The organism is Enterococcus raffinosus (assembly GCF_018917525.1).
Taxonomy (GTDB): domain Bacteria; phylum Bacillota; class Bacilli; order Lactobacillales; family Enterococcaceae; genus Enterococcus_A; species Enterococcus_A raffinosus_A.
Genome location: NZ_JAHLOS010000037.1, coordinates 1 through 41191, shown reverse-complemented (window position 1 = coordinate 41191; position 41191 = coordinate 1). Strand labels below are relative to the sequence as shown.

The following is a 41191-nucleotide window of genomic DNA, read 5'->3' as shown; positions in this document are numbered from 1 at the left end:
AGGCGCTTCAGGGCGTTACTCCTTCATTTCACCTATCAAGCAAAGAGTTCACGACTCTCTTATATTTGAGAGGACGTGCGCAATCTTTTCAATTACGAACGTGTCTCACGATGATTATGACCAAGAATCACCCGCGCTGCACTGATTCGTACTGCCTCGCGAAAAATCTCTCGAGGATGCGCAATGCTCTGATTCAGTGAACCAATGAAGATCGTCTTCTGCAAAATAATTTCATTTTTAGTATTCAAAAAAATGGCAACCAAATGCTCTTGATGATAATCTTTTAGTTCTGTAATCAGCTGTTGACCTAAAGAAAGACTAGATTGGATCCTCCCCAGCTTTGGCTGTAATGCGCGATTGATTCGATAGCCAAACTCCATCATCGCCTTTAATTCAATCGCGCGTGTTTCGCCAATCCCTTTAAATTGCTGCAGCTCCTGCAGCGTTGCATGCTTTAGATCATAAAGCGTGGGATATTCACGTAAAATACTCCCGGCTAAATCCATCACATTTTGCTGGCGCGAACCATTGCGTAAAATAATCGCTAATAGTTCCTGATCCGATAAATGCTTCTCGCCTTCTCTAAGCAAGCGTTCCCGCGGCCATGAACTTTCAGGCAGCTCCTGTAATAACAAACTTTTATCCATAAAAAACTCCTTTGCTACTTTTCTTTAAAGTACGCAAAGGAGTTGATTTTTATGCTTCTAAAAAGTCGATTACCTCATGCAAAGTGGAAAATACGGCTTCTGTCTTTTCTTCCAGTTCCTTGGTCGGGGGAAGAATATCCGGGACCATCACTACTGGAACACCCGCCCCTTCTGCGGCCAAGATGCCATTTTTGGAATCCTCTAAGACTAAGCAATCTTCCGGCGCAAGCGCTAGACGTTCCGAGGCAATCACAAATATTTCTGGATCAGGCTTGGCAAATTTCACATCTTCTGCTGAAATAATATCTGAAAATTTGTCACGGATACCTGCATGCTCCAATAAAATTTCAATTATAGGACGCACATTACTAGAAGCCACTACGCGCGGAATGTCTTGCTCTTCTAAATAAGCGAGCAATTCATGGACACCCGGTTTTAAATCAACCTCGCCAGTTTTGAAACGGTCATGAGCCATTCCCCAGCTTTCATCGATAAATTTTTGGACCGTCTCTTCACCATGATCGGCAAACATTTTGTGCAGCTCTGCCCAGACCTCTTCATCTGAGATGCCAATGAAACGAGCATAAACTTCTTCCGTAAAAGGCAAACCGTATTTCTCAGCTACCACCAAATTGGCTTCACAATAAATCGATTCCGTATCAAACAATAATCCATCCATGTCGAAAATGATTCCCTTAACTTTTTTCATTCGTGCCTCCTAAATTTAATAATAATTGACGTACTTCAGAAACGAAGTACAAAGATCCCGTAATCAATAATAAATCATCCGCGCCCATATCCTCTAACAATTCTCCTAAGCCGAACTGCCATAATGAAACAACCTCAAAACGGCTATCTAAATGGTCAAAGCGACTAAGATCCAGTGCTTTAGGGTATTCAAATGTGGTCAGATAAATGTGCGCATTAGGAATTTCTGAAAGCAATGCAAGCATCTGGTCAACATCCTTTGTCTCCAACGCGGAAAAAAGAATATTGATATTATAGTCGCGAAATTCGCGTTTTACATTTTCGACTAAACGTTTGATTGCATGCCCATTATGAGCCCCATCCATAATGATCAATGGTTCATCACTGACTTTTTCCATTCGGGCAGGCCACTGTGCTTTCAATAACCCTTTTTGAATGGTCTTTTCCTCAAATGGCAGGCCCTTTTGTTCGCAATAGAGATGATACAGCTCAATAGCCACACCCGCATTTTCTACTTGATGTCGTCCCAATAACGGAACCTTCAATGATGTAAGCTTGCCAGCTTGGTCCGTAAAGTTGAACAGCTCGCCCCAAGTAGGATCTGGTCGCAAATAATCCACTTGGTATTCTTCACCATAGCGATACATTTTTGCCGTCTCATCCGCTGCCTTTTCCACGATTTCGATTAACGGTCCTTTGGTGATTTTCCCCGTCACCACGGGAATATTTTCTTTGATGATTCCGGCCTTCTGTCCGGCAATCTCGTTTAAGGTATCTCCCAAAACGTCCATATGATCGTAGCCAATCGTCGTAACGGCCGTCAAAATCGGTTCCACGACATTGGTTGAATCCAGCAAGCCGCCTAAGCCAACTTCAACAATGGCAACATCTACTTGCTCTGTTGCGAAATAATCCAACATGATTGCTGTCAAAATCTCGAATTCCGTGATCCCGCTAATTTCTGGGTCTTGATCAAGTTCAGCCACGATTGGCTGATATTTTTCGACATAGCGAATCAGCTGATTATCTGGAATTGGCTTGGCATCGATAGCGATTCGTTCATTAAACTCTTCAATGTAAGGCGAAGTAAAGCTGCCTACAGTGACCCCCGCTTCAATTAAGATACTGCGTAAATAGGCAACCGTTGAGCCTTTACCGTTCGTTCCGGCAATATGAATCACGGGTACCTTTTTTTCTGGATTATCTACTTTCGCTAATAAGGCTTGGATCCGTTCTAAACCTGGGCGTGAGCCAAATTTTTTTCGACTGTGAATCCAATCAATTGCTTCTTCTATCATCAATAGTATTCGCCTCGTTTATCTCTTTTTTTGCATGCCTCTAGTATAGCAAAGTTTCCTGCAGAAAGATGGATAAGTGCTGAGGAAATCCGTCAATTTATAAATTTAGTTACGAGATTATCAGATAAAAAAATGAGCGTGACCCAAAATCACAGGTCACACTCATTAATCAATTAAGAAATTGTTCGCAGACTTTCGATCCGTTCTTGAACCGCTGCTTGTTTTTCTAAATAATCTTTCTCTTTCGCCCGTTCTTCAGCAACCACATTTTCTGGTGCATTCGCCACGAAGCGTTCGTTGGCTAATTTACCTTGGACACGTTTGACTTCACCGTTCCATTTTGTCAATTCTTTTTCAAGACGTTTGATCTCTTCTTCGATATTGATCAAGCCGGCCAATGGCAAGTAGATTTCTGCGCCAGTCAAGACAGCTGACATCGCCAAGTCAGGTGCCGTAATGTCGCTTGCAATCACCAATTCTTCTGGATTACAGAAGCGTTCGATATAGCTAGTGTTCTCAATTAAGAATTCATCGATTTTTTGATCGTTCGTTTTGATCAGTAAAGTAATTGGTTTTGAAAGTGGCGTATTCACTTCCGCCCGAATGTTTCGAACAGAACGAATCAATTCCTTCAAAACTTCCATGCCTTTTGCGGCTGTTTTGTCATCGTATTCTGGATGAACCACCGGATAATCCGCAACAACTAATGATTCACCAGTATGCGGAATCTTCGCCCAAATTTCTTCTGTTACAAAAGGCATAATTGGATGTAATAGACGTAAGGTTTGATCTAAAACGTAAACCAAAATGCTCTTCGTTGTTTGTTTGGCTTCTTCATCTTCTCCGTAAAGAATTTCTTTACTCATCTCGATATACCAGTCACAGAAATCATCCCACATGAAGTTGTACAATTGACGTCCAGCTTCACCAAATTCAAATTGATCAAACAGGCTGGTTACTTTTTCAACCGTTTCATTCAAACGAGTTAAAATCCAACGATCCGCCACAGTTTTCTCACCAGAGAAATCAATGTCTTCAGCGGTAAAGCCTTCAACGTTCATAATTACGAAACGAGAAGCATTCCAGATTTTATTGATAAAGTTCCAAGCTGCATCCATTTTTTCATAACTGAAGCGCACATCTTGACCTGGTGCAGAACCGGTAGATAAGAACCAGCGCAATGCGTCAGCACCATATTTCTCAATCACGTCCATTGGATCGATCCCGTTGCCTAAAGACTTACTCATCTTGCGACCTTGTTCATCACGAATCAAACCGTGGATCAACACATTTTTAAATGGACGTTCATCCGTGAATTCCAAGCTTTGGAAAATCATCCGGCTCACCCAGAAGAAAATGATATCGTAACCAGTCACTAAGGTACTGGTTGGGAAGTAGCGTTTGTAATCTTCACTTGCTTCATCCGGCCAGCCCATCGTAGAAAACGGCCATAATGCAGAACTGAACCAAGTATCTAATACATCCGGGTCCTGTTCCCAATTTTCGCTATCCGCAGGAGCTTCCATTCCGACATACATTTCGCCGGTTTCTTTATGATACCAAGCAGGAATACGATGTCCCCACCATAATTGACGTGAAATAACCCAGTCATGTACATTTTCCATCCAAGTCATAAAGGTATTGTTAAAACGAGGCGGGAAGAAATCTACTGCGTTATCCGTGCTTTGATTTTTCACTGCTTGATCTGCCAACGGTCCCATCTTAACAAACCATTGAGTCGATAAACGCGGTTCAACAACAACACCCGTGCGTTCTGAATGGCCAACACTGTGAACCATTTTCTCGACTTTGATTAGACGACCGATTTCTTTCAAATCAGCAACGATCGCTTTACGTGCTTCGAAACGATCCATGCCCGCATATTTGCCAGCCAGCTCATTCATACTGCCATCTGGATTCATCACGTTTACTCGCGGCAAGTCATGACGATTACCCACTTCAAAGTCATTCGGGTCATGAGCAGGTGTGATTTTCACTGCCCCTGTTCCAAACTCGCGTTCAACGTAGCTGTCTGCAATAATCGGAATTTCTTTATCGACTAATGGTAAAATCACTGTCTTACCAACCAAGTCTTGGTAACGTTCATCATCAGGATGGACAGCAATCGCTGTATCTCCTAGCATCGTTTCAGGACGAGTCGTTGCAATCTCCAACACACCGCTGCCGTCACTCAACGGATAAGAAACATGATAGAAAGCACCTTCTAAGTCTTTATGGATAACTTCAATATCAGACAACGCTGTTTTAGCTTGCGGATCCCAATTAATGATGTATTCGCCACGATAGATTAAATCCTTCTCGTATAATGAAACAAAAACCTTACGCACTGCATCGGATAAGCCATCATCAAGGGTAAAGCGTTCACGGCTATAATCAAGGGATAAGCCTAATTTCGCCCATTGCTCTCGAATATGTCCAGCGTACTCTTCTTTCCATTCCCAAACTTGATCGACAAATTTTTCACGACCAAGATCATAACGTGAGATACCTTGTTCTCTTAATTTTTCTTCAACTTTTGCTTGCGTCGCGATACCCGCATGGTCCATCCCAGGAAGCCATAGTGTATCAAAGCCTTGCATCCGTTTTTGACGAATGATCATATCTTGCAACGTCGTATCCCAAGCATGTCCCAAATGCAGTTTCCCAGTTACGTTTGGGGGCGGAATAACGATTGAATATGGTTTGGCTTGCTGATCTTCTGAGGGCTTAAATAAATCTTGGTCTAACCATTTTTGGTAACGACCCGCTTCAACTTCTTGCGGATTGAATTTTGTTGGTAAATTTTCAGTCATATAAATTCCTCCTATTTTAAAAGATTGATTTCTGGTACAGCTTCTTTAGTCAAAGCAACTGGTACTCTTTTTCGTGCACATACAATTCTACTAAACAGTCCCGTTCCATGTTATTTCTAATTAGAACTCGTCTCTTCAATAAACTGAGAAAAGCAGAACTAACGAAAAAAAATCCTAGAACACAACTGTGTTCTAGGACGTAAATTACGCGGTACCACCTAAATTGCAGAGAAGGACTCTGCCGCTCAAGCATGCTATAACGGACATGTGCCGTGCGCTCATACTGCTTTCAGATCGCAAAACTCCCAAGCTACCTTCCATAAGTCAAAGTGAAGATGTTTCAGCCGTGCATCTTCTCTCTAGGACTTTGTTACTCATGTACTCCTCTTGATCATCGTCTGACTCATTCTACAATGAAGTCGGAAACTTGTAAAGTCCTACTGACCATCAAAATAGATCAATGTCTGCAATTCTGAGGTTAAATCAATATAATGGACATGGACATTATCCGGCACCTTTAAAGGATCTGGCGCAAAATTTAAAATGGCCGTGACTCCATTTGCAACCACCTGATCAATTGCTGCTTGAGCATTTTGACTGGGAACTGTTGAGATGGCAACGGTGATCTTTTCTTCTGCCAATACTTCATCCATCTCATCAATCGAATGGATACGATATCCACAAAGTTCTTTACCAACCTTTTCCGGATCGTTATCAAATGCACAAACGATATTCAAATTTTCATTACGGCGAAAATTATTATTTAACAGCGCTTGGCCTAAGTTCCCGCAGCCAATCAATGCGATCCGTTTTTCTTCCTTCGTTTCCAGCATGTCGCTAAAAACCTTAATCAAGTCGTTGACATCGTAGCCGTAGCCGCTGCGGCCAAGCTCTCCAAAATGAGAAAAATCACGACGAATCGTCGCAGATCCCACCTGAGTCATTTTGCTGAGCTCAGAAGACTTGATGCGAGTAACACCATTTTTCTCCAATCCTTTCAAACAACGTAAATACAAAGACAGTCTTTTAGTTGTCGCTTTCGATAGTTGGGGTTTTTGAATGATTCGCTCCATGTTTTTTCTCCTTGTTCGTTTTAATGTAATAATTTTTTTTCAAAAAATTAGGCTGATTCTCTCGCCGTATATCATTCTGCTAAACAGTTCTTTTGCTTGTTTTGAGCATAGCTTTCTATTTCTTATGAGCTATAGATACTGCGAAAAGCTGAACTGACATCCTTGTTCGTTTTAGTGTAATAATTTTTTTAGCAAAAAATTAGGTCGATTCTCTCGCCGTATATCATTCTGCTAAACAGTTCTTTTGCTCGTTTTGAGCATAGCTTTCTATTTCTTATGAGCTATAGATACTGCGAAAAGCTGAACTGACATCCTTGTTCGTTTTAATGTAATAATTTTTTTCAAAAAATTAGGCTGATTCTCACGCCGTATATCATTCTGCTAAACAGTTCTTTTGCTTGTTTTGAGCATAGCTTTCTATTTCTTATGAGCTATAATACTGCGAAAAGCTGAACTGACATCCTTGTTCGTTTTAGTATAATCATTTTTTTAGCAAAAAATTAGGTCGATTCTCTCGCTGTATATTAGTCTATGAACTCTTGTTTGTTAATTACTTCACATAAACGATTTTAACATGTAGAAAAACCAATAACAATCTTTTACAAAAAAAAGAGCAAGAAAGTACACTTTCTTGCTCAAAATTATTATAAAAAGTCTGCGAACTCTTCGTTTTTTTCTGCCCGAGCAGGAGTGATTTCTTCAATCTTCAATCCAGCTAAACAGCGGGCCATTAATCCCTCAATGTCGAAACGTTCCTCTAACTCTAAAACCTTATCCAGCTTTGGTCGTGTCTTAGGCTGAGGTGGCGCAAAAATCGTACAGCAATCTTCAAATGGCTGAATGGCCAACTCAAAGGTATCGATCTTTTCAGCTAGTTCAATGATTTCAGTTTTATCCATTGTCACAACTGGTCGGATAATTGGTGTAGTTGTTACTTCATTGATGGCTACCATACTATGCAATGTCTGTGAGGCTACTTGGCCCAGTGATTCCCCATTGATAATGACTAATCCATGACGCATCTCGCGAATCGCATCTGTTAATCGCAGCATCATCCGACGAGTTAATGTCATCCAATAGCCTTGTGGACTGTGGGCTTTGATCTCTTCCTGAATTTCAGTAAAAGGAACCTCGATAAATTGGATTCCGCCAACATAGGGCGTTAATTTTTCTGTCAAATCCTTGGCCTTTTGCAACGCCTGCTCGCTAGTATAGGGCGGACTGGCAAAGTGAACAGCCTCAATCTCCACTCCGCGTTTCATCGCTAAATAGCCAGCAACGGGGGAATCGATCCCGCCAGACAGCATTAACATCCCGCGACCACTGGTCCCAACCGGCAGCCCACCGGCTCCTTTGATCGTTTCATAAGAAAGATAAGCCCCATCACGGCGAATTTCTACCCGCAAATTAATATCCGGACGCTTCATTTGTGCTTTGATATCCGGACAAACATCCATTACTGCATCTCCTAGATATTGCTGGATTCCATGACTATCTAAATCAAAGTGATGATCACTACGCTTAGCAGTAATCTTAAAAGTTTCTTTTCCCGTATAAATCTCTTGCATGATTTGCTGAGTCATTTGCTTCAAATCATCGAGTTTTTTCTCTACGCGAATACTTGGTGAGAAGGTTTGAATTCCAAACACCTTTTCTAATTTAGGTAATACCAAACGGCTGTCTTCACCATTTAATAAAATATGCATTCGGTCGCGATCGGCGTGAATCTTCAAATTAGGAAATTCTGCCAGCGCCCCGCGAACATTTTGTGCGAGTCGCATGATAAAACTGCGGCGGTTCTTTCCCTTGGTAGATAACTCTCCGTAGCGCACCATAATTTCAGTATATTGCACGATCATTCTCCTTAGTTATAGTATCAGTTCTCGACTTGTTTCTCTTTACTTTTTAATGCTTCAACGGTCATCCATAATCTCTATTTACATGAAGCGTTCTTAATTGATCTTCGAAAATTTGTCGTAAAGATGGTTGAATATCACCATGAATTGCTCTGCTTCGGCCATGGTATTGGCTTCATCTAAACTAACTCGGATTGCCGTCGTGGCAATGTCATGAGGGACTCCCATGGCATGTAATGTCGAGCTATCGACCTTTTTACGACTTGAACAAGCACTCGTCGTTGACACGAAAATTTGTTTTTCTTCCAAGGCATGGACCAAGACTTCCCCGCGAATCCCTTTAATTCCAAACGTTAAAATATGCGGCGCAAAATTCTCGTCGCCAGAGAAGATCGTTACCTTCTCATAGCTTGCTAACGCTTCTTTTAAGTATTGACGAATAACTGCTGTGTGGTTTGGTCGTTCTGCCTTTTTCTCAAGGTGTAGGCGCAAAGCGCGGCTCATCGCGACGATAGCAGGAAGATTTTCTGTTGTTGCCCGCTGTCCGCTTTCTTGCCCGCCGCCATTTAACAACGGTGCCAGTTTCTTGCCTTCCTTCCAATAAATAAAACCCACGCCACGAGGGCCGTGAAACTTATGGGCGGAAAAAGTAGCAAAATCAACCCGTGCTGTCAGCCATTTTTCCTGCTCAACTTTGCCGATCGCTTGTACCGCATCCACATGAAAATGGATCGTGGGATGGTCTTCCAACACTTTGCTAATCGCTTCGATCGGTTGAATGGCTCCCATCTCATTGTTGACACCCATAACCGAAACTAAAATCGTTTCCGGGCGAATCAGCTTAGCCAACTGCTCGACTTTTACAAATCCATTTTGATCAACTGGTGCGATACTTACTTCGAATCCAAGTTCTTTTAGTTGTTCGGCTGTTCGACTGACAGCCGGATGCTCAACACTGGAAATAATGAGATGATTGCCGTATTCTCGCTTAGCAATCGCAGTACCTTTCAGTACCCAGTTATCACCTTCCGTACCGCCGCTGGTAAAATAGATTTCATTGGCTTTCACATTCAGCAAGTCCGCCGTTTGTTTTCGCGCTTGCTGCAGCAAACGATTTGCCTGTGTGCCTAAGTCATGCAGACTAGAGGGATTCCCCATAATGCGTTGACTCGTTTTTACATATGTATCAAGTGCGGATGGATAAATTGTCGTCGTCGCACTATTATCAAAATAAATCATTCTTCGACCTTCCTTCAAAAATTCTTTCCTATTATAGCGAGAATGCCATAACACTTCAAGTAATCCTTACAAATAAGAAGAGTTTCATAACCTCTTCCTTAATAGTTGCCAATAACGTTGAACTTCTTTTCTCCTAAATAAAGTAAAAAAGCTGAGCAAATCGCTCAGCTTAGACTAAATCTCGGTTGTTAAAATAGAAATCTTCAATCCGTTTAAAAGCACCAGGTTCAACTCGTTCTAGCGCAGTCCCAATCTCATCCAAGGCATCTTGGTAACGATATTCTCTGTTGAACAGTTCCAAACTGTTCTCAATCGCACTCTTGATTTCAGGATGAGTATGACGGTAACGGTTCGCATATTGCATCATTTGCTCTGTCAACGCTGCGGCATCCACTAAGTCGTAGGTCTTTTGATCCAACAATTCCATGTCCTCATCACAAAGACTCACAAGTTTATTAATGTCCTGCATATTGATCCGAATCTTGTTTAATGATTTGCTTAACTCTTCCACACGATCCGTTGCTACGAAGAAGAATTCTAAGTAATCCCCAGGCAAACCAGGTAAACGTTGTTGTTCGACATAGCGTTTTAGATTGCGTAAACGGAATTCATACTTCTCGATTTTCTCAGAAGCTTCTTTTTCACCTTTACGCAAATCGTGTAAGTCATCATCAATCTCAACTTGTTTCGTTTCAATATCGTCCAAGACTTTGAAAGCATCCTTATAGAACACTTGAACTTCAGAAAAGGCTAATTCATGTTTATCAATCTGTGGTTCCATATTGCGGTTGCGACGTTCCAGTTCTTCGATCTCTGTTTGGAATCCGCGGGCACGTCCCAACTCATTGTTGTTCAATGCATAGCTCTGAGAGGTGTGGTCCAACTCGACCATCAATTGGTGGTTGTTGTGAGCCGCATGAGTAATGTACTCACCGATCGTTTTACGATTGGTTAAGACATATTTTTTGGCTTCAAATTCTTTTTCCAATACGACATACAAATCATCGATCAATTCAGCCGTTTCTTTATTGGCAGTTTCCACAGTACCTAACTCGATTTTTTCTAGATCTTCTAATGAACGTTCAACATGCTTCTTGACTTTATCCAGACGTTCCTCGAAATCATCCTCTGGTAAAACAAAATTGTCAGCCATCATTTTCTTATAAGTTTTTTCTAGTTCATCGATCTGGCCTGGGAAGGTTTTTTCTAAATCTTCATAAATAGCAGGAACCTTTTGCATCGTTTCTTGTACTTCATACGTATGCTTCTCTGCATCATCCAATACTTCTCGAGCTTCGATCGGATCACCTGAAGTATTCAAAGTAACGAATTGCGTAAATTCGATTTCTACATTTTTTACTTGTTTTTGAATCTCAGGTAAAGCAGGTCCAAAGCTGTCTTTCTTTTCCTTCAGATCCTTTTTCAATTCTTCAAAAACATCAAGAGCTTGTTGAACGGCTAATGAATTACGTTCTTCAGTCTCGCGTAATTCCTTCAACCCTGTACGGATTCCTTCGACTTCCTCTTCCATCTCAGTCATCGTACGCTCAGCACTTTCGATCGCCGATTTTCCCTTCATAAAACGGAAGGTTTCATTTTGACTTTCAACTTCAAAGATTTGACTTTCAAGCTCAGCAAAAGATTTCGTCGAAACATCTGTCCATTTTTGATTCCATTCACGGAAAGTATTTTGACTTTGGCCGACAAGGTGCATTTTTTTCACTTCATCGACCTCTTCCACGACAGGAAGATCGAATAACGCTTCTTTCCTTTTATCAAGTTCTTTTAAGCGTTCTTGATTTTTTTTCTTCATCAGATAACCAATCAAGTATAAAACGGCAGCCAAAATGACCAAGCCGATAACGATCCCTATGATTACATTACTTCCCATGTATGATTTTCCTTTCAACTATCCAGATTCAGTTTTATTTAATGGTTCATTAATATCAGTTTTTGGCGAAAACATCTAACGTAGATTATAACACAAAAGACTTTTCTCTTCACTAGCTAGTTTCGAAATCCCTTTAGAAATGTTTATCGCACAGTCACTCCTCATACTAGCATTTTTTGCGAACTGCTTCAATTGCAATAAATTTAAGAAAAGTGTAATTTTATTAAATTTTCTGTTTGGGAAAGCGACAAATCCCCTTGAAATTGTATGACTTTTCAGATAATATTAAAGCCACATTAAAATAAGAGGTGATTAAAGTGAAAGTGATCAAATTTGGCGGGAGCTCCGTAGCTTCAGCTGAACAACTAAAAAAAGTCTTATCGATCGTGACAGGCGACTCCGGCCGCCGTTTCGTGGTGGTTTCTGCTCCAGGAAAGCGAACCAATAAAGACAAAAAAGTCACCGACTTATTGATTCAATTTTATAATGCTGTTGTATACAAACACGATACTGACGAGTTGATCCGTGAAATCGTCGCGCGTTATACCGAGATCGCGGCAGAATTTCAGGTCGATGACGATATTGAAAATACTTTTAGCGCTGAATTAAGGCAGTTGCAGGAAAACTTTGACGAAGCCGATCCTTATGCCTTAGACAGCTTTTTAGCCAGTGGAGAGAATTTAAATGCCCAATTAGTCGCAGCATGTTTCCAAAAAAATGGTGTCCGTGCTCGCTACATCAATCCAAAAGAATTAGGCATCACGGTCTCCAATGAACCGCAAAACGCTCGGATTCTAGAGGAATCCTATGAAAAAATCTATCAATGGCGTGATTCTGAAGACATCCTGATTATCCCAGGGTTCTTTGGTTACACAACTGACGGCCATCTTTGTACCTTCTCTCGAGGCGGATCGGATATTACCGGTTCGATCGTTGCAGCAGGTTTAAAGGTCGACCTTTACGAGAACTTCACGGATGTGGACGGTATTTTCGCGGCCAGTCCCAAATATATCCATGATCCTGAACTGATTGAATATGCTACTTATCGTGAGATTCGCGAATTAACTTACGCCGGCTTTACCGTTTTTCACGACGAAGCCTTGATGCCGGCCTTTAAAGCACAGATTCCTGTGATTATTAAAAACACCAATAATCCGGAGTGCCAAGGGACATTAATCAAGAAATCCTTTGAGAATGTTAGCCGAAATGAAGTAGTAGGAGTAGCCAGTGATGGCGGCTTCTGTGGCATAACGGTTGGCAAATATTTGTTAAACCGAGAAGTCGGTATCGTACGGCGAATCCTGCAAATTCTTGAAGATTTAAACATTTGCTTTGAGCATATGCCATCAGGAATTGATGATATCTCGATCATTCTGAGAGAACGCCAGTTAACCCGTGATATCGAAGCAGAGTTAATGAAGCAGATCGAAGAAAAAATCAAACCAGATCAGCTGTCGATTGAGCATGGACTGTCCGTGGTGGCACTGGTTGGTGAAGGCATGCGAGAACGACCAGGAACGACTTCTGACAGCACCGCTGCTCTAGCTCGTAAAAATGTCAACCTGCGAATGATCTCTCAAGGCGCCGATGAACGCAGTATTATCTTCGCCATTCGCAGTGAGCAAGAACGCTTAGCTGTGCGTTCGCTTTATTACACATTTTTTGATTAAAAAAGGAAAAGCCGTTACTTTTCGGCTTTTCCTTTTTGTCTGTCTATTTCTTCTTTGATCAATGGTTCAGGTGCGTATTTTTGCTGCCAATCCTCCGGCTTCATTACTTTGTTAGTCACCGGATGATACCGCGGCTTCCCATCAGGAAAGAGTTTTCCCATATTCGCCCGATGAACGATTTCAAAAATCGGTTGAGGATCGACGCCAATCAAGGCAAATGAGCCATACGTAAAATAAAGCAAATCGGTCAAAGCGTCAACTTCGGCAATCAACGGATCTTCCACCGTTTCGGCTTTTGCTAAAACTTTTTCCTTCGCCTGATCAACACTTTCATGGAGCCGTTCGACTAACTCCTTAAACTCTGCTTCATCACCTTCTGCAACGCCATACAAGAATTCGACGATCTCTTCAGCTTTAAATCCTGCGCGGAAGCCCCCGCGTTCTTTAGAAAAAGCTTTTGGTAAAGTCGGTGGCGCTGGCGCAAAGGTTTCATGAAATTCTTTAGCCATTTGATATGGTTCTTTTGACATACTTATCCCTCTTTAAATGATATTGAAATACTTCATTGCTTGATAAATGCCGTCATTCTCATTCGTTACGGTAACATAATCCGCTTGTTCCTTGACCTCATCCAGTCCATTCCCCATCGCTACTCCGATACCGACTTTTTTGATCATTTCAATATCGTTATAGTGATCACCAAAAACCATTACCTCTTCAGGCGTAATCCCAGCCGCTTTCGTAAACTCCAAAATACCACGATACTTCGAGCCATTCTTGGGAACGATGTCAACCGAATAAGGATTGGACCGCTGAAATGAGCAATCCGGCAATAATTCTTGCAAGCGTTGTGCTTCAGTTTCTGCGCTGAAAAGCACACATTGATAAATCGGTTCCTGTAAAATCGATAGCTTCTTATACCGCCCCTTTTGACGATTTGGACTGAAGGATTGCAACAATCTTCTCGTCGGTCTAACTGGAAACCATTTCGGCATCCAGCTGGCGATTTTTTTTAATAAAGAATTTTGGGACCATTTCATTAAATGGCTGCCATCCATTCTTCGACGTCCGCCAAAAATGATCTGCCGGTGTTCATCATCGGCAAAGTTCACGATCCGCTGCAATGTCTCAGCAGAAAATGGACGCTGGTAAATATCCTTTTCTCGCGTGTACACCAGTTGGCCGTTGTACAACACAAAGACGTCCAAAGGCAGCTGTTCAATTCGTTCCTCGATCCTCACAGGCCCTCGTCCGGTCGCGACTCCGCAGAAAATCCCCTGTTTTTGCGCCAGACGAATCGCTTCTCTGGTGCTATCCAATACTTTTGAATCACTTGTGATCAAAGTCCCGTCAATATCAAAAAAAATGGCTTTTATCATGGTTCTCCCTCGTTTTAAAATAGATCGATTTGGCTCGGATTCAATCCTTCATAATCCAAACCTAAACTCTTTTTCAGTTGCATAGCATTATCGGCAGCATCCCCACCGGAGTTATTATTAAAGATAACACCAACTTCTTTTGTTTCCTTGGCTACTTGCTGGATTTTTTCTCCTAATATTTTCAATTCTGCTTCATTGTAACGATAAAGCGTACGTTTCTTCCGCCAATCCCCCGTGCGATCATTCCAATAAGCCTGATTTCTGCCATGGAAACGGAACAAGCTGAAATTCGGATTGGTTACCGTCGTATCCAACGGTACAGTGTCAGGCAGCTGCGGTTCATCAACCATCACCAAACTAAAGTTTAAGGTTCTCATTAATTGGCGGGTCTTTTCAATAAACTCTTTGCCATACCAGCTGTAGTCTCGCAATTCGATCGCCACAGGCAAATCGTTGAACAGTTCTCGCAACGTTTCTAAATAAGCAACGTTTTCTTTCGTACATTTAAATTGTGCCGGAAATTGCGCTAAAAAGCAAAATAACTTTCCACTTTCGATCATCGGCTGCAAGGTTTCTAAAAAATGCTCTTGCATCGCAGTCATAGAAGGATAACTATCCTGCCATTTCGCTTGTCCTGTGAATCCGCCATACAACTTCACCACAAAACGAAAATCCTCTGGAACCTGTGTCAGCCAGTTTTCAACGGAACTTTTTCTGGTAATCCCATAATAGTTCGTATCTAATTCTACCAATGGCAAGTAACCAGCGTACTCATACAAAGAAGAGGTCTTCTTGCCGGTCAGACTGCTGTGTTCATTAAAAGAAGTTAATCCAATTCGAATCATAGTATCCTAGCCTCCCCTTGCTTCATAGTATACAATAAACATAGCAAAAAAATGATTGCAATGCGCGAATAACGAATGGAGTAATGAAGATGAAACGGATTTTGATTTTACATACAGGTGGAACGATCTCGATGAGTCAGGATGCTGACGGTGCTGTACGCCCCGATAAGAAAAACCCTTTACTGGCGGCGGGACAAGAATTACGTTTGCCTGCTGACATCGAACTAATTGTAGAAGACTTTTCTAATCTGCCTTCTCCACATATTACAGTTGAGACAATGTTCCAGCTCAAGGAACGGATTAAAGCGGCCAAACAAGAAGGCCTTGATAGCGTCGTTATCACCCATGGAACGGATACATTAGAGGAGACTGCTTATTTTCTAGAAATAACCATTGGTGATTTAATGCCGATTATTCTTACCGGTGCAATGCGTTCAATCAATGAACTGGGCAGTGACGGTCTCTATAATTTTGAATGTGCGATCCGTGTAGCGGCTTCAGAGAGCGCCATCAATAAAGGCGTGCTAGTGGTCATGAATGATGAGGTCCACAGTGCCCGCTATGTGACAAAGACCCATACGACCAATGTCGCGACATTTAGAACGCCGACGCTAGGACCGATCGGATTAGTAACAAAATCAAAGATTCTTTTCAAACAAGAATTACCAAAAGCAACTCGTTATGATATCGCTAGCTTCGATGCGATGATCCCAATTGTAAAAGTTTTCGCCGGGATGGAGGGCGATTTCTTTAAAATACTTGACCAAGCGATTTCTGTGGATGGTCTCGTGGTAGAAGCACTGGGCGCAGGAAATTTACCACCGCAAACCTTACCGCCTTTCTACCATTTACTAGAAAAAGGCCTGCCGATCGTTCTAGTCTCTCGCTGCTTCAACGGTATTGCCGAACCTGTCTATGATTATCATGGCGGCGGCGTAGAATTGGCTCAGCATGGGGTGATCTTCTGTAATGGGATCAACAGTCAAAAGGCCCGGTTAAAATTATTGATCGCGTTGAACGCCAAGCTCTCAAAAGAAGAATTGAAGCAATTTATGGAAGAATAATTTGCTAAACAACATGACAAAAAAGAAGCTGGATCGAAAATACTCTCGATTCAGCTTCTTTTTTGCCACAAAATATTTGCTTCGCAGGCCAGTTGGTCGCCAAGACGAATTTCATGTCGGGTTTTAACTTCTTCTGCCTCAACAATTTCGTAAAAGCTTTCGATATCGTTCCCGTACAATACCTCTTTATCAAATTTTACATTCACATAGGTCGGTTCATGCTGTGTCATAAAATCATAGCCTAAGACATCGATCAACCAGTTGAAATACATGGCATTATTGACATGATGATTGCTGTCAAGATCGTAGTAACGTACGTGATATAACTGATGCTGTTCACCCTCAACTTTTTCGATCTTAGGCCAGCGACGAATCTTTTTAACCTGCGGTGACTCATAAGGTGCCATTAATTTAGCATCCACACTACTCATTTTACGATTTTCAACGTCCATCAACACAAAAGACATATCGATCTTCAGCAATTCAGTTTCCTCTGAATCATAAACCCAAAAGCTGCGGTAACAGAAATAGCGATTAAATTCGGTTGGCTCAGTCACGACCGTGATCTGCTCGCCGACTTTTGGCAATCGATTAATTGTTACCTCCGTTTGAGTAATCACCCAAGTAATCCCCAGGGTATTGATGTATTCTGTTCCTCGTTCCAGTTGATCGCTTTGATCAGACGATGCCTTGATAGCAACGCTTAATAAAGCCGGAAACGTCATATTTTGATTGATATCGCACTCATAGTAGGCGACCTCATGATTCAAGGTGTATCTTTTTCCCAATTACTTTCCTCCTAAAGCTAAGACACGATCTACCGCATCCCCATAACTCTCGCCAAAGGTATTCAGATGAACAAGCAGATAATAGAGCTGATAGATCGTCAGTCGTTCTTCCCAACCTGCTCGCATCGGTAAGATTTCTTGATAGCTGTCGATGAACTCTCGGCGAAATCCGCCAAAAAGCTGTGACATAGCCAGATCCACTTCCCGGTGCCCATAGGACACTACCGGATCAATAAACACAGGCTGTCCCTGCGTATCAAAAAACGTGTTGCCGCTCCAAAAATCACCGTGCAATAAAGTTGGTTCAAAAGACATTGTACCCCATTTTTGGTACACCCACTCTTTAAATAACTGATAATTTTTTTCTCGCCGCGTTGTCCAGTGATTTCTCCCCTTGGCAATTTCGATTTGAATCTCCAAACGATAGGTAAAATAGAACTTCCACCAGTCTCTTGTATATTTATTGATTTGTGGAAGGACACCGATAAAATTATTTTTTTTATAACCAAAATAATCGGCTTTTACTCGATGAATTTTACTTAGTTCACGAGCTAGATCCTTTTGATCGCCCTCTCCAGGTTCAATCCATTCCATTAAAATAAATGCACCTTCCAGATAAGTACCGTGTTGAATAACTTTTGGTACACGGACAAACTCGCCTAATTCTGCCAAGCCGCCAACCTCAGCTTGAAAAAAATCGGCTGACATTTGAGGATGGTACTTCAGAAAATAATCCTGTTCCCCATCTGTCACACGAAACGCTTGATTGATATCTCCGCCACCGATTGGCACAGCCTTCGATTGTAATTGTAAATAGTTTAGCAATTCATCCATCTCGTCAGCTCCTTACAACAAATAAATTTTCTTCAGGTCTTTGATTTCTTGTTTCGTTACGCCGATTCCATCATGAATAAAGTTATTCATGGTTCCGTAGTGCTCTTTGATTAATTTGAAGCTTGTTTGCAGATATTCCTTTTTAGCACTCATCATATCCGCAATCCCCTCCAATGAATCCGCAGGGACACCTGCTTTTTCCGCCTTTTGGTACATTTCTTCGACTGCCTTCTTTAAATAGCGATTCGTCGCTAAATAATCCTTTGTGATGGTGGTTTGATTGACATCTAGACTACTTAATAAAAGGATTGCCGCAAAACCGGTACGGTCTTTTCCTGCGGTACAATGAAAGAGCAGGCTCTCCTTCTCACTTGAATTCTCCAAGACTAAATCAAAAAATTTACGATACTGTCCCCGCACATGGTCATCTGTTACAAAGTGTTTGTATACCTCAACCATTTGTTGATGCGCATCCTCCCCGTTTTGCATTCGGCGCATCATTTTCTTAGGCGAGGCCGAAGCCGTCTTGGTTTCCTCTATTGGAAAAATTGGCAAGAAAATATTTTCAGCTTCAGGAATTTCCTGATCCGGCTGTGAGTCTCGCTCTTCGATTGACCGAAAATCGACGACTTTTTTAATCCCGTATTTATTTAAATAGTGTTTATCCTGTGCATCAATATGATTGATACCCGCAGAACGAATCAATTTTTGATGAGCGATCCTCCGTCCATCTTTTGTCTTATAACCACCCAATTCCCGCATATTTTCAGCATGCCGAACGGCTAAATGTTTAGGCATTCAATCAACCTCCTTTTTCATTTTTTCGAATGTGTCTCCCATTCAACTAATTTATTCATTTCACAAACAACTTTTCTTGAAAAAATCCCCTTATTAAGTTGTCTGCGCGCGTTGAATCAACATCCTTTTTGCTAAAAGTATAGCATAATAAAAAAGAAAACGCTTTTGTTCCTAAAAACAAACCATTCGCAAAAAAGGAATTTTCCTAAAAAAAATCTGAAACAGCCGTACTGTCTCAGATTTTTTTGCTCTTATGCCAACGCTCCCATTGGGTCCCAAGGAGCTAGAACTGTTGGTTCTGCCTCGAAGGCAGCTAATTGTTCTGGTGTTAAAAATTCTTTGCGAACAACGATTTGATAGGTGTATTCGTCCATCCATTCGTCACTCATTACAAAAAAGCCCTTTTCCCCGACTTTTTCGCCCCAGCTGTTTTCGACTTTCCATTTTTTCGCCTGACCATCAATCAAGTCGACACCGGTCAAAACCATCGCGTGGGTCATCAAGCTTTCACCATAGTCTAATCGCTCAGCCTTCGTCATTGTCAAATCAACGTCAAATAAATCTTCGACATCATAAGCATCTAAGGCCATGATTCCGCTGTCTCGGGTTGAGGATTGACCAACATCGCAGCCGAACCAGACAGATTCGCCTTGCTCTAATTGCTTAACTGCCAATGCCTTGAAATCCTCCATCTCAAGATTCAAGTATTTTACCTGTTTACCATCAACTACATTTCCTAACATATCCACCGTATAGGATTTCATGAAAGGCTTGTCCTCGGTCGGCGCATTGATAATACTGATATATTCATCTAAATCTACACCAACATATTTATCATAGAAGCTTTGCGGAGTCAGCCCTTGATCCAAGTGATAATTTTTTTCCTCATCACGATATTCAAAATCAAACACTGTTGGCGGTGTCCCCAATGAGATCGCCAAAAGATTATAGACTTCCTGCAGCATCGCTTCACGGTTGGCTTGAATCTCTTCTTCTGTCGCCTCTTCCAAGACCATCTGACGAAGCAGAACCGCGTGTTTGCGCAATAATTTATTTAAATAATTATTTAGATCGCGAGAGTTTGAACTGTTGCTGCTTTCCGGCATCACACTTTTCGGTACGACTCCATATTTCTGGAAAAGAGACACAATCATATCCCATTGCCCACCATCTTGCTGCGGTGTTTGCAGCAAAAAGGCCACCTCACGACTCGTTACAGGCTGCTCTGCTGTATTCAATATATTTTCATAGAAGTAATTTGCCTTTTCGTATTTATCCCAAAAGAAGGTATAGTTTTGCGAAAGCTCAAAGTCTTTCAGCTGAAAGGTCGTCAACAGTTTGTGACGAAACGTATTTAATGCCGCAAACATCCAGCAGCGTCCAGATTGTTTTTGGTTTGCGACTTTTCCTGTAGCCAGATCAATGGAGAAGACCGGCGTATTTTCCACATGTGTCTGAATATTTTCCGCAGAGGCCCGAATACCATTTTTTACTACGCCTCGTTGCAATGCGATTTGTTTAGAATTTTGTTCAAAAGCTTTTCGAAAAGCTTGGGTTCGTTCATTCGTAATTTTTGCCATAAAAAACGCCTCCTTGCCCCTCATTTTACGCTTAATGAGGCAAAGAGACAATTAGTTTACAAACTAGGCTGCAAAACTGCTTTTCCTTTTTCGATCCAATGCCCCACCCGTTTGCTTGATAGCAGCACCGTTAGCAGCATACTCCCGATAAACAATAAAAGAACTTCTAAAGAGCTGATCTCGAAATCAAGATCAAGGGCTCTCAAGCCTTTCACTAAAAAACCATGAAGCAAATACACTGTCAACGTATTTTTCCCCCAATTGGAGAAAAAATGCCGTTCTTTGGGGACAATCATCAAGAAAACAACGATTCCGATTAACCCGGCTATAAAAAAGATCAAACGTTGAGGCCCGCCCAGTAACGGTTGATTGAGATAGTCTTCATAGGGCTTTGAACCAAAGACCCAATACTTATTGATCAAATCGTTCCCTTGTATAAATAGAAACAATCCGCTAAATAACAGTAAGGCCATCCATTTTTTCGGATACGTCTTCAGCTTTTCGACCCAATTCTTCGGAATCGCGTAGCCTACCATGAAATATGGGAAAAACGTCAACGTCCGTTGAATCGCTAAATAACGATCAAAAATCGGAAAATAGCCCACAAGCAATGCCACAAGCACACTAGCGATCAAAACCTGTCTTACTGAAAATTTATTCGTCAAATGTAAAAGTACGTTCCAGCAAAACAAGCTCAATAAAAACCAGAGTGACCATTGCGGAATACCCAGATCGAGGCTAAAGGAATCCTGCAGGCCAATCAACGTGTAATAGCCAGAATACAACAGCTGGAAGAAAATGTACGGAAGCAGTAATTTTTTTACCAGACTCATTAGCGGTTTCGGTCCACTTTTAGCGAAAAATCCCGAGATCAAAATAAACGCGGGCATATGGAAGGTAAAGATAAAATAGTACAAATCATTATATAAAGGATGATCATTTGCAAAGGGCTGCAAAAAGTGACCAAACACAACTAAGATCATCAAGAAAAGCTTTGCGTTATCAAAATAGGCATCGCGTTTCTCCATCGAATCCCCCCTCACTATTAGTATAACGAGGATTTTTAACGGGTTCAAAGGGTGTGACCTAGTTTTAAAAAAAGGTCATGCTTTTCTCAATATTTCCCTCATATTTCAGATTTTTGTTCATATAAAATTCACTTTTTAGGTGTAAAAAAATAGAGATGATCAAAAGACCATCTCTAAAACTCCGGCAGTAGGACTCGAACCTACGACATCATGATTAACAGTCATGCGCTACTACCAACTGAGCTATGCCGGAAGAATACTTTACTATAATATCAATTTTTATTTCATGATGCAATCCTAATTTTTCAAAATTTTTGGGGAGTGACAGGAAATTCATTTCCTTCCTTTTTATCGAAATAAAAATAGAGTAAATTTAGATAGAACTAGAGGATTTCTTATGTCAAAACACAGGTTAAAAAAAAGAAAGAAAAATAGATTAAAATTTGTTTTCTCATTTTTCTTAGTACTCCTAATCTTAAGCGGAATGTATGTCGAACACATTTATCGCCAGCATCATGCAGCAGAAAAGAACACCTTGACTGATACTACTGGCATATCCAATCAACAACCGGTCGAACCAAGAAATGCTGCGTCCGCTAATATTGAGCAAATGTTAGTAGAAAAAAATTTTAGCGGTACTGTGTTAGTTTTTCAACATGGACAGGTGATCTTGAATAAAGCTTACGGCTGGAAAGACCAAGCAAAAAGAATCCACAACACGATCCACACACAATATTGCATCGGTTCCGTCCAAAAAGGGCAAACCGCCTATTTGATTATGCAGGCTGTTAAATCCGGTAAAATTTTCCTAGATGAAAAGCTTAGCAACTTTTATCCGCAAATTCCTAATAGTGAAAATATCTCTATCAAAGATATGTTGAATATGAGTTCTGGCTTACGTATCGACGAAAAGAAAATTGCCGCCTTGAATACTACGGATACACAAAAAATACTGTCTCAAACGATCCGCCAAACGACAGTGGTCGCAAATCCCAGCTACTCCTATCAACCAGTCAATTATGTTCTGCTAGCTGGTATCCTGGAACAAGTCTATCAAACCGACTACAGCACATTATTTGATAAATTTTTAAAAGAACCGATGAAGCTAAAGGAAACAAGCTTCTATTCAGAAACCAACAATCAGCAAGCTCTTTCATACTCACAAAGTGCCTCTGGTCCTGTTTACGCCCCCACAACCGTCTCTTCCTATGCAGATGAGTTGGGGACAGGCAATGTGTTTATGTCGGCTGAGGATCTATACAGCTATTTTCAAGCACTCTATCAGGACCAATTCTTAACAAAACAAGAACGTGCGGAATTATGGCAAACGTACCCTGGGGAAAAATACGCCAGCGGGATCTATAGCATGACAAATAGTTACCACACGCGAGGCGTTAAGGCACGTTTCGAAACCCTTGCTGATTTTTCAAAAGACGGTCAGAATGGTATTATTCTACTCTCAAATGTCTGGACTCAACCAAAGGGATATAATGATATCGTCTCTAAACTATATAAACAAGTCGTCGCAGGATCTTAAGCAACGACTTGTTTATAAATAAAGCTTTTACAACAGCTAATGCCGCAATTTTTTCTGTTTAACCAGTTGACAAATAGCCTTGTTTTCGCTATTCTATATCTTGTGTTAAATAACTATGCCGCCTTAGCTCAGCTGGTAGAGCGTTTCCATGGTAAGGAAGAGGTCGTCGGTTCAAGCCCGACAGGTGGCTCTTCTAAGAACGTTGAGTTTTCAACGTTCTTTTTTTGTGCTTAGAACTATCCTCAATCCCTGCAAGGTAGAAGCTGACAAGCGTCAGACCTAATAAAATCCCACCAAAAATATCGGTTCCCCAATGGGCTCCAGACAAAAAGCGACCAATAACCAGTACAATCATAATCACCAAACTCAGATAGGCGATGATTGCTTTGACCATCCCTGTTTCCTTTCTTAACACATAAAAAGCTGACAGTAGAACTGTAATCGCTAGAAAAGTATGACTTGACGGATAGGATGCCTCTAGCTGCCCATCGACTAAAATCGGTCGATAATTAATGACGACTTTTTCAAAAAGAACATAACAAGCAGCGACTGCAGCATAAAGAAATCCTAGCGCAAGAATTTCCTTGTCCACTAGTGAGAGCTTCTTCCGAGTATACAACTGGAGAAATCCTCGTAAAGCAAAATACCCCACAATCATTAATGGAAAAATCCCTAAAACTTCTGTCACTTGATACCAAAAGGCACTGGTACCAATTTTATTGACTAGAGATTGATTCAGTGTCGCAAAGCCCACTTCTGAATGCTGCGGACCTATTTTCTGTACATCGATCAAGGTTAAAGAAATCGTGTATAAAATAAAGACGATCAATAATCCTATGGCTGTTTCTAATTGCTTCTTTGCTATTTTCATATGGCTGATTCTCTCCTAACAATTATTTGGAAGCTATCCAAATAAAACGTATCAGAGACTGCCAGAAACAAAAAGAAGCGCATCGTCACCTTGAGGTGACGATGCGTATCAACGGCTATTTAATAAGGAAATCCCCTTCACTGCCAAAAGCATTAATACATACGTTGCCGGATATGGATGCCTAGTCATAATGAAAAGCAGCACGCCGAACAACGATAAAATCAAAGAAATCGATCCAATGATTCGTTGTTCTCGCTTGGAAAAAACGAGCTCAAAAATGCCGAACAGCATTGTTAAAATAACGAAAGAAAAAATAATAAGCTTGAAGATAATCGTTTCCTGCGAAAGTTGCCACAAAGAGACAAACGCAATATGGTCTCCTTGTGCTTGACCAAAAATCGGCAGAACGATTAATAAGCCAACCATGCAATCTGAAATACCTAAAAGCAAATGTTGAAAGTTTTTCCGCTGCTGTTGCTGCTCATTTTCTGCAATTGACAGCAGTTCGCTATTGGATAGCAACTCATCGATAGAAATATCAAAAACCTGCGAAATAGCTTTCAAGGAGTCAATACTGGGAAAGCCACGGCCTGATTCCCATTTGGAGACGGCCGTTCGTGAGATAAATAGCTTCTCCGCTAATTCTTCCTGCGTCCATTGCTTATTTTGACGTAATTGCTTTAGTTTCTCGTTAAAATCCACTTTAGTCTCCTACTCTTTCTTTTATCCTCCTGTAAATCATACCATAATAGAAAGAAACTATTGCAGACAGCTAGCCTTTATTAAGAAGTTCATTTTCGAAACCCACGAGAAGTTGGACTCGCAAAAAAGCCAGAGAATCGTTTCTCTGGCTTAATCATCTTCTATGAGATTTTATTCGTCCTCATCATCGTCGTCGATGATTCGTTCATTCACGTGGCAAATATTACTTGTCGCAGATTCGACTAACGCAAGTTCTGTACCGATCAGTTCGCTATTGATGAAATCAATCACCATTGGCATATTCATTCCTGCGTATAGTTCGATCGCTTGCCCTTCTAAAATCATCCGAGAGACTACATTACAAGGTGTACCGCCCATCAGATCAGCCAGCACAACAAAATCATCCAACTCCGCGATAACTGCTTCAAATTTTGCACGAAAATCTTCTGCCGATTCTGAAGGAAGCAGGCTGACAGTATGAATGCTTTCCTGCGGTCCCATAATCATTTCCGTACTCTTTTTTAATTCCTCACAAAAGAGTCCATGACTCACTAAAACTAGTTGTTTTCCCATTGGTTCGCTCCTCATTATTCATTGGAATCAGCCTAACTTATTTAGAAATCACACCTAATGCTGATAATGCCACACAGACAACTAAAACAATAAAGATCGCCTTGGTGGAAGTCATGTTCTTTTTACCTAGCATCCAATAAATCGCCGCAACGATTCCTGCTGGTAACAAGCGCGGCAAGATCATATCAAGGTTGTTTTGCATATTCAACGTTACATCACCAATACTTGGTGCCCAAGAGAATTTTACATTGATCATAGTGGCAACTAACGCCCCAACCATGAAGACCCCAAGCAAAGTCGCAGCGTCTGTCAAAGCAGTTAAGCGATGCTGCATCGTTGTAACTAAAGAGATCCCTTCACGATAAGCAAACTCCAATTGTTTCCAACGGAAGATCATCACCGCGATTTGTGCGATGATCCAAATGAAGATACCAGTTGGATTCCCATTGATCGCCATATTCGCCGCTAAGGCTCCAAAAATTGTCGGAATCAATGCCGCGAAGATCGAATCACCAATTGCCGCAAAAGGTCCCATTAAACCAGCCTTCATCCCTGATACAGTATCTTTTCCGCCAATCCCTTCTTTTTCCTCAATCGCCAAGTCAATCCCAGTAACGATTGTATTGAAGAAGTTTGAGGTATTAAAGAATTGTGTATGGGTTTTCATAATTTCTTTTAATTCCGGTGTGTCATCACCATAAATCTTACGTAATTGCGGCAGGATCGTATAGAGGTAACCTGATCCTTGCATCCGTTCATAGTTCCAGCCTAATTGGAAGGTGAATAAGCTTCTGCGATTGATCTGCTTAAAATCTTCCTTCGTTAACTTATAATTAGATTTCGTCATCTTCAATCTCTCCTTCATCTGAATCATTGGAAGCAACATCTTTAGGGGCTGGAGAATTTGGTATCATCTGCCCGTTCTTATAGCTGATTGCAGCTAAAGCAAATCCGACTAATGCAATTGCTAACATAGGAAGTGAGTTGAAGATTCCTTCGAAGTTTTTCACAACACCAGCAACACCAGTTCCTAAAACCTGCATATTGGTAAAGACTGTTCCTAGTAACGCAGTTAACGTGAACCCTAAGATCAAGTAAGGGAAGTGTTTTTTCACAGGCAAGTAACGTAATAAAATCGCAAACCCGACAGCTGGTAAAACTGCTCCGGCTACCGATAAGCCGTCACCTAACCATTTCAAATCACCATTCAAGACAGCAACAACCTTTTCGACTAAGCCTCCACCAAATGCTAACGCTAGAAAGACTGGAATCATTCGAGAAAATGACCATGGAATGGCCCCCATCAAGAAGTTGCGTTCGATCCCTTTATAATTCATATCTTCGACTAATTTATCAATTCGATGCGCGAAATACGTATTCGCAAAACGAGCTAAAATATCTAACTGAATCATCAAGCTAGCTACTGGTACTGCGATTGCAGCGATGGCTTGTTCTGGATTCATTCCCAATGCTACTGAAAAAGCTGTTGCCAGAATCGTTCCGGAGTTGGCATCGATTTTTGATGCACCACCAAATGTACCAACACCTAGTACTGTCAATTGCATACTACCACCAATAATAAGTCCTGCTTTTAAATCGCCCATTACTAGGCCGGCAAACAATCCGGCAAATACTGGTGCGCTCAGCGATGAATAAATTTGTAATTCATCTAAAATTTGATACCCTGCATATAATGTTAATAATAAGATCTGCCACCATAAGATATCCATTTATTTATCCTCCTATTTCGCTAATAGATTCATAAAGTCTTCTGATTTATCACTTGGTACCATTTGTGCGATCAAACGAACGCCTTTAGCATGTAATTGGTTGAATACTTCTACATCCTGATCGACAACATTGATTGATTTAGTAATTGAACGCGTTTCATCTGTTTGCGACATATTTCCAACATTGATTTCTTCAATTGGAACACCTAACTCAACTAGCTTCAATAAACGATCGGGTTTGCGGGCAATGATCAATAGACGTTGAGAATCATATTTCCCTGCTAAGATATTGTTAGCGGCTTTTTCAATCGGCAACACGCTTAGCTTCACGCCTGCTGGAGTAGCCAGCTTCAGTCCGCTTTTTTCAATATCATTTTGTGCCACTTCATCATCTACCACCATGATCCGCGTAATATTCAGTTTTGTTGTCCATAAGTTTGCTACCTGTCCGTGAATCAAACGTCCGTCAATTCTTACTCCGATAATACTCATTGTTTATCCCTCTTTCATTTCTTTATATAATGGTGCTTTTACTAATTGAATCTCTGGTTGAAAGGTGCCTTCTGTTTCAAAAATCACGATTTCGTTTCGGCCTTCTTTAAATAATCCCTTAGGAATATAAAGCGATAATGTTGGCCCAACTTCCCAAAATCGTCCAATATTTACTTGATTGACGAAAACGACACCTTTTCCAAAATTCGACAGATCGATGAAGCTGTCTTCCACTTCATCAAGCGCTACTTCATAGCGATAAAAACCTGGTTGTTCTGGCTGCCATTCTCTTGAATAATCAACCGTCTCACAAGAATCCAGTGGCAAGCAATACTGCGACCAATCAGTGAGGAAATGCAGATCAGCCATTACTCCAGTTCGAATCCCCTTATTTTGTGTATCAGCAAATAATTTGTGTCCGTAATTCACCCGACCCATATTTTCAATCAAAATATCTAGTTGATTGTTTTCTTCAGTCATCGGAACAATGATATCTTCGCCGATTTCCGTTTGATACTGTGTTGCTTTTAATTGTTGATTTAGATATAGCTGGCTACGATCACGACCATCGATCACTCTCAATCTTTCTTCTTCAGCATCTTTTTTGATCGATGTGCGATACAATAGGTAACCAGTATTCTGTCCTAACACCTCCATCGTTTCTGGGTATGTCGTTTTCACCGGTTGGCTAATTGTGTCTAAGGTAGAAAACAAACTGACTTTATCAATCAACGGAATGTTTTTCACTTCCATTGTGTCTTTTGTCAACGGTTCCATTTGTTGAATCTCAGGAAACGTTTCATGAATCATTTGTTGAATCGCGAAATACTTTTCAGTTGGATTGCCCTGCTCATCTAGTGGAGCTCCGTAATCATAAGAAGTGATTTGCGGCAAATCAATGACTCCCCGTGCGGAACAGCCATTCATAAAACCAAAATTCGTTCCCCCGTGAAACATATACAGGTTGATACTGCCTCTGATCAAGACATCCTTTACTGCTTCCGCCAATTCCTGAGGATCTCGTTTGATAATCGGTTCTTTCCAACGATTGAACCAGCCATCCCAAAATTCCATACACATTAAAGGCCATTTTTTCCCGTGTTCATCGAAGAAGCGTTGCATGGAGGCAAAATTTTCTTCCGCTTTTGAACCGAAATTTCCAGTAACTAAAATGTCTTCTTCTATCATGCTGCCTGCTCTAAGTGTCGCACGCCAAGGCCCATCTGAAGTGAAAAACGGAACCGTGATTCCTCTGTTTATCATCAAATCTCGAACCGAACGTAAATAGTCCTTTTCTTCTCCATAAGAGCCATACTCATTCTCAATTTGGATCATCAAAATATTTCCGCCATTTGACAACTGATGAGGAACCAGTTTCTTTATGAGAACATCATAATAATCCGCCACATGCTTCAAATAACCGGTTTCATTTGTTCGGATGCGTGTATCTTCATTCAGTAACCAGGCGGGGAATCCACCGAACTCCCATTCAGCACAAATGTATGGTGATGGTCTAACGATTGCATAAAGCTCTAATTCCTCTGCAATTGTTAAAAAGCGTTCCAAGTCTAGTATTCCTTCAAAATGAAACTCACCTTTTTTTGGTTCATGTAAATTCCATGGGACATAGGTCTCGACAGTGTTAAATCCCAAGGCCTTCAAGTTATATAGCGAATGATACCAATCTGCCGGATCGACCCGAAAGTAATGAATCGCTCCTGACATGATCTTAAAGGGCTCTCCATTTAGAAGAAAATCTTCTTTAATCTCAAATGTTTTCAAAGGCTCCCTCCTTAAATGAAAGCGTTTTTAATATATTAATATATTAAATTATTTAAAATAGAAAGTCAACTCTATCTATTTTAGTGGAATGTGTTAAAATCAACCCATAACCAAAAAATCAAAAAATTCTAATGAAACTTTTAATTCTTATTCATTGTTTGGAGGTTCCTATGGTCATTCCAAAATACCAAATCATAAAAGATGAACTAAAGCAGCAAATCATTTCTGGCAAATTCGAAAACGGCGACAAATTTTATACGGAAGCCGAGTTGGCGGAAATGTTCAGTGTCAGCTCAATCACTGTCATTCGCGCGTTGAATGATTTAGTCAAGGATGGATTCATTGTTCGTCATCAAGGACGCGGCTCTTTCGTCTCCCGTGCCCGTAAAGGAAAAATAGTCGAATTTTCCGATATCGAGTTGTTTCCTATCAGTAACGATCAGGTACAAGTCTTGTCGATTACGCGGGGAAATGATCCAGCCTATTTAAGTAAGCTTGAGTTACCTGATACAGCGTTTTATTACTGCATCAAACGCTTGCGCAAGACTGAAGAGACGCCGTATATCTATCAACAGACATATTTGCCGGAACAATATGTGAATCCTAATTATCAAGAACTGAGCTATTACAATTCCATCTACCAACGCTTTAAGCTGGATTACAATATCCACATGAATGAAGAAGATTTTACCGAAACAAATGAAATCAAGTTTCCGACTCCTTCAGATGCAGCAAAGCTTTTAGAAATTTCTACCGGTGAACCGACTGTTCTCCAAGTCCGCGTGACCAAACGAAGGGACACACAACAGACCCTGGAATACGTCGAATCTTATAAAAAATGGAGTTTTTATAAAATTGAACTGGTCTCAAGAAACAATTAATCCCGTCTAGATCGAGCTTATGGCTCGATCTTTTTTACGTGTATCTCTTCAAAATGCACGTCCACATTCGCTGGATTGACATGACCTGTTCGCGCTTCTTGAGCATTGGCCATACCAGTTGCCATACACAGCTTCAGCAATTCTGTTGGATTCATTTTTTGCGATAGGCCATAGGCAAATCCCGCAATCGTCGCATCACCTGAACCGACTGGATTGACTGCTGTAATCGTTGGGATCGTTACTCGATAGAAAGAATCACGATATTTTGCGAGTGCGCCTTCTTTGCCTAGTGAGACAACGATCCACTCAACACCAGTAAACAGAGGCTGAGCTAAAGCTGACTGCAGCTCTTCTAAGTCATCAATTGAAAACGGCTGCCCCAACAACGCTTTTAATTCTTCAAGGTTTGGCTTAATCAGAAAGGGTTTATGCTTCCCGGCCAACACCTGTCTCAAGCTTTCGCCAGAGGTATCCACAAGGACTTTTACCGCTTGTTCTTCCGCTAATTGAACGAGCCTTTGATAAAAATTCAACGGGAGCCCTTTAGCCAGACTGCCTGAAATGGTGACAATCTCGGCTTCCTTAACCAACTCCTGAAAATTTTCCAAAAAAGTCTGCTGTTCCGCTTCTGAAACCGTTGGACCAGCTTCTAATATTTCCGTCTGGTTCCCCTCGTGTAGGATTGCGATCGAGTCGCGGCTTTCTTCCTGAATGGCTGTAAATGCCTGCTTAATACCTACTCGCTTTAATTCTTCTGCAATATACGCGCCGTGAAAGCCGCCCAAAACACCCGTTGCTAGAACATCGCCCTTTAAATCGTGGATCACACGCGTAACATTAAGACCTTTTCCACCAGCTGTTTTGCTGACCCGATCGATTCGATTGACCGTGTCCAGCTTCAGCTTCTCCAATGGATAGGAAATATCAATGGACGGGTTCATCGTTACCGTTACTATCACGAGCTCGCCTCCTAGTTGATCGCTGCTTCTTCTGCGACTTGAACTTTGTCATGCCATGAGCTTGCCGTTTGTTTTAACACGTTGTTCAAGCTTTCGATATTTTCACGACCTTCGCTTTGCAGCCAGTCACGAGCAGCAGCCTCACCTGATTCAATAAACGGCTTCACACCATTTTTCCAGGTTGCACGCCCACAGAGCACGCCATTGAAGGTGGAGCCTGCTTCTTTAGCAAATACCAATGTTTGCTGGAATAACTCCGTTGAAACCCCCGCGCTTAAGAAAATGAAGGGTAGGTCTGTTGCTTGGCTTTGTTCTAAGAAATAGTTGGCTGCTTCTTCTTTTGTATAAGCGATTTCAGCCGTGCCAAAGCCTTCAACGAAATTCATATTCACTGGAACTTCTACTTTTAGCACATCCACTTTGTATTGTGGTTTTGAGAATTCCTTCATCATATCATTGACCTTGTGCGGTTTCACTTTGGCATAATCAAATGAACCAGCATCTGAAATTTGGGCGTCATAAGAAACCAATTCTAAGTAGAAAGGCAGGTCTTCTTCCGCACACTCACTACCTAAGCGTTCAACAAAGACATGCTTTTGATGATTGATCGCTGGATCTTCATCCACATCATAGTAAAGTAAAAACTTGATGGCATCGGCACCTTGTTCTTTTAGTCGTAAAACCGACCAATCCGCCAATAGATCAGGCAAACGTCCTGGTGTCGTTGCATCGTAGCCAGTTTTCTCATAAGCCAGCAATAGTCCCGCTTCTGCATGACGGGCTTTTGCTGCGGGCAGACCATATTCAGGATCCAATAAGATCGAAGACGCGTACGGCGTCAACTCACTGGATACTAATTCCTTAAAACGCTCAATATGTTCATCCGTTGGTTCAACATCTAACGCTTTGATCATCTTTTTTAATGCGCCACGTTGATCAATTGCTAAGGCACTGATAATACCGTCCTTTGTTGATAAGCGGTCCATCGCCGCTTTTTTTCCTGTTGTTAATGTAAGCATGGTTCTTCCTCCCAGTTGGTTCTTACTTATATTCGTGAATCGTTACACCCTTTACCACACGATTGACTGTTCCGGTTGGTGAAGGTGTGTCAGGTGTGTTCGCAACTTTTACCGAAGTTAAGAGCGCGACTGTTTGTGCCACCATGACATAGCCTAGTGCTAAATAAGCATCTGGAAGTAAAGTCGTTCCAGTTTCAAACTCGAAATTATCACCAGAAAAATTGCGTTCACCCGGTTGCGTGATAGCAAAGACACCGGAAGCGATTTCATCTCCGTGAACTTCTTCTAACACATCTAAATCATAGTCACGTGTGTAAGGATCATTATTGATAAAACCGAACATGATGGTTTTTTCATTGATAAATGATTTCGGACCATGTCGGAAGCCCATTGATGAATCAAAGACCGTCGCGATTTTCCCAGCTGTCAATTCTAAAATTTTTAATTGTGCTTCCCGAGTCAATCCAGCTAAACTTCCTGAACCAACATAGACGATCCGTTCAAAATCAAGTGCAACAATTTTTTCGATCTCATCCTCACGGGTGATCACTTCGTTTCCTAGAGCATTCAGTGTTTTTACATAGTTTTGTTTTTCCGCTAGCGCTGTCTGATCGAAGGTTAATAACGCGCCTAAGGTCATACATGAGAAGCTGCCGGTCATAGCGAAGCCGTCATCATTTGAGCGCGCTGGCATTAAGAATAGGAAGCTGTTGGATTCGGCTTGACTAATTTGCGCTAATTTCCCCTCTTCGGCACAGGTGATGGATAAATGATGGATCGTATCAACGACCTGATTCGCGATTTCAACTGCTGCCAAGCTTTCAGGACTGTTTCCGCTTCGGGCAAAGGATACCAGTAAGGTCGGTTCCTCTTTGATTAAATATTCTTCAGGTTCTGCCACGATGTCAGTGGTTCCGATACTTTCAAAAGTGAAGGTTTGACGATCGCCGTGTTTGCGCAAATAAGGAACGAGCGTGTCACCTACATATTGCGAGGTTCCCGCACCAGTGAAAATTACGCGTGTACGCTGACCCTTTGCTTGTTTTTGGACTTCTGCTAGAAAATTTTCTAGTTCTGCTTGGGCGGCTTGGTAAAGCTCGATCGTTTCCTCCCAAAGTTCCGGTTGCTGGCGAATCTCACGAGTCGTGATCTCAGCCCCCATTTGTTCCAGTTTTTCTTTTTCTACTGTAAACATGCTACACTTCTCCTAACTATTTCGAATATGGCGAATCTGATAATGAAATTGATCCGCACGAGCGACGCTCAAAGTAAATTCAATGATTTCATTTTTCATATTGTAGGTCTGTCGAACTAAATGTAGAACTGGTGCTCCTTCAGGGATCATCAGCTGTTTCGCGTCATCCTTTGAGGCGATGCTGGCATAAAGCTCTTCATCTGCTAAACGGACCGTTTGCTCAAAATCTTCTGAAAAAAGATCATATAAAGGTTTGCTTCTTAAAAGCTGATCATCTAACGATAAGAAAAATTTGACTGGCAGATAGCTGTCTTCAATCATTAAAGGTTCACGATCTGCACTCCGCAACCGGCTTAACTTGAAAACTGCTTCTCCCAACGAAAGATTGAGTCGTTGCGCGATGAATTTATCCGCTTCAATTTTTTCAAAGGATAAAATTCGCGTTTCCGGATTTCTACCGAGACTCTTCATTTGTTCGGTAAAGCTGTAAGCGCCAGCTAAATCAGCGGCATCCTTTTTGATATCAGAGACGAAGGTCCCTTTTCCATGCCGACGATAAATGTCTCCGGTACTTTCCAGCTCCTGCAAAGCTAAACGAACCGTCGTCCGACTAACCCCGTACTGAGCTGTTAGCTCCCGCTCAGATGGCAGCTTATCATGAGGAATCATGCTGCTTTCCATCCGATTCTTCAATAAATCTACGAGTTGATGATACAAAGCTTTGTTTTTAAAAGAATTTTCCATGGGCTTCTCCTTCTTTTAAACTGGTTATAACCACAACCCAATGGTAAGGTGGTTTTTTTACCTTTGTCAACAACAAATCTAGTGAAAATTTTATATTTAACCCAAAACACTGATATAACAACACTTTTAAAGGAAAAACATTCCGACAGAATCTTCTTTTCTTTATATTTCAAATAAAATTTTCAATAAATGGTTTAAAAATATAATACCAGTTGGGGGGGTTAGCGTATATAAAAAAGTGCCAACCCGCAGGTTCGCACTTTTACTTACATCTGATTTTTCTAAAAGACTAAAACTGGTGTCCCTTCTTCGAGCATCGGATACAGCTCAGCCATCTTGGCCGGCGGTGTGTTGATACAGCCGTGAGAACCGCGGTACAGCCACAAATCTCCTCCGTAGGCATATTGCCAATCGGAATCATGAAGACCAACGCCTGTATCGTCGATCGGCATCCAATAACGGACAGGACTAGCGTATTTAGAGCCATCATCATTCAAGCCTCTCAACACCTGATCCATTGATTTGCTTCGCACATAATTTAATCCCGGCGGCGTCGGTGTTGACGGTTTTCCGCTGACAATATCCGTTTCAAATTGCAACGCGCCATCTTTGTAATACCACATGTGCTGATTTTGCAGGTCCACCTCTACGTAGGTACCACCAATACTTGTCTGGATATTTTCTACATCACTTACTACTTTTGGTGTCCGGTTAAAGTTCTCACCCTTTAAAATCTGAGCACTTAATTCAGCCACCTCTGAAGGAATATCGATCGTCCAATTATAAATCCCTACAGGTACAGCAACCGTTCCACGTAAAGTGCTGTTGAAGGACGTAGGATTGGCTTTCGTATTATATTCTTCATTCAACTTCGTCACAAAAGCCGTCACTTGATCCTGTTTCAGAAGTACTTCGGCTTTTTCGTTAGTAGTTAACCAGCTGCTAAGTTCTTGAGTAGGGATCGTTAGCTGTTTTCCGCCAATCGTATAGACTGCCTCCAGCTTGGCTAATTGATTCATTTTCGCTTTTAGCTTTTTTAAAGTACTATCTTCTTTAGTCAGAACCGGCTGAGCATAATAGTCCTCTGTGTCTAGTGAATCCTCACCGTTTTCCAGATACTCCTTTAGCGCACTTTTGACCGCTTCAACATCAAAGGTATCTCCTTGTTTTTCTGGAACGATCACAAACTGATCCTCCTGCCATTCAATCGTGGCATTTTTTGTCGGTACACGTGCTGCATTTGTTTCAAGCAGGACTGTATTCAAATCAGCTACTAATTGATTTACCTTTGTTTGATCGTACCTCTTCGGCAAATTGTGCTGACTGCCAAGTAAGCTGGTAATTCCCCAAGCAAATGGTTTTTGTTTTTGCTTGATTCTACTAAGTTCCTCTAGATGATCTGTTTGCCAACCAAAATCACTTCGTTTAATTTGCTTCCATAACGTACTACCTAGATGAATTTCAAAAGGCGCCTCTGTTAATTCAGCATTCAGTTTTTTATTCGCTTGTTCAAGCGTCAGTCCACCAACATTGATACTGTTTACCTTCGTTTTCGGTAATAATCGTTCCGCATAATGAACACTCTTAAATGAATAAAAACTAACAACTATAAGTAAAACCACCAAACTGATAATGATGATTTTTTTCGTTTTCTCCTGAAAAAAATCCTCCCTAAAACTCTTCAACAATATACCCTCACTTTTCTCACTTTAAATTGATGCTTTCTTGCCAACTATCCCTGCTGGCTCAAAAATAGTATGACTTTACTACCATCATATTTTATCAGAAAAATAATGGCTTTTGGTCGCTTAATTATGACTTTTTTATGAAAGTAGTTCATTCAGGGACATAAAATGTTTTTAATGAATATTTTCAATATAATTTTTTGTGCAAATTAATTTCAAAATAATTTCCATCCTAGAACAACACTGTGTAATATAAGTATTTCTTCCTATCTCAAGCTTATTTTGTTGTCTCGAAAATGACCTGAAAGAGCCGATCATCCATTCGTCGATCTGGCTGGTCAATCGCCATTTGAATTTTTTCGGCGTAGGCCTTGCCTAGTTCTTGATAAGGCTGTCGAACACTTTTTATTTGCGGGCGAACAATCTGCGTAACCTCGCCGCCATCAAACCCAATAATCGTAATGTCCTGATTCATCTTCTTCCCACTATCATATAGCGCTTGGTAACAGCCAATCGCCAGCATATCGTCACAACAAAAAATCGCACGAACGTCCGTCTCTTTTAACAAATCAATCGTTCCTTGATACCCTCCAGCTATCGTCAAAGGCATCTGCTTAATGTATTTTTCTTCTATTAATAGATCATGATCCTTCAACGCCTGTCGATATGCGTCAAAACGTTCTGTCAGATGATAGTGCTCAGCATTATCCATAATAAAAGCAATTTTTTGATGCCCTTCTGTAATCAGCCATTCGATTGCACGATAAACACCCGAGAATTCATCGAGCTTGATGGTTCCATAAAATCCCTCATTCAAACCACGATCAGCAAAAATGACTGGTATCTCTTGAAAACGTCCGTTCTCGATGATTTTCTTTCCTCCATAATCATTGGGCGTGAACAGAAAAATCCCTTCAACTGCAATTCTCGCTAATTGATTCAATAATTCCTGTTCCTTTGAAAAATCATGGCTTGATTCACAAATAATCAAATAATACCCCTGCTTTTCTAATTGATCTCTGATTTCCCGTACAATCGCTGAAGCAAATTGTTCCGAGAAATCCGGAACAATTACCCCGATCGTCTTAGATTTCCTCGCAATAATATTAGAAGCAAAATAATTTGGAGAATAATCCTGCTCTTCAATCACCCTTAATACCCTTTGTCTCGTCGCCTCACTAAAACGGCCGCCCTTTTGATTGAGAATCTGAGACACAGTTGTCACCGAAACACCCGCTAAGCGAGCAACCTCTTTGATCGTGATCTTCATTTTCCACCTCATTCACCCTTGGTTTACCTTTTCTTAAGAATTTTTTTGCCTATTTCCTTGATTTTTCCGTATAGAATTTTCTGATTTTTTACAACAAAATTTCAACATTGCAACTTTGAGCAGCGCTTTCAAAAATACTCGCTTGAAAAACACGCTAAAAACCCTATCAGCGCGCTGATTTTAATTATTCTTAAAAGAGATTAAGTATTTCAAAAACACACGTTCGCTTATTTATTGTCATATTAATACATTACACTGTAACGTGTTGTCACTGGTTTATAACCCACGCAATCTGAAACGATGGTAAAGTATCACTCGTAGTCGAAATGACTGATTTACATTTAAAAACTTTTTGGAGGAATTTACATAATGAAATTTGGAAAAACTCTTGTACTTACGACTTTACTAACAGCTGGTGCAGTATTCGCACTAGGAACAGACGACGCACATGCAGCAGAAAACTACACAGTTCAATCTGGTGATACCTTATCAAAAATTTCAATCAAATTTGCTGGCGACAACAGCTTGGTTGATTCAATCGCTAAAGAAAACAAAATTTCAAATGTTGACATGATTTTTGAAGGTCAAAACCTAACCATCGATACAGACGCTAAAGGCAATACAACAGTAACGCCTGTTCAAGAACAAGCAGCTCCTGCTCAAACAGCACAAGCACCCGTTCAAGAAACAGCACAAACAGCAGCTCCTGCACAACAAGCCGCTGCTCCAGCTGCTGAAACTTCAACACCAGCAAGCACCAATTCTGCTAAAGAATGGATTGCACAACGTGAATCTAGTGGTTCATACACTGCAACTAACGGCCAATACATCGGACGTTACCAATTATCAGCTTCATACTTAAACGGTGACTACTCAGCTGCCAACCAAGAACGTGTAGCCGACCAATACGTAACTTCTCGTTATGGTTCATGGGAAGGCGCTCAAGCATTCTGGCAAGCAAACGGCTGGTACTAAGTCGAAATAATAGCATTAAACTCCCTCAGATGAGGGAGTTTTTTATTTTAGAAACTCTTTTTTATCGCTTCAGGTAGCTCTTCGACAGTTGCAACAATAAAATCTGCCTCTGCTTCCAGCAATTCTTGCCGATCTCCAAAACCGTACAACACACCAATACTTTTCAACTGATTGGCCTTAGCCCCTAAAATATCAAATTTTCGATCACCGATCATTACAGCAGTTGTTTCTTCTAACTGCGCTAGTGCATAGGCAATCACATCGGTTTTATTTGACCGTTCACCAGCTAGATCTGCGCCGAAAATTCCCGAAAAATACTTAGACAATCCCGTACTTTCAATAATCTGCCTAGCATAAAACTCTGGCTTTGAAGTTGCTACAGCCAAGCAATACTCTGCGGCTAATTCATCGAGGACTTCTTCTATCCCAGCATAAACAGCTAATTGCTTGATTCCCTGTTCTCCATAATATTCGCGATAAACCTCTACAGCATCATTGGCATCCTCTTCACTCAAATCATATAACTGTTTTAACGTATCCGTTAGCGGTGGGCCAATAAAACTCTGTAGCGTTGCTTCATCAGGAATCGCCAACCTCTTTTTTTCTAACATATAGCGAACACTATTCAAGATTCCCTCACTAGAATCCGTCAATGTTCCATCTAAATCGAACAAAACAATCTTTTTCATCGTCTACCTCCTGCTTCCATCCTACTGATTCCTTCAACAAATATCAACCTAAGGCAATATTCTTGCTAAAAAAAGTTATTACACATATACTTACTTTTAGTAAGAACTTAGGAGGAAATTATTATGGATACACAAATTCGCGGACTACACCACGTTACAGCTATGACTTCCAGTGCCGAAAAAAATTATCGCTTCTTTACGGATATTTTAGGCTTACGTATGATCAAAAAAACCGTCAACCAAGACGATATTGAAACGTATCATTTATACTTTACTGATGATACTGGGGCTCCTGGAACAGATATGACATTCTTTGACTTCCCAGGGATTCCCAAAGGAACAAAAGGAACCAACAGCATTTCTCGTACAGGTTTCCGCGTTCCGACAGATGCATCGTTAGATTACTGGGCGCAACGTTTTTCAGATCTAGCAGTTGCTCATGGAGAAATTAAAGAACGCTTCGGTAAAAAATACCTTGAATTCCACGATTATGACGATCAATTGTTTCAATTAGTTTCAGATGAAAAAAATCACGGCGTCGCTGGCGGAACACCTTGGAAGAACTCAAATGTTCCAGCAGAACATTCGATCATCGGCTTAGGACCAACGATTGTTACTGTCGCAAAATTTGAACATCTAAAATTAGTTTTGGAAAATCTTTTAGGTTTTAAAGAAACCGCAGCTGAGGACAGTATGCATCAATTTGAAGTTGGCGAGGGCGGTAACGGCGCAACGATCATTGTCGATGATCAGCCAGATATGATTCCAGCCCAAGAAGGGTACGGCAATGTACACCATTTAGCTCTACGCGTTGCTGATGATGAAGCATTACGAGACTGGATCGAAAAAATCAACGCCTTAGAATTTCCTAATTCAGGTTTTGTTGATCGCTTCTATTTCCAATCAGAATATTTCTTAGCAGCACCAAATGTTCTATTTGAATTAGCTACCGATGGACCAGGTTTCTTGCAAGATGAAACGTATGATCATGCTGGAGAGATTCTTTCTCTACCACCTCATCTTCAATCAAAACGCAAAGAAATTGAAGAATACGTTCGACCATTCGACACATCCGATGCCAATAAAAAACGTCAATAAGGAGAATGCTATGCTCTTCTATTCAGCCAAAGAACTGACGACTAAACAAAATTATAAGTTTTTAACAGGCAGCATCATCCCACGTCCAATTGCTTGGATTACGACGATCAATCAAGAAACAGATGTGGTAAATGCAGCGCCCTTTAGTTATTTTAATGCTGTTGCTAAAGATCTGCCGTTAGTCAGTCTTTCGATCAATCGCAACAATCAAAAAATGAAGGATACCGCTTATAATCTGCTTCAGCAGAAAGAAGGGGTGATCCATCTAGTTAATGATGATGTTTTAGCAGAAATGAACCGTTCTTCTGCTTCCTTGGCCGCTGACGAAAGTGAGCTGGCAGAGACGACTCTCCCTTTAGTTGATAGTCAAGAAGTCGCGGTGCCGGCAATCTCAAATGCTCCTATTCGATTTGAAGTTCGCTTACACCAATATGTTCCTGTTAAGGATCATAACGACACGATCATCAGCGACCTGTTTATTCTAGAGGTCTTGAACTATCACTTTGAAGAAACACTATTTGATCCAGAGAAAGAATACATCGATCCATTAGCATTTGATCCCATAGCACGCTTAGCTGGTAACACTTATAGCCATATCGCACGTACTTTAGATCTTGAAAGACCAAAATAAATAAGGAGTGGGCTCAATTGAGCTCACTCCTTATTTTCACGTAGATCAATAATTTGTACATTTCCATCAATCATACCACTAGGACCCTTCAACTTGATCAAAGACATCCGAGGATCAAACGTCAAAGTCATCTCATCTTCTAAATATAACTTTGAGTGTTCCTTAATTGCAATGTTGCCAATATTACTCTCAACATTCAAGGTATAATCTGAATGATCCTGATCCTCATCTAAAATCAATAATCGGAAACTAATATTTAATGCACAACTCCCCGATTTAGAATAGCGACCAACACCATCATCCAAATCCAAAACAATCCGACTATCTTGATACTTCTCAAGACGATCTACTAATTCATCTGCTATTGTTATATACATAATTCTCATCACCTCAAGGTAAGCATAGCACGCTTTTGCGAAACATCTAAATACTTTGCTCACGACAAAAAAAGACAATCTATGATAGATTGTCTTTAAAACTCCGGCAGTAGGACTCGAACCTACGACATCATGATTAACAGTCATGCGCTACTACCAACTGAGCTATGCCGGAATAAACCGCGTGGCGACGTCCTAATCTCACAAGGGGCAACCCCTCACTACAATCGGCGCTAAGAAGCTTAACTTCTGTGTTCGACATGGGAACAGGTGTATCCTTCTCGCTATCGCCACCACACTGGTATTCAATTGAGTAAACATCGTTCACTCAAAACTGGATCAGAAACATTCTAACAACCGTGAATCAATTTTTGGTTAAGTCCTCGATCGATTAGTATCAGTCCGCTCCGTACATCACTGCACTTCCACTCCTGACCTATCTACCTGATCATCTCTCAGGGATCTTACTT

37 protein-coding genes, 3 tRNA genes, 2 rRNA genes, 1 pseudogene and 1 other annotated feature are annotated in these 41191 nt (G+C 41.1%); of the genes and pseudogenes, 8 read left to right on the top strand and 35 right to left on the bottom strand.

What is annotated here, in order from left to right; translation table 11 throughout:
* Window positions 1–110: 110 nt before the first annotated feature.
* The 8 genes and pseudogenes from radC to KQI58_RS18080 all read right to left on the bottom strand — a co-directional run.
* Window positions 111–647 (bottom strand): annotated as a pseudogene (radC, locus tag KQI58_RS18115) (RadC family protein); the annotation flags it as partial.
* A gap of 49 nt (window positions 648–696) precedes the next feature.
* Window positions 697–1356, bottom strand: coding sequence for an HAD family hydrolase (locus tag KQI58_RS18110; RefSeq protein ID WP_216410393.1), 660 nt, complete (start codon window positions 1354–1356; stop codon window positions 697–699).
* Window positions 1343–2653 carry a bifunctional folylpolyglutamate synthase/dihydrofolate synthase gene (locus KQI58_RS18105; protein ID WP_216410392.1) on the bottom strand — a complete coding sequence of 437 codons (1311 nt, stop codon included), beginning with the start codon at window positions 2651–2653 and terminating at the stop codon, window positions 1343–1345. The genes KQI58_RS18110 and KQI58_RS18105 overlap by 14 nt, the downstream gene beginning before the upstream one ends.
* A gap of 173 nt (window positions 2654–2826) precedes the next feature.
* The gene (locus KQI58_RS18100; protein WP_216410391.1) at window positions 2827–5466 is read right to left on the bottom strand and encodes a valine--tRNA ligase; all 2640 of its coding nucleotides are present in this window, start codon (window positions 5464–5466) and stop codon (window positions 2827–2829) included.
* 190 nt (window positions 5467–5656) lie between these two features.
* Window positions 5657–5870, bottom strand: a binding site (T-box leader).
* A gap of 33 nt (window positions 5871–5903) precedes the next feature.
* Window positions 5904–6539, bottom strand: coding sequence for a redox-sensing transcriptional repressor Rex (locus KQI58_RS18095; protein WP_216410390.1), 636 nt, complete (start codon window positions 6537–6539; stop codon window positions 5904–5906).
* A 644-nt stretch (window positions 6540–7183) separates the two neighbouring features.
* Window positions 7184–8392, bottom strand: coding sequence for a tRNA uracil 4-sulfurtransferase ThiI (gene thiI, locus KQI58_RS18090; RefSeq protein ID WP_216410389.1), 1209 nt, complete (start codon window positions 8390–8392; stop codon window positions 7184–7186).
* Window positions 8393–8491: 99 nt separating this feature from the next.
* The gene (locus tag KQI58_RS18085; protein WP_216410388.1) at window positions 8492–9634 is read right to left on the bottom strand and encodes a cysteine desulfurase family protein; all 1143 of its coding nucleotides are present in this window, start codon (window positions 9632–9634) and stop codon (window positions 8492–8494) included.
* Window positions 9635–9803: 169 nt separating this feature from the next.
* Window positions 9804–11525 carry a septation ring formation regulator EzrA gene (locus tag KQI58_RS18080; RefSeq protein WP_216410387.1) on the bottom strand — a complete coding sequence of 574 codons (1722 nt, stop codon included), beginning with the start codon at window positions 11523–11525 and terminating at the stop codon, window positions 9804–9806.
* A gap of 317 nt (window positions 11526–11842) precedes the next feature.
* Between KQI58_RS18080 and KQI58_RS18075 the strand changes: the two genes are divergently transcribed.
* Complete coding sequence (locus KQI58_RS18075; RefSeq protein WP_216410386.1) at window positions 11843–13195, top strand: aspartate kinase; 1353 nt, start codon at window positions 11843–11845, stop codon at window positions 13193–13195.
* A gap of 14 nt (window positions 13196–13209) precedes the next feature.
* Here the strand turns inward: KQI58_RS18075 and KQI58_RS18070 are convergent, their stop codons facing one another.
* Genes KQI58_RS18070 through KQI58_RS18060 form a run of 3 tightly spaced genes read right to left on the bottom strand, consistent with a single transcriptional unit; the run spans window position 13210 to window position 15419 of the window.
* Window positions 13210–13725, bottom strand: coding sequence for an HAD family hydrolase (locus KQI58_RS18070; RefSeq protein ID WP_216410385.1), 516 nt, complete (start codon window positions 13723–13725; stop codon window positions 13210–13212).
* Between the two features lie 12 nt (window positions 13726–13737).
* Complete coding sequence (locus KQI58_RS18065) at window positions 13738–14574, bottom strand: Cof-type HAD-IIB family hydrolase (protein WP_216410384.1); 837 nt, start codon at window positions 14572–14574, stop codon at window positions 13738–13740.
* Window positions 14575–14588: 14 nt separating this feature from the next.
* The gene (locus KQI58_RS18060) at window positions 14589–15419 is read right to left on the bottom strand and encodes a DUF72 domain-containing protein (protein ID WP_216410383.1); all 831 of its coding nucleotides are present in this window, start codon (window positions 15417–15419) and stop codon (window positions 14589–14591) included.
* An 89-nt stretch (window positions 15420–15508) separates the two neighbouring features.
* Here KQI58_RS18060 and KQI58_RS18055 point away from each other — a divergent pair, with 89 nt between their 5' ends.
* Window positions 15509–16483 (top strand): asparaginase, encoded by a 975-nt coding sequence (locus KQI58_RS18055; protein ID WP_216410382.1) that lies wholly within the window; start codon window positions 15509–15511, stop codon window positions 16481–16483.
* A 50-nt stretch (window positions 16484–16533) separates the two neighbouring features.
* Here KQI58_RS18055 and KQI58_RS18050 read toward each other — a convergent pair whose 3' ends face one another.
* The 6 genes from KQI58_RS18050 to KQI58_RS18025 form a co-directional block, all read right to left on the bottom strand.
* Complete coding sequence (locus KQI58_RS18050; RefSeq protein WP_216410381.1) at window positions 16534–17271, bottom strand: acyl-[acyl-carrier-protein] thioesterase; 738 nt, start codon at window positions 17269–17271, stop codon at window positions 16534–16536.
* Window positions 17272–18105, bottom strand: coding sequence for a fructosamine kinase family protein (locus tag KQI58_RS18045; RefSeq protein ID WP_216410380.1), 834 nt, complete (start codon window positions 18103–18105; stop codon window positions 17272–17274).
* A 12-nt stretch (window positions 18106–18117) separates the two neighbouring features.
* Window positions 18118–18903 (bottom strand): tyrosine-protein phosphatase, encoded by a 786-nt coding sequence (locus tag KQI58_RS18040; protein WP_216410379.1) that lies wholly within the window; start codon window positions 18901–18903, stop codon window positions 18118–18120.
* Window positions 18904–19154: 251 nt separating this feature from the next.
* Window positions 19155–20483 (bottom strand): aminopeptidase C, encoded by a 1329-nt coding sequence (locus KQI58_RS18035; RefSeq protein WP_216410378.1) that lies wholly within the window; start codon window positions 20481–20483, stop codon window positions 19155–19157.
* Between the two features lie 56 nt (window positions 20484–20539).
* Complete coding sequence (locus tag KQI58_RS18030) at window positions 20540–21511, bottom strand: acyltransferase family protein (RefSeq protein WP_216410377.1); 972 nt, start codon at window positions 21509–21511, stop codon at window positions 20540–20542.
* 179 nt (window positions 21512–21690) lie between these two features.
* Window positions 21691–21764, bottom strand: a tRNA-Asn gene (locus tag KQI58_RS18025).
* A 144-nt stretch (window positions 21765–21908) separates the two neighbouring features.
* Here KQI58_RS18025 and KQI58_RS18020 point away from each other — a divergent pair.
* Window positions 21909–23048: a serine hydrolase domain-containing protein gene (locus KQI58_RS18020; protein WP_216410376.1), complete on the top strand. Its 1140-nt coding sequence runs from the start codon at window positions 21909–21911 to the stop codon at window positions 23046–23048.
* A gap of 117 nt (window positions 23049–23165) precedes the next feature.
* A tRNA-Thr gene (locus tag KQI58_RS18015) sits at window positions 23166–23238 on the top strand.
* 3 nt (window positions 23239–23241) lie between these two features.
* Here KQI58_RS18015 and KQI58_RS18010 read toward each other — a convergent pair.
* From KQI58_RS18010 to KQI58_RS17980, 7 genes are all read right to left on the bottom strand, one after another.
* On the bottom strand, window positions 23242–23919 hold the full coding sequence (locus KQI58_RS18010; RefSeq protein WP_216410375.1) for a phosphatase PAP2 family protein: 678 nt from the start codon (window positions 23917–23919) through the stop codon (window positions 23242–23244).
* Between the two features lie 108 nt (window positions 23920–24027).
* Window positions 24028–24621, bottom strand: a complete 594-nt coding sequence (locus KQI58_RS18005) for a helix-turn-helix domain-containing protein (RefSeq protein WP_216410374.1) — start codon at window positions 24619–24621, stop codon at window positions 24028–24030.
* Between the two features lie 171 nt (window positions 24622–24792).
* A complete protein-coding gene (locus KQI58_RS18000; RefSeq protein ID WP_216410373.1) occupies window positions 24793–25194 on the bottom strand; it encodes a PTS sugar transporter subunit IIA in 402 nt (133 codons plus the stop codon).
* A 37-nt stretch (window positions 25195–25231) separates the two neighbouring features.
* Window positions 25232–26041, bottom strand: coding sequence for a PTS system mannose/fructose/sorbose family transporter subunit IID (locus tag KQI58_RS17995; protein WP_016181197.1), 810 nt, complete (start codon window positions 26039–26041; stop codon window positions 25232–25234).
* Complete coding sequence (locus tag KQI58_RS17990; RefSeq protein ID WP_216410372.1) at window positions 26028–26924, bottom strand: PTS mannose/fructose/sorbose/N-acetylgalactosamine transporter subunit IIC; 897 nt, start codon at window positions 26922–26924, stop codon at window positions 26028–26030. Before KQI58_RS17990 ends, KQI58_RS17995 begins: the two co-directional genes overlap by 14 nt.
* A 12-nt stretch (window positions 26925–26936) precedes the next feature.
* Window positions 26937–27416, bottom strand: a complete 480-nt coding sequence (locus tag KQI58_RS17985) for a PTS system mannose/fructose/N-acetylgalactosamine-transporter subunit IIB (protein ID WP_216410371.1) — start codon at window positions 27414–27416, stop codon at window positions 26937–26939.
* Window positions 27417–27419: 3 nt separating this feature from the next.
* The gene (locus KQI58_RS17980) at window positions 27420–29198 is read right to left on the bottom strand and encodes a glycoside hydrolase family 35 protein (protein ID WP_216410370.1); all 1779 of its coding nucleotides are present in this window, start codon (window positions 29196–29198) and stop codon (window positions 27420–27422) included.
* Between the two features lie 170 nt (window positions 29199–29368).
* On the opposite strand from KQI58_RS17980, the gene KQI58_RS17975 reads away from it, so the two are divergent.
* Window positions 29369–30079 (top strand): GntR family transcriptional regulator, encoded by a 711-nt coding sequence (locus KQI58_RS17975; RefSeq protein ID WP_216410369.1) that lies wholly within the window; start codon window positions 29369–29371, stop codon window positions 30077–30079.
* Between the two features lie 17 nt (window positions 30080–30096).
* Here the strand turns inward: KQI58_RS17975 and KQI58_RS17970 are convergent, their stop codons facing one another.
* The 6 genes from KQI58_RS17970 to KQI58_RS17945 all read right to left on the bottom strand — a co-directional run bounded on the left by KQI58_RS17970 (window position 30097) and on the right by KQI58_RS17945 (window position 36951).
* The gene (locus KQI58_RS17970; protein ID WP_216410368.1) at window positions 30097–31038 is read right to left on the bottom strand and encodes a hexose kinase; all 942 of its coding nucleotides are present in this window, start codon (window positions 31036–31038) and stop codon (window positions 30097–30099) included.
* 11 nt (window positions 31039–31049) lie between these two features.
* Complete coding sequence (gene lacD, locus KQI58_RS17965; protein WP_216410367.1) at window positions 31050–32057, bottom strand: tagatose-bisphosphate aldolase; 1008 nt, start codon at window positions 32055–32057, stop codon at window positions 31050–31052.
* Window positions 32058–32079: 22 nt separating this feature from the next.
* Window positions 32080–33252: an SIS domain-containing protein gene (gene agaS / locus KQI58_RS17960; protein WP_216410366.1), complete on the bottom strand. Its 1173-nt coding sequence runs from the start codon at window positions 33250–33252 to the stop codon at window positions 32080–32082.
* 12 nt (window positions 33253–33264) lie between these two features.
* Complete coding sequence (locus KQI58_RS17955) at window positions 33265–33996, bottom strand: GntR family transcriptional regulator (protein WP_216410365.1); 732 nt, start codon at window positions 33994–33996, stop codon at window positions 33265–33267.
* Window positions 33997–34277: 281 nt separating this feature from the next.
* The gene (locus KQI58_RS17950; RefSeq protein WP_216410364.1) at window positions 34278–35681 is read right to left on the bottom strand and encodes a L,D-transpeptidase family protein; all 1404 of its coding nucleotides are present in this window, start codon (window positions 35679–35681) and stop codon (window positions 34278–34280) included.
* 277 nt (window positions 35682–35958) lie between these two features.
* The gene (locus KQI58_RS17945) at window positions 35959–36951 is read right to left on the bottom strand and encodes a LacI family DNA-binding transcriptional regulator (RefSeq protein ID WP_216410363.1); all 993 of its coding nucleotides are present in this window, start codon (window positions 36949–36951) and stop codon (window positions 35959–35961) included.
* 369 nt (window positions 36952–37320) lie between these two features.
* Between KQI58_RS17945 and KQI58_RS17940 the strand changes: the two genes are divergently transcribed.
* On the top strand, window positions 37321–37926 hold the full coding sequence (locus KQI58_RS17940) for a LysM peptidoglycan-binding domain-containing protein (RefSeq protein WP_216410362.1): 606 nt from the start codon (window positions 37321–37323) through the stop codon (window positions 37924–37926).
* A 47-nt stretch (window positions 37927–37973) separates the two neighbouring features.
* Here KQI58_RS17940 and KQI58_RS17935 read toward each other — a convergent pair whose 3' ends face one another.
* Window positions 37974–38615: an HAD-IA family hydrolase gene (locus KQI58_RS17935; protein ID WP_216410361.1), complete on the bottom strand. Its 642-nt coding sequence runs from the start codon at window positions 38613–38615 to the stop codon at window positions 37974–37976.
* A 123-nt stretch (window positions 38616–38738) separates the two neighbouring features.
* On the opposite strand from KQI58_RS17935, the gene KQI58_RS17930 reads away from it, so the two are divergent.
* Entirely contained in the window at window positions 38739–39713 is a 975-nt protein-coding gene (locus KQI58_RS17930; RefSeq protein ID WP_216410360.1) for a ring-cleaving dioxygenase, read from the top strand.
* 10 nt (window positions 39714–39723) lie between these two features.
* Window positions 39724–40344 (top strand): flavin reductase family protein, encoded by a 621-nt coding sequence (locus KQI58_RS17925; protein WP_216410359.1) that lies wholly within the window; start codon window positions 39724–39726, stop codon window positions 40342–40344.
* A 23-nt stretch (window positions 40345–40367) separates the two neighbouring features.
* On the opposite strand, the gene KQI58_RS17920 is transcribed toward KQI58_RS17925, so the two are convergent.
* From KQI58_RS17920 to KQI58_RS17905, 4 genes are all read right to left on the bottom strand, one after another.
* Window positions 40368–40721 carry an iron-sulfur cluster biosynthesis family protein gene (locus KQI58_RS17920; protein WP_216410358.1) on the bottom strand — a complete coding sequence of 118 codons (354 nt, stop codon included), beginning with the start codon at window positions 40719–40721 and terminating at the stop codon, window positions 40368–40370.
* A gap of 101 nt (window positions 40722–40822) precedes the next feature.
* Window positions 40823–40896: transfer RNA gene (locus KQI58_RS17915), tRNA-Asn, on the bottom strand.
* Window positions 40897–40903: 7 nt separating this feature from the next.
* Window positions 40904–41019 (bottom strand): 5S ribosomal RNA (gene rrf, locus KQI58_RS17910).
* A gap of 73 nt (window positions 41020–41092) precedes the next feature.
* Window positions 41093–41191, bottom strand: a 23S ribosomal RNA gene (locus KQI58_RS17905); the annotation flags it as partial.

Coding starts and splice junctions, on each gene's coding strand:
- KQI58_RS18020 (WP_216410376.1), top strand. CDS start 21,909: ATGTCAAAACACAGGTTAAAAAAAAGAAAGAAAAATAGATTAAAATTT.
- KQI58_RS18035 (WP_216410378.1), bottom strand. CDS start 20,483: ATGGCAAAAATTACGAATGAACGAACCCAAGCTTTTCGAAAAGCTTTT.
- KQI58_RS18055 (WP_216410382.1), top strand. CDS start 15,509: ATGAAACGGATTTTGATTTTACATACAGGTGGAACGATCTCGATGAGT.
- KQI58_RS17985 (WP_216410371.1), bottom strand. CDS start 27,416: ATGAGTATTATCGGAGTAAGAATTGACGGACGTTTGATTCACGGACAG.
- KQI58_RS17995 (WP_016181197.1), bottom strand. CDS start 26,041: ATGACGAAATCTAATTATAAGTTAACGAAGGAAGATTTTAAGCAGATC.
- KQI58_RS18030 (WP_216410377.1), bottom strand. CDS start 21,511: ATGGAGAAACGCGATGCCTATTTTGATAACGCAAAGCTTTTCTTGATG.
- KQI58_RS18080 (WP_216410387.1), bottom strand. CDS start 11,525: ATGGGAAGTAATGTAATCATAGGGATCGTTATCGGCTTGGTCATTTTG.
- KQI58_RS18000 (WP_216410373.1), bottom strand. CDS start 25,194: ATGGGAAAACAACTAGTTTTAGTGAGTCATGGACTCTTTTGTGAGGAA.
- KQI58_RS17955 (WP_216410365.1), bottom strand. CDS start 33,996: ATGGAAAATTCTTTTAAAAACAAAGCTTTGTATCATCAACTCGTAGAT.
- KQI58_RS18095 (WP_216410390.1), bottom strand. CDS start 6,539: ATGGAGCGAATCATTCAAAAACCCCAACTATCGAAAGCGACAACTAAA.
- KQI58_RS17990 (WP_216410372.1), bottom strand. CDS start 26,924: ATGGATATCTTATGGTGGCAGATCTTATTATTAACATTATATGCAGGG.
- KQI58_RS17940 (WP_216410362.1), top strand. CDS start 37,321: ATGAAATTTGGAAAAACTCTTGTACTTACGACTTTACTAACAGCTGGT.
- KQI58_RS17925 (WP_216410359.1), top strand. CDS start 39,724: ATGCTCTTCTATTCAGCCAAAGAACTGACGACTAAACAAAATTATAAG.
- KQI58_RS17920 (WP_216410358.1), bottom strand. CDS start 40,721: ATGTATATAACAATAGCAGATGAATTAGTAGATCGTCTTGAGAAGTAT.
- KQI58_RS17945 (WP_216410363.1), bottom strand. CDS start 36,951: ATGAAGATCACGATCAAAGAGGTTGCTCGCTTAGCGGGTGTTTCGGTG.
- KQI58_RS18085 (WP_216410388.1), bottom strand. CDS start 9,634: ATGATTTATTTTGATAATAGTGCGACGACGACAATTTATCCATCCGCA.
- KQI58_RS18040 (WP_216410379.1), bottom strand. CDS start 18,903: ATGCCTAAACATTTAGCCGTTCGGCATGCTGAAAATATGCGGGAATTG.
- KQI58_RS17935 (WP_216410361.1), bottom strand. CDS start 38,615: ATGAAAAAGATTGTTTTGTTCGATTTAGATGGAACATTGACGGATTCT.
- agaS (WP_216410366.1), bottom strand. CDS start 33,252: ATGTTTACAGTAGAAAAAGAAAAACTGGAACAAATGGGGGCTGAGATC.
- KQI58_RS17975 (WP_216410369.1), top strand. CDS start 29,369: ATGGTCATTCCAAAATACCAAATCATAAAAGATGAACTAAAGCAGCAA.
- KQI58_RS18105 (WP_216410392.1), bottom strand. CDS start 2,653: ATGATAGAAGAAGCAATTGATTGGATTCACAGTCGAAAAAAATTTGGC.
- KQI58_RS18010 (WP_216410375.1), bottom strand. CDS start 23,919: ATGAAAATAGCAAAGAAGCAATTAGAAACAGCCATAGGATTATTGATC.
- KQI58_RS17930 (WP_216410360.1), top strand. CDS start 38,739: ATGGATACACAAATTCGCGGACTACACCACGTTACAGCTATGACTTCC.
- KQI58_RS18060 (WP_216410383.1), bottom strand. CDS start 15,419: ATGATTCGAATTGGATTAACTTCTTTTAATGAACACAGCAGTCTGACC.
- KQI58_RS18070 (WP_216410385.1), bottom strand. CDS start 13,725: ATGTCAAAAGAACCATATCAAATGGCTAAAGAATTTCATGAAACCTTT.
- KQI58_RS18100 (WP_216410391.1), bottom strand. CDS start 5,466: ATGACTGAAAATTTACCAACAAAATTCAATCCGCAAGAAGTTGAAGCG.
- KQI58_RS18110 (WP_216410393.1), bottom strand. CDS start 1,356: ATGAAAAAAGTTAAGGGAATCATTTTCGACATGGATGGATTATTGTTT.
- lacD (WP_216410367.1), bottom strand. CDS start 32,057: ATGCTTACATTAACAACAGGAAAAAAAGCGGCGATGGACCGCTTATCA.
- KQI58_RS18045 (WP_216410380.1), bottom strand. CDS start 18,105: ATGGATGAATTGCTAAACTATTTACAATTACAATCGAAGGCTGTGCCA.
- KQI58_RS18065 (WP_216410384.1), bottom strand. CDS start 14,574: ATGATAAAAGCCATTTTTTTTGATATTGACGGGACTTTGATCACAAGT.